Here is a 56270-nt window from a genome sequence, read left to right as displayed (position 1 = left end):
GGTCATGGAGACTCACCTTCCCTGACACCCCGATCCGCACGCCACCTGCCCGGAGGCCACCGGCATGACCACCCCGAGCGAGCCCGCCGCTCCCGCCGACACCGTCCGCGCCTTCCTCGCCGACCTCGAGCGCCTGGACGTCGACGCGGCGTGCGCGCGCCTGCACCCCGACGTCGTCTACGAGAACGTGTCGCTGCCCCCGGCGCGCGGGCGGGACGCCACCCGACGCGTGCTCGGCCTGCTCACGACGCGGGCCACCGGGTTCCGGGCGGAGAACCACCGACTCGTCGCGGACGGCCCCGTCGTGCTCACCGAGCGGACCGACACCATCGAGATCGGACGCCTGCGCACGTCGTTCTGGGTGTGCGGCACGTTCGAGGTGCACGACGGCCTCATCACCCTGTGGCGCGACTACTTCGACTGGGGCGCCGTCACCGGCGCGCTGATCGCCGGGGTGGGGCGGGCGGTGGTGTCGGTGCTGCCGGGCAGGCAGCGCTGAGGCACGCGGGGCGCAGGTGCGCCCAACCTGCGTCTTTTCGTACTAGCGTCCGCCCCTACCCAGCACGTTCAGCACCGAGCGGGGAGGAAGCCGCATGGCGGGCAAGTTCGAGGTGTACGAGGACAAGGCCGGCAAGTTCCGGTTCCGGCTGAAGGCCAGCAACGGCCAGATCGTCGCGTCCGGCGAGGCGTACGAGACCAAGGCCGCCGCGAAGAAGGGCTGCGAGTCGGTCCAGAAGGCGGCCAGTGGCGCGCCGATCGAGGAGACCGCCTGAGCGGTCTCCGAGGGGTGCAGCGGCCCCGGTCGGACGGCGCGCGATCGCCGGGCGACCGGGGCCGCCGTACGCCCGGCGGCGGTATCAAGGTCCCTCCGATCGGGCCTGGTGGTCTGGCCACGGAGCGACAGCTCTGACACGACAGCGCGGGGTACACGTTCCGGCCTGTTCCGTTCACGCCACTGGCGGGTATATCCACAGTCCTTCGTCACCCGTGTGGCCGCACCGGCGGCCCGCGGATCACGGTGGACACGCGTTGGGCGCCGTCCACACCACCGTGACGGTCCTCCGGGGGGTAGGGATGGACGGACAGGCACAACCGATGTACGGCGATTTCACCGACGGCTGCTCCGAGTACCTCGTGGTGGTCGTCGATCCGGTGGGTCGCTTCCGCGACGCCTACGGGCCCTACGCTCCCGCGGCGGCCCAGCGCGAGGCCGAGCGACACCGCCGCGCCCTGACCGAGGCCGGCGAACACACAGCCGACGTCAGGATCGCCCGGCACCACCCGGTCGCGGTCCCGCGGCCACGCAGGTCCTGAGTCACCTCTCCTTCGCGTCGCGGACGTCGTGCCCGTGCTCGGCGAACGCCTTGAAGTCCTGCATGTGCTGTCGTGACTGCCTGCGGACGGCACGGCGCATGACGTGGCCCACCAGTCGCATCGGCACGCTGCTGAACCGGTACTCGTTCTCGCTCACCCAGAGCGTCCTGTCCGGACCCGCTTCGGTCAGCCGCTCGCGCGCGGCGTTCCACATCCCCGCGGCGACGATCTCGCGCTCGAAGTGGACGACGCTGCCTCTCGGGATCCCGTGCAGGTTCGCCGGTTCCCGGCGCGTGATGGTCTCGGTGCCCTCCATCGTCTGCTGCCCCGTCCGCAGCACGACGCGCGACGTGGTGCCGACCTGTCCGTGGCCCCCGTTCAGCGGTTCGTGGAGCACCAGGCCTCGGAGCCACTTGGGCAGGTGTACGGGATCCGCGAGCAGCTGGACGACCGTCTCCCGCGGCAGGGCGATCTCGATCGCCTCGGTGTACTTCATGGCGAAGGCACGTTAGCCATCCCAACTCTATAAGTACAGGCTTATCGGACGGGTCAGGCGACGTGACGGCCTCGGCGGCCCGCCCTGGTCAGCGTGGGCGGCCAGGAGCGGCACGGCTGACACCCACGACAAGCATGATCATCACTCCGCCCGATGAGGTACAGGGGACGCGTGACACGGCAGGGACACCCCATCAGTACCGCCGAATGGTGCGCCTTGCTCGATCTGGGTACGAGCCCTTCGTGACCACTTGGCTCATCACAGGAAGCAGCGGGCACCTTGGTGAGGCCCTCGTCCGCGTCCTGCGTGACCGCGGCGACACCGTCGTGGGCGTGGACAGCAAGCCGTCACCGTGGACCGACGTCGTGTCGTCTCTGACCGATCGTGCGGCCGTCCTCGAGGCGGCGGTCGGAGTCGACCACATGCTGCACACGGCGACTCTGCACAAACCGCATGTGGGCAGCCACACGCGGGAACAGTTCGTCGACACCAATATCTCCGGCACCCTCGCCGTCCTCGACGCCGCGACGAAGACGGGAGCGCGCAGCGTCGTGTTCACCTCCAGCACGAGCGCCTTCGGGCGCGCGCTCACCCCGGAGCCCGGAGAACCTGCCGCTTGGATCACAGAGGACGTTCCCCACCGCGTCCGAAACATCTACGGTGCCACCAAGACGGCGGCCGAGGACCTCTGTGAGCTCGCTGCAGGGGACGGCCTACCCGTGGTCGTTCTTCGAGCTTCCCGCTTCTTCCCCGAGGCCGACGACCGCGACGAGGTCCGAGCCCGGTTCGACGACGCCAACCTCAAGGCGGTGGAGTTCCTCTATCGACGGGTCGACATCGAGGACGTCGTCACCGCGCACCTCCTCGCCGCTGAGCGCGCCCCGAGCCTCGGCTTCGCTCGCTACATCGTGAGTGCAACCACACCGTTCACGCCGCACGATTGCGCCCGACTGGCGGTCGACGCTCGAGAGGTCGCGATCCAGCTCTTTCCCGATATCGTGAATCGCTTCGCTGCCCGAGGCTGGTCGATCCCGCAAACCATCGATCGGGTGTACGTGAACGCGCGAGCCCGCCGAGACCTCGGCTGGAATCCTGTATGGGACTTCGGCGCTGCAGCCGAGCTGGCTTTGAGCGACGGCGACGTCCGTAGCCCTCTGGCACGACTCGTAGGGCTGAAGGGCTACCACGACCGACCCACCGGCGTTGACACCCTCTGAGAGTTGGCTGCGTCGCGCGGGTCATGCCACCAGTCGGGTCTGCCTGGGTATGACCGGAAATCGTCTTCGGTCAGGAATGGCGGCTCAGGTACGTCACCGAACCGTGCACGGCGCGCCACAACGAAGCGTCGCTCGTGTCCGTGCTGAGGCTTAGTCTGCGACCTCGTGCCCGGCGGGCCGCTCCATGACCGCACGGACCCGTTCCAGAGTGCTCGTGATGTGTGAGCGGTTGGCGGCCGGCCGCCAAGCTGCACCAGTGATGAGGGAGCCGATCGGCGCGAACCACAAGGGCGCCTTGATCCAGTTGGTCTCAGTGACCCGGCTCGTGACGGCGTCGACCTGCTCGACGTCGTAGCGCCAGTGAGAGATCGGGATGCGCGCATTCCCGACGCGGGCGTGAACGTCGTACCCGAGCCGGTCGGGCGTGCATTCGGTGACTGTGCACTCGGTCTCCCATCGTCGTCTGCCGTTGCGGTTCCGTCCCAGAAACCTGACACCGAGTGCCGGAGCGTTGGCATCGTCCAGCCAGCTGATGCTTTCGACCTCCTCACCGAGCTCAGCCATCTGGACCGGGCAGAGGACGAGCTTGCGCACCTCCTCGACGGGAGCAGTGATCAGGACCTGCTCCGAGTTCGGCTCGCGCACGGTGCGGAGCTCGTCGACGAGGGAGAGGAGCACGCCGGGACGGTAGTCCGCGCTGCGAGCCGACGGCAACGAGCGCTCACTCCACCCCGATGGCCGTCGATCACCTCGTGACGTACGGCCCTGATCATCGTCAGGGGCCTCGGCAGCTGAGCGGCCGGTCCGACCCCGGCCCGCCGGAGTGAAGACGCCGACGGCGCCGGTCACGACAACAACCCTCGTGACCAGCGCCGATGCCGTTGGGGAGCGTCAGGCGATGTGCCGGCCACTGATGGCGCGGGCGATGACGAGCTGCTGGATCTGTTCGGTGCCCTCGAAGATGTCGTAGATCTGTCGTGGGTCCTCTGCGACCTGTACCGCCCCCGGGTGGACCTGCTCCGACCTGCGCCTGAGCTGCTCAAGACTTCTCAGCGCCGCTCGGCCCTCCCCGACCTCCGACGGCCTGGCGACGGCCTGGCCGTAGCCGCCGGAGCACCTCTCGCCCGGTTCGAGGTCAGTCGTCGGCGTGTTCCGGCGAGGTGTGACTATCGCGGTGATAATATCACCGCCATGATCACGGACGAGGACCGTCGGTGGCTCACGACCTCCCTCCAACCGCTCTGCGGCCCGCTCTACCAGAGCTTCGATCGTGGCGTCGCCGTCGCCTACGGCCACTTCGAGAGGTATCCGGACTGTGACCCGGACGCACTATCGCCGGTGCGGTCCCACCTCACCCGGTTCCACACCCGCGAGGCCGTCAGAGGGTTCGAGCGCGACGGTGAGCTGGGCGCCTGGACCGTCGTGGGGGCGAGGCCAAATGCGGCCTTCTGGCTACGTCACGGGCTGCTGCGGGTCCGCGTGCTGCACGACGGCCCCGGCGGTACCGTGCCTCCGCCCGGCACGAACCACGCTCGGATCGCCTACTACCAGAACGAGCAGCTGGCCCTGTTCGGCGCGGAGGCGAGTCTCCTCCTAGCGCTCTGGCACGTAGACGTCGAGACGAAGGAGGTCTCCGTCCGCGTGGTGCGGCCGCGCGGCAAGTGGAAGCTTGGCCAACCGATCCGCGCCGACTTGGACTTCGTTCTACCTCGCGTCGACGTTGAGCTGGCCGGGATGGAGTGGTGGCCGGTCAACGAGGAGCTCGAGCTCCCGCTGGACGCCGACACCGACGAGAGCCAGGAGGACGAGGATGCAGGCGGAGACAGCGGGTGAGCGGGTCCGCGCCATCCGTCATCTGCTAGGTCTGACCCAAGGCGATCTTGCTGGCATGACCGGTCTAAGCCAGTCGATGATCTCGCAAGTCGAGAACGGGACGAAGAGCGCAACGACTGACTTCTTGCGGTCTGTCAGCCGTGGGACCTCTACGCCGTTGTCCTTCTTCTCCGTGGAGACTGTGGACATTCCTGCTGGTAGCGTGAGGCACCGGAAGCTCGCGAGTGCCACCGCGGGTGATACGAAGCGTGTCGAGACCTTGACGGTCGAGGCTTACAGAATCCTAAAGCAACTGGCGAGTCAAGCGAGACTGAAGAGTCCATCACTTTCGCTCGTGGAAGCCGACGAGCTCGATTCGAACAGCATCGACGACGTCGCAGACCGAACCCGAGCCGAGCTAATGCTCCCCGAAGATCAGCCAATTGGGAACCTTATTAGAGCCTGCGAGCGATCCGGGATCGGCGTGGTTCCATTGACATTCAACGATGGCGAAACCGGTACCATCGAGGACAGCGTCGGCCATTTCGGGAACTCCGTGTGGAGGACCGAGACGGAAGCTCCTTTGATCGGCTTCTTTACCAACGGAGCAGGCGACCGACAGCGATTTACGGTTGCTCATGAACTCGGCCACCTAGTGATGCACAGCAATCGTCGAACCATCACGGGATCACCTGCAGAGGATGAAGCGAACAGATTTGCAGGTGCGCTACTATTCCCGCGTTCGCGTGCGATCGAGGTGCTAAGCGACGACGTCACTTTGCGAAGCCTCGCCAGCCTCAAAGCCCGGTGGGGCATTAGCATTCAGGCGCTAATAATGCGCGGTTACCACCTCGGCTTGATTAGCCCCGAGCGGCGGACATCGCTCTTTAAGCAGCTATCAGCGCGTGGTTGGCGAAAAGCAGAACCGGTTACGGTTCACCACGAGGAACCTCAGCTTCTACGGAAGCTGGTCGAGAAGAACTTTGGCAGCTTTTCGGAGGTTGGTCGACTGTCTGAAGCTTTGGCTCTCGGTCCGCTTGCACTTCGCTCTCTAATCCCACCATCGTCTGACCGCGAAAATGCCTACACAGAGAACGTTCGCAAGTTCGAGCGGCGGTCCGCAAAACGGCAGCAGCCTAGTGACTCGCTACACGTAGACGAGTGTTAGGAGAATGGCTTCGTATGCCTACAGGCGTACTAGGGCGACGATGAGTAACGTAGTTCCGTATAACGTGACCACGACATGGAGCACGGTCCAAAGCTTGTTGAGTCGGATTCGGTGAAGAATCGGGAACTCCTCGCTATGAGCTTCACGACTGGCGTCAAGTCTATCTTCGCTACTAAGGCTGCCGAGCTCGCGAAGAGCCTCAGTAAGTGCGCGCGCCTGCGATAGGTGGTACGCCGAACGTTCGTAATACTTCGCGACCGACAAGCTTCCGTATACGCCCACTATGATGATAAAGGAGCTAAGCGGAATAGTCAGGCCACTGAACTTCTGTTGCACGATTAGAGCGCTTAGTGCTGCTGTGATCACGAGGAGGAAGTTCGTAAGCGTGGAGCGCTGGGTCTCCGATTGTCGAAGTTGTTCGCGCTGCTCCTTCCAGTACGCGAGCACTGCATCTTCGGAGGCCAACGGTTCCCCTCTCGTCAAGAGTTGTTCAGCTTAGCGCCAACCGATCGGACGGTACACCGTGCGCGTCTTCTTGAGTAGCGTCAGAAAAGGCCTTGAGGAAGAGCAGGACGCCCTTCCTGGAATAATCGCAGCCTTGGGTCACGAGGTCATTCGTTTCGAAGACTTTAGCGCCCAACACGTGCCGAGTCGGCAAGCGTGCTTAAGTGCCCTGGCAGACGCAGATGTGCATCCTCCTACTTGGACCTCAGTACGGCCATCGATTCCTGGACACTGGAAACTCTCCGACACATGAGGAATGGACAGCTGCAAGGGCAGCAGGGATGCCTCTAATCGTTTACCGCAAGACGGGTGTCGAGTTCGAGCCCGAGCAGCAGGCCTTGTCGCGCGAGATAGGTGACTATACCATTGGCGTGTTCCATGATTCCTTCTCTAATGCGTTGGAGCTGCTTCCTAAGGTAACCGCCAAGATCAGGGAACTCGAGTCAGCCGACCAGTCTCTCGACTTCGAGAACCTTGATGCATCGACGCAGGTTGAGTGGCGGAGCGACTTTCAACCGGAGCAGCAGGGGTTTCAGTCGACTTCGCGACCAATGCTTGAGGTCCACGCAATTCCAATTGCGTTCGGCGGGTATTCTGGAAGAGTTCCCGCGGAGATTCGTGACTCTCTGCCCAGGCGCTTACGGCAATCCGGAGTTGTCGAGGCGAGTGCAGGTCTTGAACCCTCGGGGACAGAGGTGGACGCGATCGTGCGTGTGCCGGAGCAGAGCCGCGGTTCCTGGGACTCCCCCCAGAAGGAGCAACTTAGAGGCGTCCGAGTCGGCAAGTCGGGTCAGGTCTCTGCGTGGTCTACCGTGCCCCATAACTCAATCGCCTCTGTTCTCGATCCGGTAAGGTTGCCGACGCAGATCGCCGACATGCTGCGTCTGATGGGCAACCTCAACTTGATAGAAGGCGATCGGATAGCCATCGGCGCTGGCGTCGATCCGGTATCAGTACTCACCACTGGAACGTTTGACGAGAGTCGCTCAAGCGACCGCGCCTACAACATCAAGATGACGAGCCAGCCGCTCAGACTCAAGCCAGACGAGTCGGTATCAGCCGTTGCACTGAGCACAGGGGCGGCGGAGGTGGCTTCGTATGTTGCGCGGGCGCTGATTGAACAGTTGAATCTACGACGATAACGCCGTGGCCCGATGATCTCGTGTTTCAAGTAGAGGCTTTGTCTTCACTGTCGTGGCGCCGGCTCGGCCCCGGCCCGCCGGAACGGAGTGGGAGGCCAGGGCCGGAAGGCCGTGGCCGGCGCCAACTCCTCCGGCGGCCTGAGGACGGCCTGATCATGAAGACGTCGCCGAGGACCGGACGCCGAGGCACACGCCGGGCTTGGACGCACCACGGCGCCGGTCACGACAACAACCCTCGTGACCAGCGCCGATGCCGTTGGGGAGCGTCAGGCGATGTGCCGGCCACTGATGGCGCGGGCGATGACGAGCTGCTGGATCTGTTCGGTGCCCTCGAAGATGTCGTAGATCTTCGAGTCGCGGTGCATCCGTTCGACGGGGTGCTCGCGCGAGTAGCCGGCGCCGCCGAGAATCTGGATCGCACGCTCGGTGGCCCACACCGCGACGCGGCCGGCCTTGAGCTTGGACATCGAGCCCTCGCCGGCCTCGAACGCCACGTTGTTGCGCCCCATCCACGCGGCGCGCCACACGAGCATGCGAGCCGCGTCGATCTCGGTCTTCACATCCGCGAGCGTGAACGCGATCGACTGGTTGTCGATGATCGGACGCCCGAAGGTGATGCGCTCCTTCGCGTAGTCCAGGGCGTACTCGTAGGCCGCCCGCGCGATCCCGATCGCCTGCGAGCCCACGGTCGGCCGCGACAGCTCGAAGGTCTGCATCGCCGACGAGCCCTTCGACTTCTGCCCCTCGCGGGCCCGCGCGAGGCGCTCGTCGAGCTTCTCCTTGCCGCCGAGCAGGCAGGAGCCGGGGACCGTGACGTCGTCGAGGAAGACGTCGGCGGTGTGCGACGCCCGCAGGCCCATCTTCTTGATCTTGCGGGTGGACTCGAGCCCCGGCGTGTTCGGCGGCACGACGAACGCGGCCTGGCCGCGCGAGCCCAGCGAGGAGTCGACCACCGCCTGGACGACGTGGATGTTCGCGATGCCGCCGTTGGTCGCCCACGCCTTGGCGCCGGAGAGCGTCCACTCGCCCTTCGCCTCGTCGTAGGTGGCGCGGGTGCGCATCGCCGAGACATCCGACCCCGACTCGGGCTCCGACGAGCAGAACGCCGCGACCTTCACGTCGCCGGCGTCGCCGTAGCACTGCGGAATCCACTCGACCATCTGCTCGGGCGTGCCCGAGGCGAAGATGCCGGCGACGGCGAGCGTGGTCCCGAAGATCGCCATTCCGATGCCGCCGTCACCCCAGAACAGCTCCTCGTTGACGATCGGCAGGCTCAGGCCGCTCTCGTCGCCCCAGAAGCTGGCCAGGGTCTCGAAGTTGTACAGCTCGATCTTCGCGGCCTCCTGCAGGACCGGCCACGGCGTCTCCTCGCGCTCGTCCCACTCGGCCGCGGCCGGCCGGATGACCTCGGCGGCGAACCCGTGGGCCCAGTCGCGCAGGTCGGTGTGCTCCTCGGAGAGCTCCATGGAGAAGGTCATCGCGGGGCTCCCGTCACGCCGAGGGGATGGTGAACATCTTCTGCAGGGCGGTCGCGAACCCGACGTCGCCCTGAACCTTGAGCTTGCGGGTCATGAAGAGCGTGACCGGCGAGGCGTTGTTCGTCACGATCTTGAGGAACTGCACGCCGTCCATGGTCAGCTCGGTACGCGGCTCCTCCGAGAGCGTCTCCGACACCTCGCAGGTGCCGTGCTGCATGGCCGTCTGGAAGTCGTCGCTGCCGCCGGACGACGCGCCGGTGACGTGCCAGTGCACGACCTGGCGCTTCGCACTGGAACCCTTCGAGGAGTAGAACTCCGCCATCCGCCCGAAGATGGCGTCCAGCACGGGCCGGCGGACGTCCGACGACATGACGGCCTCGAGCTGTCCCTTGCCGGTGCTCTTGACCAGTCGCGCGAACAGGGAGGGATCGATGTCCTTGCCCCCGCCCTGGGCCAGGCCGTCGCGCAGGGCGCCGACCAGCTGCTCGTCGGACAACGACTGCGGGTCGAGACTGCGACCCAGCTCGTTGACGTCGATCTTCTCGGGCACGGGTTCACTCCGTTGTTTCCGGTACTGGCGGTCCCGCCAACGGGCCGTACTTTACGCGCCGGTAGATAGGACGCAAGCGTGACCTCGGAGACGTCGCGCTCGGGGCGGCAGCGCCTGGCGCCCGAGGTCCGCCGCCGCCAGGTCCTCGACGCCGCGGTGGCGGTGTTCTCCGAGGAGGGCTTCCACGGCGCGTCGATGGACGCGGTCGCCGCGCGGGCCGGGGTCAGCAAGCCGCTGGTCTACGTGCACGGGGGCAGCAAGGACGAGCTGTTCGCCGCATGCCTGCACCGCGAGGCGGAACGGCTCCTGGACGCGGTGCAGAGCGCGGCCGGGGCGTCCGGCGAGGCCCCACTCGTGCGCCTGCGCCGAGCCCTGCGCGCCTTCTTCCACGCCCTCACCACGCAGCGGGCCGGGTGGACGGTGCTCTATCGGCAGGCGTCGACGGGGCCGTTCGCCGGCGAGGTCGACGCCCTGCGCCGGCGCATCGTCGAGGAGGCCGCGGACCTCGTGGCCGACGGGCTCGGCGTGCCCCGCGCCGTCGCGCTGCCCTACGCGCACACGCTCGTCGGCGCCGCCGAGGGGCTCGCCGACTGGTGGCTCGGCGAGCCCGACGCCGCGCGGGCCGGCGACGCCGAACCCGCCGACGTCCTGGCCGACATGCTCCTCGCCGTCGTCGGGCCGGGGATCGAGGCGCTGACGAGCGGCGCGATCGCGTCGTCTTCGGTAGTCTCGGGAGAACGCTAGACGGGCTGATACGACCCGATCCGCGTCCGCAGGCCCGTCACCCCGACCACGAGGGCCGCGACGACGAGGACCGCGATGCCGCCCTCGCCGCCGGCCACGGTTCCCTCACCGGAGATCGCCGAGGAGACGATCGAGAGACCGGGCACGAGGAGCACCGTCAGCAGGACGCCGCCGACGGCGGCCGCCGTCGTCACGCCGCGGGACCGGCCGCGGGTCAGGCGCAGGGTGAGCGACACCGACCCGACCGCGACCAGCACGAGCCCGACGAAGAACGCCGAGACGTCGATCGGACTCCCGCTCGCGCCCTGGGCGGCCATCGTCGCCCACTTGACCACCCACGCCAGCGCGCCGAGCAGCGCCGCCACCGCCGTGATCCGAATCCCCGCCTGCCGGTCCATGTCCGCCTCCGTGCTCGTCGCGCCGCCCCGTCGGCGGCGTGCTGACGACGAGCACAGCGGGCGGGCGACCGCGGCGTCAGAGCCAGCACGTCCCGACGGTGTCCCGAACGACCCGTGACGTCCCGACCGTGGCGGTGTGGGACATCGGTCGGGAAAGCTCCGTGACCATGACCCCGGAGAGCGCCGCCCGTCGGTGGCCCTGGGCCGTCGCCGGGCTCGCGGCGGCGCTCGTGCTGGTCGGCGTCCCGCCGGCCGTCGCGAACGCCGCGGAGCACGGGGTGTCGGGGGTCTACGTCGTGGATGCGGTGATCGGCGGCCTGGTGCCGTTCGCCGGCGCGCTCGTGCTCACCCGCGCCCCGCGTCACCGGGTCGGGCTCGTACTGCTGTCGACCGCCGGGCTCGCCGTGAGCTTCGTGCTCGCGGAGTGGGCGGGTCACATCGGCCCCAGCGCCCCGGCCGCCTGGGCCCGGTGGGTCAGCGAGATCACCTGGGTGCCGTTCCTCGCGATCCCGACACTGCTGCCGCTCTGGTTCCCGACCGGGCAGGTGCCCTCCCCGCGCTGGCGCCCGCTGCAGGTCGTCGTGCTGACGCTGCTCGGGGCCCTCGTCGTGGTCGGGATCCTGCAGCCGCGGCTCGAGGACGGGTCACCCTCGCCGCTGGGTCCCGACCTCCCGATCGACGGGGCCACCGGGGTGCTCACCTTCGCCACCCTCGTCGGTGCGCTCGCGTGCCTCGCGTCCGCGATCGTCCGCTACCGGGGCGCGCCGCGGACCGACCGGCGGTCACTGCGCCGCTTCGTCGTCGCCGTCGCCCTGCTCGTGCTGCTGGTGTTCCTGCCGGGTGTGCCGGTCGTGGTGGGCGACCTGCTCATGGGGCTCGGGGTGGTCGTCGTCGCGGGCACCGTCGCCGCCGCGGTCCTGGACGGGCTGCCGGGCCTCGACCTCGCCGTGGACCGGACCGTCGTGGCGGGCCTCGCCGCCGCGACCTGCTCGGTGATCTACGTCGTGGTCGTGGCGGCCGCCGGGGCGTGGGTGCCGGACGCCGCCGGGTTCCTCGGGGTGGCCGCCGTCGCCGCCGCGTTCGCCCCGCTGCGCACGCTCGCCGACCGCGGGATGCGGCGCTTCGTCCACGGCCCGGCGGCCGAGCCCCTGACCGCGCTGGCCTCGGTGACCGCCCGCCTCGACGGCCCCGACGCCCTCGCGGGGGCCGCGGACGCGGTGCGGTCGGGCGCCGGGGTCGACGGGGTCGCGGTGCTCGACCGCGACGGCGTCGAGCTCGCCCGCGCCGGCACCCCGCCCGCGCCGGGCGCAGGGACGGCGGTCCCGATGGTCGCCGCCGGCGCGACGGTCGGCACCCTGCGCGTCACGGGCGACGCGGCGGGCCCGCTGCTCGCGGCCTTCGCCCGCACGCTCGGCGCGGCGCTGCACGCGTCGTCGCTGGTCGGCGAGCTGCAGACCGCGCGGGAGGGGCTGGTGCTCGCGGCGGAGGAGGAGCGCCGGCGCCTGCACCACGACCTGCACGACGGCCTCGGCCCGGTCCTCGCCCACGCCGTGCTCGGGCTCGACGGCGCGCGGCAGGCGGCCGACCCGGCCGTCGCCGCCGAGCTCGACGCGGTGAAGGCGAACCTGCAGGCGGCGATGGCCGACCTGCGCCACCTCGTGCACGGGCTACGGCCGCCCGCCCTCGACGAGCTCGGGCTCACCGGGGCGCTCGCCGAGCACGCGCGGCGCGCGGCCGGTCCCCGGGTCGTCCTCGACCTCGAGGAGGTGCCCGCCAGCCTGCCCGCCGCGGTGGAGGTGGCGACCTACCGCATCGTCTGCGAGGCCCTCGCGAACGCCGCCCGCCACGCGGCGGCCTCGCGGTGCGACGTCCGGATCGGGGTCGAGGGCGGCGCGCTCGCCGTCGAGGTGCGCGACGACGGCGTGGGCTTCGAGGCCGACGCGAGCGAGGGCGTCGGGCTCGGGTCGATCCGCCGCCGGGCGGCCGAGCTGGGCGGCACGACCTGCCTGACGGCCGCGGAGGGCGGCGGCACGCGCGTAGCGGTCCGGGTGCCGCTGCGGGACCGCGCGCCGGAGCCGGCGCCGTGACCGACGTGCGGATCGTGCTCGTCGACGACCATCCCCTCTACCGCTCGGGTCTGCGTGCGATGACCGAGCGCACCGCCGGCCTGGCGTGCGTCGGCGAGGCAGCGTCCGGCGAGGACGCGCTCGCGCTGCTGGCCACGACGGCGTGCGACGTCGTGCTCATGGATCTGCGGATGCCGGGCATGGGCGGGGTCGAGGCGACGCGGCGGATCGCGGTCGGCCCGGCGGCGCCCGCGGTGCTGGTGCTGACCATGGTCGAGGACGACGAGGCGGTGCTCGCCGCCCTGCGCGTGGGGGCGCGCGGCTACGTGCTCAAGGGCGCGGACACCGCGGAGCTGTCGGCGGCGGTGTCGGTCGTCGCCCACGGGGGCCTGGCCGTCGGGACCGCGGCCGCCGCCGGGCTGGTCGCCCGCCTCGACGACGACCGCGTCCCCGCGGCACCGTTCCCGGACCTCACCACGCAGGAACGCCGCGTCCTCGAGCTGCTCGCCACCGGGCGTTCGACGGCGGGCATCGCCGCCGAGCTCTCGCTGAGCAGCAAGACGGTGCGGAACTACCTCTCGAGCACCTACGCGAAGCTCGCCGTGACCGACCGGTTCGAGGCCATCGCCCGCGCCCGGGAGCACGGTCTCGGGCGCTGAGCGGTCACCGCGGGGTCGCCTCCCGGTGCCCGCGGGCGAGGGCGCGCGAGACGACCGGGGAGAGCGGCCGCGTGGGGCGCCGGGTCGTATCGGGCATGGCGTCCGCCGCGTCCTCGGCCGGCTCGTCGATCTCCGCCGGGTCGGCCGGCGCCTGGATCTCGATCCATCCGGGCGCGAGGTGGGTGAACTGGACGTTCGCCACCCCGAGCGCGTTCGCCATGTGGCGCCCGGCCTCGGTGGCGTCCTCCCAGATCTGCGACCTCTCGCCGAGCCCGCCCCGGACGGCGGCGGTGCGCCAGAGGTTGCGGACCTCGTGCTCGGCGAACCGGATCTCGGCCCACTCCCGGCGACGGTCGCGCGACCAGGACCGGGGCAGGGCAGTGGCGATGATCGGCATGGTGGCCTCCTGACCGCGAGTTGTCGCTGGTCAGAAGCCTGCTCAGGGCGTGGCCACCTCACGATGGAGCGCGCCCCCGCACGACCGGGGCCGACCCCCGGAGCAGGGTGGGGCGGGCCCCCCGAGGGTTACCGCCCCAGGCGGCCCTGGAGCTCGTCACAGGTCCGCAGCGCGGCCTCGGACGCGATCCGCAGCCCCCGGGTGGAGGCCGGGTGGGCCAGGCGGACCTGCCAGAAGCGACGCTCGGCCTCGAGGGCGTCGGACAGGGCGGCCGCCTCGGCGTCGGGCGGGAGACCCAGGCGGAGGTGGGGCGTGTCGCCGTCGCCGCCCCAGAGCCGTTCGGCGCGCTCCTGGTCGGCGGGCGCCAGGCTCGGCGGCCGGGCGAGCAGCTCGACCTCGACGAGCGCGTGGTTCCCGATCCGCAGGCTCTCGAGCCGATAGCGCAACCGGTCGGTCCGCGGGTCGCGCGGGGCCGCGCGCAGGAACACGTCCAGTGCCTCGACCGCGGTCCGGGCGCGCAGGACGTCGGAGCGCGCGACCAGGCGGCGCTCGACCGCGGCCGCCGAGCGCTGCGGCGTCCCGGCCGCGACGAGGGCGTGGGGCAGCGGGGGACGGGGGCCGGGGCCGCCGACGTCGGTCAGCATCACGACGCCGTCCGGGCGGGCGTCGTCGACCACGACCGTGCCGCGGGCGAGGTGCTCGCCGAGCATCGACCGTAGCGTCGGCGCGGGTGCCGGACCGACGCTCGAGCGGACGGCCAGGCGCAGCGCGCCCTCGAGTCGGGTGCGCATCTCCGCGATCCGCGCCGCCTGCGGCCCGCCGGGCCACGCGGCCCGGGCCTCGTCGAGGAGCTCGCGCACGCGGTCGAGCAGCATCCGCCCGGCGCGCGGCGCGGCGCCCGCGACCGGCCTGGTCGGCTCCCGCGGCCCAGGGACGACGGCGAGCGGGGTGAGCGCGGTGACCGGCTCCCGGCGCGGCTCCGGAGCCACCCGCGGCACCGGGCCGGGCGCGCCGTCGACCCTGGCGTCAGGGGCGGCGTCGGTGCCCTCGGCGCGGTCCTGGCCGTTCTCGCGTCCTCGCGGGGGCTCGGGTGGCTCGGGTGGCTCGGGTGGCTCGTCGGCGTCCTCGTCGGGCTCTGACTCGGGCTCTGACTCGGGCTCTGACTCGGGCTCCGACCCGGGCTCCGGGTCGGCGGACTCGGGCTCCGACTCGGGCTCGCCGGCGGGCGCGACATCCGTGGCGTCGACGTGCGCGGGCTCGGCGGACTCAGCCCGGCCGGCGACGTCGGCCGGCGCCACGTCCTGCTCGGACGCCGCTTCGGCGGCCGCCGGGGCGTCCCCGTCGGCCGGCTCCTCGGCATCGGGTCTGCGGACGGTCGCCGTCTGCGCGTCGGCGCCGGGCGGGGTCACCGCACCCGCGACACGGACGACCTCCGTGGGTCCGGGCTCGGGCGGGGATGCCGGCGCGACCCGTGTCACCGGTGCGGTGCGTGACGGCGGCCGTTCGGTCAGCGCGGCCAGGGTGAGCGTCCGGGGGTCGAGCAGCGACGGGCCGACGTTGCTGGTGTCGGCCTCGGACAGCGGTTCCACCGGGGGCGCGGCCTCCGGTTCGTCCATCGCGGGCGCGACCGGCACGTAGCCCTCGACCGTCGTGCCCCGTCCCGGCGCCGAGTCGAGGGAGATGCCGCCGCCGGTGCGCACGATCCGCGCACTGAGGTTGCGCATCCCCTTACCGGCGGCGCCACCGAGGGACGCGGGGTCGAAGCCGGGCCCGTCGTCGCGCACCACGAACCGCAGCTGCGAGCCCGAGGGCCCCGCCGACTCGCTGAACCGCACGGTCACGGTGGCGCCGGGCGCGTGCTTGCGGGCGTTGTTCACCGCCTCGAGGCAGCAGAAGTAGACGGCCGCCTCGACGTCGCCGTCGAAGCGCCGCCCCGCGGCGAGCTCGGAGGACAGCAGGACGGGCGGGTGCACGCCGTGGAAGTCGGCGGTCAGCGCCGGGACGATGCCGCGCTCGGAGAGCACGAGGGAGGACACGCCGGTGGCGGTCTCGGCGAGCTTCGACTCGGCGGTCGCGATCCGCTCGAGCGCGTCGGCGAGCCGCTCGCGCGCCTTCTCGACGCGCCCGGCCCGCACGTGGTGCTCGACGAGGCCGAGGCCCAGGCGCAGCGACACGAGGTGGTGCTGGGCACCGTCGTGCAGGTCACGCTCGATCGTGCGGCGCTCGTGGTCCATCTCGGCGACGACCTGGCGCCGCGAGGCGGCGATGTGCTCGGCGTGGGCGCGGGCGGCGCGCAGCTGGCGCTCGAGGTCGATCCCGAGCCTGCTCGCCTCGAGCACCGGGGTGAGACTGTCGGCGATGTCGCCGAGCAACCGGCGCCGGTCGGCGTCGAGGCCCACGCCGGCGCCGCGGTCGACCGCCAGCGTGCCGATCCGCTCCTCGCCGCGGCGCACGGTCACCTCGGTGCCCTCATCCGCGTCGCTCCCGGCGGCGCCGGGAGCGACCCAACGGTAGGTGCGGTCGCGCAGCCCGGGGCGGGTGACCGTCAGGTGGCACCAGCGCGCGCCGAGCCCGACCCCCACCGCCTCGGCGATCGCGGCGATGTCGGGGCCCTCCTCCTCGCCGGGACCGCTCAGCGCCACGATCCCGGCCAACGCGCTGTAGGGGGTGGGGCGGCGTCCGTAGAGGAGCTGGTCGACCGTGCGCTCGATCCGCTCGGACAGCACGGGGTAGAGCCCGGCCCCGACCAGGACCGCGATGACGAGCGCGGCCGTGCCGCCGAGGAACCCTGCGAGGGCGGCCTCGACGATCACGACGGTGCCGCCCGCCAGGACGACGAGAAGCGCGAGCGCGAGGCCGCGCCCGAAGCGCCGTTCGGCCGACCACAGGCGCGGACGGTCGGCGGCGATGAGCACCGCCACCGGGATCGCCACCGAGGCGAGGCGGGAGGCCCAGAAGAGGGGACCGGTCGGCGCGTGCGTCCCGTGAGCGGTGGGGTCGACGAGCTCGAGACCCGGGCGTCCGAACACCAGCAGGACCACGGTCATGATCCCGAGGACCACCGTCGTCACGACGGCGGCGATGAGCACGCTGACGACGAGCCGGACCTGGGTCCGCTGCTCGGAGGTGAGGCGCCCCGACCGCTGCCGGTGGGTCAATGCGAGCAGGCCGGCCGCGGGGACGACCGCCCCGAAGAAGAGCACGCAGCTCACGGTGTGGGGCAGCAGCGCGGTACCGAACCCGACCACGAGCAGCCCGACCGACCCGGCGGCGACGACGAGGCGCCCGGTGGTGGTCCGCATGTCGACGCCGGGACGTCCGGTGGGGTGCAGGAGCAGCGCGACCACGAACGCCAGGCAGGCGACCGCGTGCAGGACGACCTGGTGCACCCCGCCGATCTCGATGCCGGCCGCGTCCCGTGCCGCGGCGGCCGCGGCGTGGGCCTGCAGGTTGAACGCCCCCGCCGAGCCGACCAGCGCGACGACCGTCCACCGCGCGACCCACCAGCGCGGGGCCCGGCGCATCAGCGCGACGGCCAACACGATCGCGGCCACGGACAGGACGTAGTCGACGAGCGCCTGGCCCGCGGGCTCGCTGCGCGCGGCGGCGTCGGTGACCGCCCGCGCCCAGGTCCCCTCCGGCGCGGCGGGGTCGGCCAGCCCGGGGACGTACGCGGTGACGGCGACGATCGCGCCGAGGCCCAGCCAGACGAACGAGAACAGCGAGGTGAGCCCGAGCAGCAGCGCCCACCCGAGCGTGGCGGGGCTGGGACCCCCGGTACGGGCGGCCGCGGTGGCCGGCTCCGCGGGCACGGCGGTGGCGGTCATCGGCGAGCCCCTGCCGGTTCCGGCCCCGACTCCACGACCGGCTCGAGCTCGTCGGGCACCGAGGCGACCATCCGCAGGCGTCCGTGGTCACGATCCACGTGGAGCCGGCCACCGAGCGCGGCGAGGCGGTCGGCGTCCTCGGAGACCGCGGCCCGCAGCGCGTCCTCGGTCTCGGTGCCGCCGGCGACGACCGCGCCCACCTGCACCGCGAGCCGCCCGCCCTCGTGGGTCAGGACCGCCTCCACCGGGCCCTCGCCCGCGCACCCGGCCAGGTGGGTCAGCGCCGCCGCGGCCACGTAGTACAGGCCGGACTCCACCTCCCACGCCAGGCGTCGGGGAAGCTTCCCGACGACCGTGGTGAGGCGGGGCAGGTCGGCGGCCATCTCCTCGAGCGCGCCGACCGGTCCCTGCGCGGTGAGCACCGTCGGGTAGACCCCGCGCACGATCACCCGGAACCGGTCGATGAGGTCCTCGAGCCCCTCGAGCGCCCGGGTCAGCGCCGGGCCGGCCGGGGCGGGGTCGTCGGACTCTAGCGCGACACCCGCCTCGTCCAGCGCCGCGCGCAGCGCCTCGAGCCGATCGGTGGTGACGTGCGCGAGCTCGGTGACCAGCCGGCGCCGCTCGGCGTCACGCGCGCGAGTCAGGCGTCGCCGGGACTCGGTGAGCTCGCGGCCCAGGTCGTCGGCCCGCCGCACCCGCGCCGACAGCCGGGCGTTGAGACGGGCACCGCGCACGAGCAGGCCCGCTCCGGCGGCGACGTCGCGCACGAGGCGGCGGTCGGCGGGCGTCACGGCCTGCCCGGGCTTCTCGAGCACCAGCACCGCCCGCAGGTCGTCCCCGGTGCGCACCGGCACGGCGTGGTCGACCTCGGGGCGCGCGAGCAGCGCCGCGAGGTCGGGCACGAGCACCTCGGGGCGGTCGGGGTCCGCCTCGGCCGGCACGAGCCCGTGGTCCAGCGCGAGCCAGATCGACGCCCGCCGCGCCCGGGTGCCGTCGGCGAGCACCTGCGCGAGCCCGGCGAGGGCCGCCTCGAGCGACTCGGCCCCGGTGCGGGCGCCCGCCGCTGCGAGCGCCGTGTACGGCGACGTCGGGCGGGGGTCCAGGCGGGTCGCGACGCGCTCGAGCGCGGGGCCGGCGACGCGCAGGACGACGACCGCCAGCGCCGCGCCGAGGAACGGCGCCCAGACCCCGGCTGTGTCGGGCAGGGTGAGCACCGACGACACGGCCAGGACCAGCCCGAGCACGACAACCACCACGCCCGCGGTGATCAGCGGGCGGACGAGGTGGGCGCGCCGGGGCGCCGCACCCACCGTCGTGGTCGCCGCCGTGCTCTCCGTGGTCACCGTTCCGGCCTCCCTCGGGCGCGAGGCTAGGGCGCCGGGGGTCTGCAAACCAGGCTCGTGTCAGCCGTCCTCGCGCTGGGAGCGCAGGTAGGTCAGGACCGCCAGGACCCGCCGGTGGTGCGCGGCGGTGTCGGCCTGGAGCCCGAGCTTGTCGAAGATGTTCGCGATGTGCTTCTCGACCGCTTTCGGGGTCACGAACAGCTGGGCGGCGATGCCGTTGTTCGACCGGCCCTCCGCCATCAGCCGCAGCACGTCGATCTCGCGCTCGGACAGCGCGGAGATCAGGCCCAACTTGCCGCCCTGCGGCTTCTCCACCAGCCGCTTCGCGAGCACGGGCTCGATGACGATCTCGCCGTCGTCGATGCGCTCGAGGGTGTCGGAGAGGACGTCGACGCTGCCGACCTTCTCCTTGAGCCGGTAGCCGACCCGCTCGGTACCGATCCCGAGGATCCGCATGAGGTAGTGCGACTCGGCGTAGTGCGACAGGAAGAGCAGCCCCATGTCGGGGTGAAGCGCGCGGAGGCGCTCGGCGGCGGTGAGGCCGCCGTCGGGCTCGGGGGGCATCCGGATGTCCAGGATGGCCACGTCCACCGGCTCGGTGGCGAGCAGCCGGACGATCGCGTCGCCGTCGGCCACCGAGCCGACGATGTCGTGACCGGCGGCCTCGAGCAGCATCTGCAGGCCCTCGCGGAAGAGGGCGCCGTCCTCGGCCAGCGCTACGCGCACGGAATCCTCGCTGTCACCACGGACCCGGACGGTCCCACGTCGGTGCGCCCGCCGAGCGAGCGCGCGGTCTCCTGCAGGCGCCCCGTGGCGCCCGCTTCCAGCCCCGTGACGGCGAGGACCAGCTCGTCGCCCTCGCGGCTGATGGCCACCTCGACCGCGGGCGCGCCGACCGGCAGCGCCGCCAGGCACTCGGCGACCGCGAAGTACGTCGCGCCCTCGAGCGCGGTGCCGAAGCGCTCGGAGCTGTCGACGATCGCGACCGGGGCGTCGGCGTGCTCGGCGACCTGGCGCAGAGCGGGCCCGAGACCCGCCTCGTCCAGGAGCGGTGGGTAGAGCTTGCCGGCGAGGTTGCGCAGTTCCTCCAGGACGGCGTGCAATTCGTCCTGGACACCGTGGAGGCCCTCGGCGAGGGCGGGGTCCTGACAGCGGTGGCTCAGCAGGCCCAGGCGCAGGGCGAGCGCGGAGAGCCGCAGCGCCGGCCCGTCGTGCAGCTCGCGTTCCAGCCGCATGCGCTGGTGCCAGGAGTCGTCGGCGCCACCGGGGAGGACCGCGGGGAGCGAGTCCGGTGCCATGGCGTCATCGTGGGGCGGCGGCCCGGCGACCGGGAAGGGTGCCCACCCGACACAGAGGTGGGGTTTACCCCCCTTGCACAACGGCGACGACGACAGTCCGCGACCATGTCGTCCGCCGTGTCGTTCGATCAGTGCGACCACTCGGCTTTCACCGCCTCTCCGGTTACGATCAGTAGCAATATCGGGGAGGGGACCTGATGTACAGCCTCGGTGTCGATATCGGGACGACGTTCGTCGCCGCCGCGATCGCTCGGGACGACCAGGTCGAGATGGTCAGCCTCGGGGACCGGTCGGTGGCCACGCCCTCCGTCGTCTACCTGCGGGAGGACGGGTCGCTCCTCACGGGCGACGCCGCGGCCCGCCGCGCGGTCAGCCACCCCGACCGCCTGGGCCGCGAGTTCAAGCGCCGCCTCGGCGACCCCACGCCGATCTTGCTCGGCGGCACCTCGCAGCCGGTCACCGCGCTGCTCGCCGCATTGCTGCGTGACGTGCTGACGAGTGTCAGCGACACCGAGGGCGGCAAGCCGGAGCGGGTCGTGCTGACCCACCCCGCGAACTGGGGGCCGTTCCGCCGCGGCCTGTTCGAGGAGGTGCCGACTCTCGCGGGGCTCGACAACCCGCCGACGGTCACCGAGCCCGTCGCCGCCGCCGCGCACTACGCCTCCTCCCACGAGCTGCGTGACGGCGAGGTCATCGCCGTCTACGACCTCGGCGGCGGCACCTTCGACGCCACCGTGCTGCGCGCCCGGGACGGCGGTGTGGAGATCCTCGGGTCGCCCGAGGGGATCGAGCGCCTCGGGGGTGTCGACTTCGACGAGGCCGTCCTCTCGCATGTCAACCACGCCTCCGGCGGCGTCCTCGACGACCTCGACCTCCGCGACCCGCAGACCACCGTGGCGCTCGCGCGCCTGCGGCAGGACTGCGTGCTCGCCAAGGAGGCGCTGTCGGTCGACACCGAGACCGTGGTCCCGGTCTTCCTGCCCGGGCGGCACTTCGACGTCACGATCACCCGCGGCGAGCTCGAGAACATGGTCCGGGCGCCGCTCGAGACCACGGTGACCGCGCTGTCGCGCACCCTGCGCTCCGCCCAGGTCGATCCGTCCGAGCTCAGCGCCGTCCTGCTCGTGGGCGGCTCCTCGCGGATCCCCCTCGTCGCCGAGATGGTGGCCGCGGAGATCGGGCGCCCGACCCTCGTCGACACCCACCCCAAGTACGCCGTCGCGCTCGGCGCCGCGATCCTCTCGTCCGCCCTGCCCGACCCCACGGGGCGTCGGAACGCGGCTCCCGCAGCTCCGGCAGTACCGGCAGCCACCACCCCGCCGACCCGGCCGTCGCCGCCCTCCGGGCCGATGCCGGTCGTCGGACCGCCCTCGGGCGGCTTCCCCGGGGCGCCGCCGCCCGGTCAGCAGCGCCCGGGACCGCAGCCGGTCGGGCAGCAGGCGGCCACCCCGGCCGCACCACCCCGCCCGGCCGCACAGCCCCCGCAGCAGGCACCCCGGCAGCAGGCACCCCCGCCGACGCCGGCGTCGTCCGACCGCGCGACGACCACGACGATGTCGCCGGGGGAGCAGTCCTCCGGCGACACGACCACGAACATCGGTACGCGGCGCGGTGACACCGGGCGCGGTGGCGGCCGCCCGGCCGGGCCCGCGGGCCCCGGTCGGGGTGGCCCCCCGCGGGGCGGATCCCGGGACGACCGGGACGACGACGCTCCGACCGGCCCGGTGCCGCTGGGGCCCTCGACCGGCTCGTTCGGCGCGGGGAGCCCGCCGCCGTCGCTGTCCCTCCCGGCCCCGGCGACCTCCCGACGCCGCCGCCTCCTGGCGGTCGTCGCCGGGGTCCTCGTCCTGGCCCTCCTCGCCGTGGTCGGCGTCCTCGGCTTCCGGTTGCTGGGCGTGAGCACCCCGCAGGAGGAGGCGGCCGACGCGCCACCGCCGACCGAGGTCGCCGCGAGCGTCCCGATCCCCACGCTCGGCACGTCGATCCCGGTGGGCCAGACCCCCGGGTACGCGCAGGTCTCCCCGAACGGCCGGCTGGTCTACGTCGCCAACCGCACCGCGGGCGTGGTCACGGTCGTCGACACGTCGGTCAACGCGGTGACCGCGACGATCCCGGTCACGTCCGGCCCGCCGCAGTACGTGACGTTCGCCCCGGACGGGAAGCGGGTCTACGTCAGCGTCTTCGACGACGCCCGCACGATCGCCGCGGTCTCGGTGCTCGACACCACGACCAACCAGGTCGTCGCGACCATCCCGGTGCAGACGCGGCCCTTCGCCGCGGCGGTGTCCCCGGACGGCTCCCGCCTGTGGGTGCCGAACCACGACTCGGGCTCGATCTCGGTCATCGACACCGCGTCGAACACGATCGTCCGCGACGTGGAGGTGGCTCCGAACCCGCACTGGGTCGAGTTCTCCCGTGACGGCACCCGGGCCTACACGCCCAACCACGAGTCGAACCTGATCACCGTGCTCGACACGGCGACCTTCGGGGTGGTCGCGGAGGTCCCGGTGGGCACCAGCCCGCACAGCGTGGCGGTGAACCCCGCCCGCCCGATGGTCGCCAACGTCAACTACGACAGCGACGACGTGACGGTGATCGACACGGACACCGACGCGCTGGTCGCGACGATCCCGGTCGGGGACAACCCGCAGGAGATCACCTGGGCGCCCGACGGGCGGTTCGCTTATGTCGCGAACAACTCGAGCAACTCGGTCTCGGTGATCGACGCGCAGACCCTGGCGGTCACGGCCACGCTGCCGACCCCGCCGGGTCCGAGCAGCGTGGCCGTCACCCCGGACGGCCGCACCGGCTACGTCACGACCATCCAGGGCGGCGTGCTGGCGGTGCTCAACCTGTCCTGAGGCTCGTCACGCGGCGGCCAGCAGCGCGCGGGCGGCCGGGGTGAGCTCGGGGGCACCGGTCGGCGCCACCCGGATCAGGCCGGCGGTGCGCAGGCGCGCCCCGGCGAACTGGTCGGCGCAGCAGCAGCCGTCCACCACCAGCGCGAAGCCGGTGCCCGGCGCGACGGCCACCCGGCCGGCGGCGATCGCGGCGAGGATCGCGCGGTCGCGACCGGTGACGGCGGCCTTCATCGACACGGTCGTGGCGGTGGGACGCTCGAGGGTCGCGGTGCTGGTCATCGTGGGCTCCGGTGGGTGCGGTCCTGCTGGTGGTGTGGCTGGTGGTGTGGCTGGTGGTGTAGCTGGTGGTGTGTGGTCCTGCTGACACCTCGAAGCCTGCTCCGTGGCGGGCCTCGCCAGGAGGACGTGCGCCCTACGACCGCCGGGGCCGACCCACCTCCCGGAGTGGGGTTGTCCCTACCGACGCGACAGGGCACCACCGCTCGCGGCGGTCGTGCCCTGTGCGTCGTGCTCGGTCGACTACGCCGCGGCCGGCACCTCCGGGCCCAGCGCGCCGCGGACCGCGTCGACGAGGATCGTGCAGGCGATGTCGACCTGCTCGGCGGTCACGTTGAGCGGCGGGAGCATCCGCACCACGCAGTCGTCACGGCCGCCCAGCTCGACGATGAGACCGGCGCGCAGGGCGCGGGCCTGGACGTCCTGGGCCAGCGCGGTCACCGAGCGGCCGTCGGCGGGCGCGGCGAGCTCGACACCGAGCATGAGCCCGAGTCCCCGGACCTCGACGACGCCCGGGTCCTGCTCGAGCTCGGCCAGGTGCGCGAACACCTGCGCGCTGCGCTCGCGGACGTTGGCGAGGATGTCGTCGCGCTCGACGATCCGCAGCGTCTCGACGCCGGCGGCGAAGGCGAGCTGGTTGCCCCGGAACGTGCCGCTGTGGGCACCGGGCGCCCAGACGTCGAGGGACTCGTCGTACATGATGATCGCGACGGGCTGCCCCATGCCGGAGAGCGCCTTGGAAGCGACCACGACGTCGGGCTCGATGCCGTACTGCTCGAACGCCCACCAGGTGCCGGTGCGGCCGCACCCGGTCTGCACCTCGTCGACGATCAGCGGGACGCCGAGCTCGCGGGTCAGCGCGCGGACGCGCTGCACGAACTCCTTGCGGGCCGGGATGACCCCGCCCTCACCCTGCACCAGCTCCATGATCACCGCAGCTGGCAGCGCGACTCCGCCGTTGGCGTCGTGGAGCGCCCGCTCGAGGAGGGCGACGCAGTTGGTCTGGCAGCTCTCGGGCTTCAGCGCCAGCGGGCAGCGGCTGCACGAGGAGTAGGGGAAGAACTGGACGCCGGGCATGCCGTTCCGGATCGGGCGCTTCTGCGCGACCAGGCCGGTCATCGCCATGGCGGCGTGCGTGCTGCCGTGGAAGCCGCCCTGGAAGGACACGATGTCCCCGCGACCGGTGGCGGTCTTGACGAGCTTGATCGCGGCGTCGACGGCGTTGGCGCCGGTCGGCCCGCAGAACTGGATGCGCATCCGGTCGCGCATGCCCTCGGGCAGCATCGCGAGCTGGGCCTCGGTGAAGGCGTCCTTGGCCGGGGTGGCCATGTCGAGACCGTGGGTGAAGGTGCCCATCTGCAGGGCGGCCGCCGCGACGACCTCGGGGTGGTTGTGGCCGAGCGAGAGGACGCCCGCGCCGCTGAGGAAGTCGAGGAAGACGTTGCCGTCGACGTCACGGACCCAGCTGCCGGCGCCCTCGGCGATCGCGAAGGGGAAGTGGCGCGGGTAGGCCCGCGCGTTGGACTCCCGCTGGCGTTGCCGGGCGAGCAGCTCCTCGGAGCGGGGTCCGGGCAACGGGCCCGCGACCCCCGGCGCGGCGGTGTCGCGCAGCGCGGGGGTGATCGGGGTGACGGTGGCGATCGGGCTGGCGTTCATCTCGGCTCCTGGCTGCTTCGCGCGTGGCGGCGGTGTCGAGGGAGAGCCTGCTGCGCGGCGGGGTCGCCGACCATCGCGTCGACCCCCGGTCGCCCGGGGCGGTCCCGCCTCCGCCGGGTGGGGTCTGCCCCACCGCAGGCTGCGAGTGGCACGTCCCGCAGGTCACTCGATCATGCGGGGGCCGGCCGTGGGAGATCAGCCGCGGCGGGAGCCCGGCAGTGGGGTCCACCGCGGGACGTCGTCGTCGGCCGCGGCGGCGGGGCGCACTGCGGGTCGCGGGGCCGCGCTCCGGGACCGGCCGGTACGGACGCCGGGCAGCGGCGTGACGACCGGGAGCGACCGGGCCGGGCCACCGAGCAGGTTGACCGTGGCCGGCGCCTCGGTCGCGGCCGAGGCCTGTGCCTCCGGGGCCGCCGGGCGGGCCGGGTACGGACCGGCCGGGCGAGCGGGCGGGACCGGGCGAGGCGCCGGACGGGCCGGAGCCGGGTGCGGGCCGACGACCGGACGCGCCGGGGGTGCGGGACGCGCCGGGGGTGCGGGACGCGCCGGGGGTGCCGGGCGAACCGGTGTCGCAGCGGCCGGACGGGCGGGGCGAGCCTGAACCGGAGCCGCCGGGCGGGCCGGCGGGACCGGACGGACCGGACCGGACGGCAGGCCCTGCGGGCGACGCGGGGCGCCGGCCGGGCGGGGGCCGACGGGGACGCGCGCCGGAGCCGTCGGCCGCACCGGCGCGGGGCGCCGGACCTGGGCGGCGAGCAGCGCGAAAGTCGGGGCGTCGAGGTTGACCGCGACCGTCGCGGCGTCGAGACCGGTGCCCACCGGAGCCTGGACCCGCACCTCGGAGGCGGGGTTGCCCTGCCAGCGGGCGAACGCGGCCACCTCCTCGCCCTTCATGAGGAAGGAGTCGGCGGCGAGCGACGAACCGTCGCCCATGACCACGCCGTAGTGCACGAACGTCGCGACGCCCAGCACCACGCCGTCGCCGAGGGTCGTGTGGTCGGACTTGAAGGTGCCGTCCTCGAGGGAGTGGCACTGGATGACCGAGCCGGCGTTGAGGACGGCGTCGTCACCGATCGCGACCAGGGTCTTCTCCGGCATCGAGACGCCGTCGTCGAAGACGCGCCTGCCCATCCGCACGCCCAGTCCGCGCCACAGCAGCGTCCGGAACGGGGTGCCGGCCAGGGCCGGGGTGGCGAGCAGCTTCCAGAGACGCTCCTGGCGCCAGAACACCGGGTCGTAGATCGAGCAGAACTGCGGGCTCAGGCGGCCGAAGCCGAGGGCGGCGCGCTCGACGAGCACCGGGATAATCATGAGGAGGACCGGAGTCACGGCGGACACGACGACGAGGGCGAGGACGCCGAACGCGGCCCAGAGGTCCAGGGCGCCGCCCGCGAGCAGCAGGGCGACGAAGCCCTGGAGGGCGCGGGCGGCGAGGAACAGGACCATGCTCGTCGCGTTGTGCCGGTTCTTGGCGGCGAGGCGGCGCAGGCGCTCGTCCTCGGGCAGCGCGAACTCGGAGTCCCGGGCCACCGAACGCGGGATCTCGAAGGCCGGCGAGCCGAGCAGGCCGACGTCGTGGCGGACCGGCCCGTCGACGGGGACGGCGACCTTCGTCGCCAGCAGGACGTTGTCGCCGATGCGGGCCTCGGCGGGCATGGCGACCGCGTTGCCGAGGAAGTTCCGCTCGCCGAGGGCGATCGGCATGACCCGGAACGAGCTCACCGAGTGCTGCACGTTCTGCATCGACAGGCCGTCGGAGACCATCGTCCCGGAGCCGACGGTGCACAGCGTCGGGGCGTCCTGGCGCAGCTCGGTGCCGAAGTTCGAGCCGGTCTGCTGCAGGCCGGGCATGCGGTAGCCCAGGGCCCGCAGGTAGGTGGTGACGATCGAGCCGTCACCGAAGAGCGTCATGAAGAACTCGGAGTTGCCGACGCCGGTGACGACGTCCTGGACGACGCGGTGGAACCCGTGCAGCGGGTAGACGACGCCGGGGCGGACCAGCGGCTGCAGGAGCCGCGGCACCAGCACGTGCACGGCGAGGCCGGCGGTGACCGCGAGGACGAACAGGCCGAGCGCGACGCCGGCGACCAGCGCGTGGAAGGCGGGGTCGGAGAGGTGCGCCCGCTGCGGGTCGAGCAGGCTGCCGAGGGCGGGGACCGCGCGGAAGACGAGCACGCCGGCGCCGAGCCCCAGCGAGGCCGAGACCAGGGCGGCGAGCACCTGTAGCACGGCGAACACCGTCGGCCGCACGCGGCTCGGCGGGGTGGGGGGCAGCGCGCGGAAGTCGGTGCCGGTCGGCTGGGCCGGCGCGCCGTGCCAGCGGGCACCGTCGGGGACGATCTGGCCCTGCGCCAGCGACGAGGCGTGGCCGAGCTGGGCGCCGCGGCCGACGACCGTGCCGATGTCGAGGACGGCCTTCTCGGAGACGAACGCGTGGTCGCCGATGGTGACCGGGCCGAACTCGAGGTGACCGGCGACCGCGCGGTAGCCGGTCCAGGAGACGTCGCGCTCGACGAGGGCGTCGCGGCCGATGCTCACGAGGTCGGTGGCGACGGGGACGTTGGCGGAGAGGATCACGGCACCGCGGCCGACGCGGGCGCCGAGCAGGCGCAGGTGCAGGTTCATCAGCGGTGAGCCGGGGCGGGCCAGCGGGCTGACCCGCGCGAGCGTCTTGACCAGCCAGACCCGGAAGTGCCCGGCGCTCCAGATCCGGACGCGGCCCGGGCGCCACCGGCCCATGAGCAGCCACTTCGCCGCGACCGGCACCACGCACGCCGCGAGCAGCGTCCCCGTGCCGAACAGCGTCGAGCGGGTGAGGACCTCGGTGGCGTCCACGCCGCCCGCGACCCACACGACACCGCGCTCGAGGACGACGGAGCCGACGACCAGCGAGATCAGCGCGACGACGAGCTGGGCGACGCCGGTGAGCACGTGACCGACCGTGCTGCCGCGGACCACGGTGCCGGTGCGGGCAGGCGGGACCGGCCGCCGTGCGGGCGTGGCAGCAGCACCGCCGGTATCACCCGTGTCGCCCGTGTCGCCCGTGTCGCCCAGGAAGCGCGCGAGCTCGCGGACGCTCGGGTTCGCGTAGACGTCCCTGGTGGCGACGACGCTGCCGATCTCGCGGACCCGGGCGGTGTACTTCGCCAGCACCAGGGAGTTCGCGCCGAGCTCGTCGAAGAAGTGAGCGGTGGCGGAGACCGTCGCGACCCCGAGCAGGCCGGCGAGCAGGCCGGCGAGCGTGCGCTCGAGCTCGGTGCCGGCCTCGACGTGCGGGGCGTCGGCGGCGGCCGCCGCGGCCCGGGCACGCGGGACGGGCAGGGCCTTGCGGTCGGCCTTGTCCGAGGTGGTCATCGGGATCGCGTCGAGCTGCTCGAGGAAGGCCGGAACCATGTACGTCGGCAGGCGCTCCGCGAGCGCCGCGCGCAGGGCCGCCTCGTCGATCGCCGGCGTGTCGGCGCGCAGGCTGTAGTAGCCGACGAGCTCGACCTGTCCCGGGACCGGCTCCCAGGTGTCCACCACGGCCGCGGCGACGCCTGGGAACTGCAGCAGCACCGACTCGATCTCGGTGAGCTCGATGCGGTATCCACGGATCTTGACCTGGAGGTCGATGCGGCCGCTGTACTCGATCTCCCCGTCGGCGTTGACGCGGCCGAGGTCACCGGTGCGGTAGATGCGCCCCGACGGGTTGTTCGCGATGCCGAGGAAGTCCGGGATGAAGGCCTTCTCCGTCTTCTCCGGGTTGTTGAGGTAGCCGCGCGCCAGCCCGATCCCGGCGATGCCGATCTCGCCGACCTCTCCGTGCGGCAGGGCACGCGTCGGGTTCTCCGGATCGAGGACGACCGTCGCGTACGTCGGCAGCGGGATGCCGATCGTGACGGCCTTCTGCGGGTGCAGCTCGGTCCAGGTGGCGGTGACGGTGGCCTCGGTGGGGCCGTAGACGTTGAGGAAGCGCCGGCCGGGGGCCCACCAGCGCGCGATGAGGTCCTGGGGGCACGCCTCGCCGGAGACCAGCAGGAAGCGCAGTCGCGGTAGCTCGTCCTCGATGGTCGCGAGCAGGGTCGGCACGCACGCCATGGCCGTGACGCCGCGGCGGGTCAGGAACTCGTGCAGGTCGTGCCCGAGCAGGCTCGCGCCGCGGGGCTTGGGGACCAGCGTCGCACCCGCCACCCACGACACCCAGATCTCCTCGATCGAGAAGTCGAAGGCGATCGTCAGGCCCTGGTACATGCGGTCGCTCGAGCGCAGGCCGTAGACCTCGCCGGCGACACGGACGAAGTTGCCGATGCTCGGGTGGTCGACGGCCACGCCCTTCGGGCGGCCGGTGGAGCCCGAGGTGTAGATGATGTAGGCGAGCTCGTCGGTGGGGGTGCCGCGTTCGTCGTCGGTGAGGCGGTGCCCGGGCAGGCGGTCGATCCGCGCGGCGTCGGCGTCGGCGAAGACCAGGTCGGCCTCGAGGCCGTCGACCTCGGGCAGCCGCTCGCGCACGGTGGTGAGCGTGAGGACGGTGCGGGCCTCGGCGTCGGCGAGGATGTACGCGATCCGGTCGGCGGGGAAGCCGGCGTCGAGCGGCACGTACGCGGCGTGGATCTTCAGCACGGCGAGCATGCCGATGTAGGCCCACACCGGCTGGTCGAGCAGCAGCGCGATGCGGTCGCCGGGGCGGCTGCCGCGGGCGAGCAGGTGGCGCGCGAGCTGGTTGGCGCGGACGTCGAGCTCGTCGAAGGTGAGCGTCACGTCCTCGTCGTCGACGGCGAGGTGGCCGGCGCGGCCGTAGGCGCGCATCCAGTCGCAGCGCTCCTCGAAGACCTGGTCGAGACGCTCGCCGCGGCGCGTGCGCAACCCCTGGGGACGCTCGCGGTCGATGAGGACCAGGTCCTCCCGGGTGGTCGTCGGTGTCCTCACGGCTGCCTCCTCGATCCGTCGTCGCTCACCGAGAACACTGGCCGTGCCAGGCCGCGTCGGGGATGGAGCGCGCACCCGCTCCGGTGCGGATCGCCCCCGTCCCGGGGTGGGGTTCTCCCCCCCGGCACGCCGTCGCACCCCCCTCGCCGGCGGCGACGGGGGTGCGACGGGGGTGTGACGGTGCGGGTCGGTCAGGCGACCACCCGCAGGTCCGGCCGGGGACCGCCCTCGAGCGACGGGCGATCCGCCGGCACCGCCGGGGTGCCCGCGGCGTCGGTCACCAGGGCGGCGTGCAGGACGCGCAGGGCGTCGTCGACGTCCTGCGCGGCGACGTGGACGGTGATCCGCGCGGGGCTGGTGGTGACGATCCGGGGCTCGATGCCCGCGGCGGCCAGCACGTCGAGCGCGGAGGCGGCGACCTCGGGGCGCCGGGTGAGCCCGGAGCACACGACACCGACCGTCCCGAGCTCCTCGTGCACGGCGACGCCGATCCCGGCGGCCTCCAGCGCCGCGGAGACCGCCGACGGCGCGGCGTCCTGCACGGTGAACCGCACCTCGGAAAACTCGATCAGCGACGCGCCGAGGGCGAGGCCCCGGCGCGCGAGCGCGGCCGCCACCGCGCCGGGCGTCGCTCCGGGCGCGGCGTAGAGCGGCTCGACCCGGCGGTGGCCGACGCCGGCGACCGCGACGCCCTCCAGCTCGGCGCACGGGTCGGGGCGGGAGCCGACGACGGTGCCGTTCCCGGAGTCGAAGCTCGACCGCAGGTGGATCTCCACCCCGTGGACGGCGGCGAGCTCCACCGCGCGCGGCTGCAGCACGCCGGCGCCCGCCTCCGCCATCTCGAGCATCTCGTCGGTGCGCACCGAGGCGAGCGGCCGGGCGTCGGGCACGACCCGGGGGTCGGCGGTGAAGACGGCGGGCACGTCGGTGAAGATGTCGCAGCGCGACGTGCCGAGCGCCGCGGCCAGCGCCACCGCGGAGGCGTCGGAGCCGCCGCGGCCCAGGGTGGACACATCGCCGGACGCCGTGACGCCCTGGAAGCCGGTGACGAGCACGATCGCTCCGCGGTCGAGCTCGGCGTGGATGCGGCGGGGGTCGATGTCGGCGAGGCGGGCGTGCCCGTGCCCGTCGTCGGTGGTCACGCCCGCCTGGGCCCCGTCGAGGGAGATGGCCGGGACGCCGAGCTCGGCGATCGCCATCGCGGTGAGGGCGCAGGAGATGCGCTCGCCGACCGCGAGCAGGGCGTCCGTCTCCCGGGGGTCCGGGGACGGGTTCAGCTCATGGGCCTGGGCGAGGAGCTGGTCGGTCGTCTTGCCCATCGCCGAGAGCACCGCGACGACACGGTGGCCGGCCTGGTGGGCCGCGACCATGCGCCGGGCGACGGCGCGGATGCGGTCGTGGTCGCCGACGGACGTGCCGCCGAACTTCCACACGAGCGGCGGGGTGGGCTGCTGGGCGGTCATGACATGCCTCCTCGTCGTCGAGGCCGCCACTTGGCGCGTGCCCCGGTGCTTTCCTGGTGATGAGCCTGTCCGGTGCGCGGCGCCGGCAGCAGCGTGCCGACCCCCGGACCGGCGGAGCCGCCCCCCGCGCCGCGGGGGGACACCCCCACCGCTCGGACGCACGGCGGCTCCACCCCTCGCGGGAGGGACGGAGCCGAGGAGCGAGGGACGCCCTGACTGCGTGGCGGGCAGCGAGGGCGCCCCTCGCCCTTCCGGGGCCGGGGGCCGCCGGGTCAGCGACGCCGCTGCGGCGGGGGCACGACCGTGGCCGGCGGGCCGGGCCGGTGGCCCGGGGCGGGCCGGGCGGGTGGGGCCCGCCGGACGCGGGCCACGGGGCGCGCGGGGCATCCCGTTCATGATCGGCGTGGCGCTACGGACACTGAGTGTCTGCGACGCCACGCCGCTGACACGACCCGCACGCGCGCCGCCGGGGGTCATCGGGCGGGGCGATCCAGCCGAGCGCGACGACACCGACGAGGCCGATGACGCCCGCGCGGACCAGCAGCGTCGCGACGGCGGCCCGCCCGGTCGGTCCGGGTACGACCCGGCACCGGTCGGTCGTGAACGCGAACGCGAGGCCGGCCAGCACCGCGAACAGGGCGGCGGAGCGTCCGCCGGCGACGAGCTGGGTGGTCGACGGGTCGCCGGCCGGGGTGGTCTCGGAGAACGAGTGGACGGCCGTCATCCCGAGCAGGGCCACGCCGCGGGCGGCGTCGACGCCGAGCAGGCGCGGCGTCGCGGCCGCGGCGGTGGGCGGTCGGGGGACGCGCGCAGGACGGGGTCCGGAGTCATGCCTTCTTGGTAGGCACCCGGACGGTCCCGTCTCATCGTGTCCGCCCCCGTCGCGGGGGAGCTGTCCCTACCGCGACACGCCGATCGCGGATTCTCGGGAGATATCGGGCGAGCGCTAGAGAGGCCCATACGCTCCGATCGGCAGTGGCGACCGTTGGGCCGACCCGTGGAGGGCAGCCATGGACCCCGTGCGGAACCCGTACGCCCCCGGCGCGGGCCAGCGCCCGCCGGAGCTGGCCGGTCGTGACCGCGAGGTCGACGCGTTCGACGTCGTCCTCGAGCGCGTCGCGCGCGGTCGCCCGGAGCGCAGCCTCGTCCTCACCGGGCTGCGCGGGGTGGGCAAGACGGTGCTGCTCGGCGAGCTGCGCTCGATGGCCGTGCGGGTCGGTTGGGGCGCGGGCAAGCTCGAGGCCCGCCCGGACGCCGATCTGCGCCGGCCGCTGTCCGCGGCGCTACACCGGGCGATCCGCGACCTGGCGGTCCACCACCGCGCGCCCGACCGCGTCGAGGAGACGCTCGGGGTGCTCAAGGCGTTCGCGCTCAAGGCGACGCCGTCCGACGCGAAGATCAAGGATCGCTGGCAGCCGGGCATCGACGTCCCGGTACGCAACGGCCGGGCGGACTCGGGCGACATCGAGATCGACCTCGTCGAGCTGTTCGGGGTGTGCGCCGAGCTCGCGGCCGACGTCGGCGTGGGCATCGCGCTGCTCATCGACGAGATGCAGGACCTGCGCGAGGACGACGTCTCCGCCCTGTGTGCCGCCTGCCACGAGCTCTCGCAGTCCGGGGCCCCACTGGTGGTGGTCGGCGCCGGCCTCCCGCATCTGCCCGCGGTGCTCAGCGCCTCGAAGTCCTACTCCGAGCGGCTCTTCCGCTACGTGATGATCGGCCAGCTCGACCGTGCGGACGCCGACCTCGCCCTGACCGTCCCCGCCAAGCGCGAGGACGCCGAGCTCACCGAGGCCGCCCTCGAAGCGCTCTACGAGGTCTCCGGCGGCTACCCGTACTTCGTCCAGGCCTACGGCAAGGCGGCCTGGGACGCGGCGGTGCGCAACCCGATCGACGCCGACGACGTGCGCATGGCCGCCCCGGAGGCGAGTGCCGAGCTGGCGGTCGGGTTCTTCGGCTCCCGCTACGAGCGCGCGACCCCCGCCGAGCGGGAGTACCTGCAGGGCATGGCCGAGATCGCCGAGGGCCGCGACGAACCCGTGCCGACCTCCCAGCTGGCCGCGCACCTCGGCCGCAAGCCCTCCTCGCTCTCGCCGGCGCGCGACAGCCTGCTGCGCAAGGGCCTCGTCTTCTCCGCCGAGCGCGGCTGGATCGCGTTCACCGTCCCGCACTTCGGGCGCTTCCTCCTCGGCCGCGACGAGGTGTCGTGACGACCTCTAGTCCGAACGAGTGAATCACCACGACGCTGATAACACGCACCGGTCCGGGGCCGAACTACCCGACGAGCCCCGTGGCGCTGCCGGACCCCCGACCTGGCAGGGCCACGGGGCGTTCCACGTTCCGGACCCTTCTCGGCCCGCTCCGTGGGCATTCCGGACACATCAGCGGCACCCGGCCCTGCGCTCTGGGCCAATCCGGGCGCCCCGTACGATCCCGGCGTGTCGGATCCCAGGCTGGAGATCCAGATGCTCCACGACCGTGTGATGGTCGCCCCCGTCCAGGGCGAGGGTGAGCGCCGCAGCAGTGGAGGCATCGTGATCCCCGCGACCGCCCAGCCCGCCAAGCGGTTGGTGTGGGGCGAGGTCTACGGCACGGGACAGCACGTCCGCAGCGTGGCGGTCGGGGACCGCGTGCTCTACGGCCTGGACGACCACTTCGAGGTCGACGTCTCCGGGCGCAGCTTCGTGGTCCTCCGCGAGCGCGATCTGCACGCGGTCGCGAGCGAGACCAGCGAGTCGACGAGAAGTTCGAGCGGGACGGGGTTGTACCTGTGACGTCACCAGGGGGACGGACGCCCGAGGACACGACCGTCGACGCGACCGTGGACACGGACGCGCCGTCGGACGCCCTCGACGAGCCGACCCGGGCCCTGTCCGGCGACACCGTCGGGACGCCGGGCAGCACGGTCGTCGGGTCGCTGCTGGAGACGGACCACACCGGCCACACCGACCACACCGACCACACCGACCACACCGAGCACACCGGCCACACCGGCCACACCGGGCCGGGCCCCGTCGAGGCGACCGATCCCGACCGCACCGCGTGGATCCCCACGGTCCCCGGCGACACACCCCCGCCCGGCGGCAGAGCCCACGAGGCCCCGTCCGGCGGCGGACGCCGGCGCCCGCTGCTGATCGGGGCGGCCGTCGTCGGGCTCCTCGCGGTCCTCTACGTCGGCGACCTGCTGCTGTCCTCCACCGATGTGCCCCGCGGCGTCGCCGTCGCCGGTGTCGAGATCGGCGGCATGAGCAAACCCGAGGCCGAGCAGGCGCTGACCTCACAGCTCTCCGGCCGCACCACGGAGCCGGTGGACCTGCAGGCCGGCACGGCGGCGGCCACCGTCGATCCGCGGGCCGCGGGCCTCGAGCTCGACGTCGAGGGCACCATCGCCCGCGCCGGCGAGCAGCCCTTCAACCCGTGGACGCGGCTCACCTCACTGTTCGGCACCCGCGACGTCGCCCCGGTCACGCGGGTCAACCCGTTCGCGCTCGGTCAGGCGCTCGACGGCGTCCGCCCGCAGCTCGACCGTCCCGTCACCGAGGGCACCGTCCGCTACGAGGGCACCGAGCCGGTCGCCGTCCCGTCGGTGCCGGGTTCGGTCGTCGACGGGACCACCGCCGGTCAGGCCGTCGTCGACCACTGGCTCGACCCCGTCCCCGTCGCGCTGCCGGTCACCGAGACCCCGGTGACGGTGACCCCCGAGGGCATCCAGCGCGCCATCGACGGCTTCGCCCGCTCGGCCGTGGCCGGCCCGCTGACCGTCGTCGGCGACGCGAAGAACGCCACGGTCACCACGTCGGCGATCACCTCGTTCGTCCGGTTCACCCCCGACGGCAACGGCGGTCTCACCCCCGGCATCGACGAGCCCGCCGCGATCGCGGCGATCGAGCCGCAGCTGCGGACCACCGTGACCGAGCCGCGCGACGCCACCCTCGCGTTCAACGACGCCGCGGCGACCGTCGTGCCGGCCGTGGTCGGCCGCGAGATCGACTGGCCGCGAACGATCTCGGGGATCGTCGAGGCCCTCGAGCGCCCCGACGGCGAGGCCCCGCCGGTGTTCACCCCGCCGCCGACGGCCCCGGGCGCCGAGCCGGCGGCTCCGCCGCCCGCCACCGGCCGCGCGATCAACGCCGTCTACACCACCACGCAGCCGCGCGTGACCACCGAGTCGCTCGAGGCCCTCGGCCCGGCCGAGCTGATCGGCGAGTTCACCACCCGGGGCTTCAAGCCCGACTCGGGGCAGAACATCCGGCGCGTCGCCGAGATCGTGAACGGCCAGGTCATCGCCCCGAACTCGGTGTTCAGCCTCAACGAGGCGTCCAGCCCCCGCAACGAGGCCAACGGCTTCGTCCCCGCCGGGATCATCGACGACGGCGCCCCGGGCCGCGGCGTCGGTGGCGGCGTCTCGCAGTTCGCCACGACGCTCTACAACGCCGGCTACTTCGGCGGGCTCCGCAACGTGGAGCACAAGGAGCACAGCTACTACATCAGCCGCTACCCGGCGGGGCGCGAGGCGACGGTCTTCGAGGGATCGATCGACCTGCGCCTCGGCAACGACGGCCCCACCCCGATCTACATCCGGACCCAGTGGACCCCGTCGTCGATCACGGTGCAGCTCTACGGGATCAAGCGCTACGAGGTCACTTCGGAGCCGGGGCCACGCACCAACCAGACCCCGCCCGGCGTGCGTGACCTCAGCGCCAACCCGGAGTGCAACGCCTCCCAGGGCTCCGAGGGCTTCACGATCACCGACACCCGCGTGCTGCGGAACCTGCAGACCGGCGAGGTCCGCCGTGAGCCGCGGACCGTCCGCTACGAGCCGCAGCCGACGGTCACCTGCAACGGTCGGTGAGCTCCTCGGCGGAGGCTTCGTCGAACGACTCGTTCTCGCGCATCCAGCTCGCCGGTCGACCGCAGCGCTCGCGCAGGCCCATCGCGTCGAACGGCGCGTGCACCTTGATGTCGTTGTCGAAGTAGACGACGACGTCGCGGCCGTCCGGTGCCGCGGGCGGCGGGTCGTCGGGGACGACGGTGTCCGGCGAGGCGGGCGCGTCACCGGCCGACCAGGCTCGGACCCGCTGCGCCCAGCGGTCGAGGGAGGCGGCGGTGTAGCCGCTGGCGTAGAGCTCGGTGTCGCCGTGCAGGCGCACGTAGACGAGGTCGGCGGTGACGTCGTCGAGGCGCGGGAACGTGCCGGCGGTGTCGGAGACGACCAGCGCCACACCGTGGCGCCGGAGCTGGGCGACGAACCCGGGGTCGCGGAAGGTCGCGTGCCGGACCTCCATGGCGTGGCGCAACGGGCGGTCGTCGTCGGTCCCGGTCCAGGGCTCGGGCACCTTGTCGGTGTGCCCGCCGGCCATCGCGGCGGCCTCGCCGGTGGTGCGGGGCAGCAGGGCCAGGAAGTCCTCGATGCGCTCGGCGTCGTAGCCGAGGTTCGGCGGCAGCTGCCAGAGGACCGGCCCGAGCTTCGGTCCGAGCGCGAGGGGGCCGGAGGCGAAGAAGTTCGCCAGCCCCTCCTCGACGCCCCGCAGCTTCTTCATGTGCGTGACGAAGCGCCCGCCCTTGACCGCGAACACGAAGTCGTCGGGCGTGCGCTCCGCCCACGTCCGGTAGCTCGAGGCGCGCTGCAGCGAGTAGAAGGAGCCGTTGATCTCGACGGTGTCGAGACGCTCGGCGAGGTAGGTCAGCTCACGACGCTGGACCAGACCCTCCGGGTAGAACACCCGCCGCCACGGCGGGTAGATCCACCCGGAGGTCCCGATGCGGATGCCCATGTGAGCAGGGTTCCCGGCTGTCGCCGGGAAGGCCACTCACCTACGGGTCAGAACGATGCGACGTCCATCTCCATGATCGAGTTCTCGGCACCCTCGATGATCGCGCGACGGGACGAGAGCTCCGGGAGCACGTTGCGGGCGAAGAAGCGCCCGACGGCGATCTTGCCCTCGTAGAACGCCTGGTCGCGGCCGGCACCACCGGCGTCGAGCACCTGGCCGGCGACCTCGGCCTGACGCAGCAGCAGCCAACCGATGAGCATGTCACCGACGCTCAGGAGGAAGCGGACCGCGTGCTGGCCGACCTTGTAGAGGTTGGTGACCTCCTCCTGCGACGAGGTCAGGAAGCCGACCATCGCCCCGAGCGACGCCTGCACGTCGCCCAGTGCGGTGGCGAGCAGTGCGCGCTCCTCCTTGAGACGCCCGTTCCCGCTCTCGGCGTCGAGGAACGCCTGGACCTGGCCGGCGACGTGCATGAGCGCCTGGCCGTTGTCCCGGACGATCTTGCGGAAGAAGAAGTCCTGCGCCTGGATCGCCGTGGTGCCCTCGTACAGCGAATCGATCTTGGCGTCGCGGATGTACTGCTCGATCGGATAGTCCTGCAGGTACCCCGAGCCGCCGAGGGTTTGCAGCGCCTGGATCAGCTGCTCGGACGCCCGCTCCGACCCGACGCCCTTGACGATCGGGAGCAGCAGGTCGTTGACCTTCTCCGCGAGCGCGATCTCCTCGGCGGAGACGGCGCCCCCGCCCGGATCTCCTTCTCGGCCGGCCTCGGGCGCCTCGCCGAAGCGCACGACGTCCTGGTAGGTCGCGGTGAACGCGTACACCGCGCGCAGCCCCTCCGCGTACGCCTTCTGGGTCATGAGGCTGCGGCGCACGTCGGGGTGGTTGGTGATCGGGACGCGCGGAGCGGTCTTGTCGGTCTGCTTGGTGAGGTCGGCGCCCTGGATGCGCTCCTTGGCGTACTCGAGCGCCCGCAGGTATCCGGTCGACAGGGTGCCGATGGCCTTGGTGCCGACCATCATCCGCGCGTACTCGATGACCTGGAACATCTGCGCGATGCCGTCGTGCACCTCGCCGAGCAGCCAGCCGATCGCGGGCGTGCCGGTCGCGCCGAAGGTCAGCTCGCAGGTGGCCGAGGCGTTGAGCCCCATCTTGTGCTCGACGTTGGTGACGTAGACGCCGTTGCGCTCGCCCGGCTCGCCGGTGGTGTGGTCGAAGTGGAACTTCGGCACGAGGAACAGGGACAGGCCCTTGGTGCCCGGCTTCGCGCCCTCGGGGCGGGCCAGCACCAGGTGCATGATGTTCTCGTGGAGGTCGCCGGAGTCGCCTGACGTGATGAAGCGCTTGACGCCCTCGATCGACCAGGTGCCGTCGCCGTTGTCGCGGGCCTTCGTGCGCCCGGCGCCCACGTCGGAGCCCGCGTCGGGCTCGGTGAGGACCATCGTGGCGCCCCAACCACGGTCGACCATGAGCTGGGCCCACCGCTTCTGCTGCTCGGTGCCGTTGCGGTAGACCACCGAGGCGAAGTTCGGGCCCGCCATGTACATGAACACCGGGGCGTTGGCGCCGAGGATCATCTCGCCGGCCGACCACTGGACCGAGGGCGGCACCCCCATGCCGCCGATGGCGTTGTCGGCCGACAGCCGCCACCACTCGCCGTCCCACAGCGCCCGGTAGGACTTCTTGATGCCCTCGTCGAGGTGGGCGGTGTTGGTCGCCGGGTCGAAGCGCACGGGGTTGCGGTCGCCCGACTCGTAGGAGTCGGCCAGCGGTCCCTCGGCGATCGACGCGACCTCGCCCAACAAAGCGCGCGCGGTCTCCTCGTCGGCGTCCGCGAACGGGCCCGAACCGAAGCGGTCCTGGACGCGGAAGACCTCGAAGAGGTTGAACTCGATGTCGCGGACGTTCGCGCGGTAATGGCCCATCCCGCCTCGCTCCTGTTCACCGGGTGGTGTCGGTCGACGTCTTCTACCGACCGGTAACCCAAGACTATTACTCACAGGTAACCCTGTCGAGGTCGGGCTGGGCGCCGTCCCCCCGTGCGAGACTCCGCGGGCCACGGAGCGCAGCGAGGGAGGGGCGGGTGAGGGGGCGGCGATCGGGCGGGTCCCTCGACCTCCGGACATGGCTCGCCGGCGTCGACCCGGGCCTGACGCGCCTGCGCCTCGCGTCGATCGCGATCGCGGCGATGATCCTCGCGGTCGGGGCGGTCGCGCTGGGCCGGGCGCTGCTGGCACCCTCCGAGCCGGTCACCGTCCTGCTGTTCGCGGGCGTGCTCGCGATGGTCTCCAACCTCGCCGTCAACGAGCCCGACCTGCCGCGACGGCGCGTGACCACCGCTCTGATGCTCCTGCCCGCGGCCGCGAGCACGGTCGCCGGGGCGTTCATCGCGCCCTACCGGATCCCCGCGGCCGCGGCGTTCGTCGCGGTCATGGTGATCGCGGTCTGGGTCCGCCGGTACGGCCCGCGCGGGTTCGCGCTCGGCTTGGCGGCCTTCATGCCGTTCTTCTTCACCCAGTTCCTCCAGGTCGCGCCGGCGCAGGTGCCGTGGCTTCTCGTGGCCGTGGTCGCCGGGATCTCCTCGACCCTGCTGCTGCGCGGGGTCGTCTTCGCCGAGCGCCCGGCCCGCACGCTGCGGCGGATGGTCGCCGCGTTCCGCGCCCGGGCCCACGCGCTGGTCGGAGCCACCGACACCGTGCTCGCCGCCATCGGTGCGGGCGGGCCGGACGAGGGTGACCTCGAGGCGCTGCGGCGTTCCCGCGCCCGCCTGCAGGAGGTCTCGCTGCTCGTCGAGGACGCCCTCGAGCAGACCACCGCCGGCCGCGTCTGGCCCGGCCTCGAGGACGCCACGCTGGCTCTGCGGGTCGCCGACGCGGAGCTCGCGCTCGAGCGCCTCTCCGTCGTCACGCGACGCCTGGCCCTGCCGCAGCGGAACGACCCGGAGGAGCCGATCGACGCCCCCGTCGTCGCCGCGCTGCGCACCGGGCTGCGGCACCTGCAGACGGCGCTGACCTCCGGACAGCGGCACCAGGCGATCCTCGAGGCGGCCAACGACGCCCGCGCGGCCGTCGCCGGGCTCGTCGCGGACACGCGCCCCGGCCACGAGCGCGTCCAGCGCACGGCCTTCGCCGTGCGCCGCGTCGCCGACGCGATCCACCACGCCCAGGTCGACGCGCCCGCCCGGCGTCCCCAGGGCGGCGCGCCGGGCGCGGGTCCGCGGCGGCCACCGCCCCCGCCGGCCGGCGGCGGCCCCGCCCCGGACACGCTGGACGAACGTCCCCCGCCCGACGGTCGGCCGGGCCCGGCATCCGAGCGTCCCGAGGACGACGACGTGCGGCGGGAGACGGAGCAGTCGGACGAGCACGCCGACAGGGGAGCTCGACCCGTGGACCCGGAGACGGAGCCCGCGTCGGGGACCGGCGGCATCGCGCTGTCCACCCGCCAGGCCGTGCAGGTCGGGGTGGCGGCGACGCTGGCGATCGTCGCCGGCGAACTGATCGCGCCGTCGCGCTGGTACTGGGCCGTGATCACCGCGTTCGTCGTCTTCGCGGGCACCAACAGCCGCGGTGACCTGCTCTCCCGCGGCTGGGGACGGGTGCTCGGCACGGTCGGCGGCGTCGTCGCCGGGATGGGACTCGCGGCGCTCGTCGGCGGCAACACCGTGGCCTCGTTGCTGCTGCTGTTCGTCTGCGTCTTCCTCGCGCTCTACCTGGTGCGGGTGTCGCCGTCGATGCTCGCCTTCTGGATCACCGCGGTGCTCGCACTCGTCTACGGCCTGATCGGCCAGTTCAGCGTCCAGACGCTCGTGCTGCGGATCGAGGAGACCGCGATCGGCGCGGCGGCGGCCGTGGTGGCCGCGTTCCTCGTCCTCCCGCGCGGCACCCGGACGGCGTTCGGCGAGGCCGTGAACGAGGTCGTGGACACCATGGACCGCGTCCTCGCGGAGGCGATCGACCGGCTCGTGGGCCGGCGGCCGACGGCGACGCCCCGGGAGAGCGTGCGGGCCATGGACGACGCCCTGGCCACCCTGCGCCTGCGCGCCCAGACCCTCGCCGCGCCCTTCGCCCGCCGCCGGGCGCGGTCGAGCTACCAGCGCGGGCTGCGCGTGCTCGTCGTGTGCGACGTCTACGCGCGCTCGTTGGCCCGCACCGCCGACCACGTCGCCGACCCCTCCTGGGCCGCGACGCTGGACCCGGCGGCGGCGCGGGTGCGCGCCAACCTCGACGGGCTGCGCGACGTCCTGGTGCGCGGCCGGCGGGCCTCCGACGGCGGGCGGGTCCGCGCCCGCTCCGCCGAGCAGCTCGTCGACGCCGCCGAGGAGCACGCCGCGCGGACCGGGGACCCGCACCGCCGCGCGATGATGCTCACCGCGGCCCGGCTGCTGCGTCGCGTCGACCAGGCCGTGGTCGCGCTCGCGATCGACCTGGGGGCCGCGGAGGACCTCGAGGAGGACGGTCAGTCGCCGAGCACCGCATCCAGCGCGGGCGTGGAGAACACCCGGTCCGGGTCGTAGTCGTCGCGGACCCGGCGGAAGTCGGGCAGTCGCGGGTAGGCCGCAGCGGTGTCCTCGACGGTCCAGTCGGAGCGCGACGCCCAATGCGGGCGGCCGCCGTGGTCGCGCAGGACGCGCCACGCGCGCTCGAGGACCGGGGCGTGGTCGGTGCCACGCGGGACGCGGACGGCCACCCAACCCGTGGCGCGGTCGTGGGCGGGGTGCAGCCAGCCGGTCTCGGGCGGCCCGACCCGCAGGCGCACGGGCAGCCCCACCTCGAGTCCGTCGTCGGCGAGGGCGGCGAGCAGCCGGCGGGTCCCGGCGGCCATCGCGCTGCGGGGCAGCGCCCACTCGGTCTGCTCGAAGCGCACCGCGGGTGGGCTCGAGAGCACCCGGTGCATCGGTCCCGTCGCGGTGACGGTGCGCGCGAGCCGGGACACCGCGCGGTTGAAGCGCGGGACGAGGCGGGGCAGCGCCCGCTCCACGAGCACCGCGCCACCGAGGGCGTTGCGCCCGGTGGCCCCGGCCACCGTGACGCCGACGGTGCGCTCGGGGGCGTCCTCCTCGTCGTCCGCGTCGTCGATGTCGGCGTGCTCGGGGCGCGGTTCGACCCAGCGGGTCAGCGCCGTGCTCGCCGAGGGGAAGACCGCGGCCTCGACCACCGGGTGGGCGGTCCAGAAGTCCTCCGAGAGGACCTCCTCGACGGGCCTCGGGGCGCGCGTGACCCGGACGCGGCCGGCCGGCACCACCGCGAGCTCCGCCTCGAGCACGACGCCGAGGGCGCCGAGCGAGGTCCGGGCGGCGTCGAGGTCGGCGACGGAGACGTCGCGCAGGCGCCCGCGCCCGTCGACCAGGCGCAGGCCCACGACGGCGGAGGACAGCGACCCGACCGCGGATCCGCTGCCGTGCATCCCGACGGCCAGCGCGCCGCCGACCGTGGGGGCGGCGAGCTCGAGGGGCGCCTCGAGCGCGAGCCCCCGCTCGGCGAGCTCGTCATGGAGCCGGGCGAGCGTGGTTCCGGCCCGCACGCGCACCGTGGGTCCGTCGGCGCGGACGCCGACGCCGGTGACCCCGCTGAAGGCGGAGAGGTCGACGTGCACGCCGTCGGTGACGGCGATCGCGCTGAAGGAGTGCCCGGACCCCACCGGCCGGACGGCCTGTCCGCGGTCGGCGGCTCGGCGCACCACGGCGGAGACGCCGCTGTCGTCGAGCGGGCGCACCGTCGCCGTCGGCCGGCACTCCTGGCCGCCCGACCAGTTCGTCCACACGGCCGCCACCCTAGGTGCTGGCGAGACGAACCGGGCCGGTGCCGGGGCCGCCACCGTCGGCAGCGGCCCCGGGCTGGATCACGACGCGAGCGAGCCGATCGCGACGTCGACACCGTCCACGACGTTCTTCCGGACCTTGTCGCCGGCCTCGCGGAGCTTGTCGCCCGCGTCGTCGGAGTGCCCGGTGAGCTCGTCGGCCCGCTTCGCCAGCTTGCGGGCCGCGCGGCGGCCGCGCCAGCCCAGCGACGGCTTCCCGCCCGTGTCCACCGCGGCCAGGATCAGCCCACCGAGGATGCTGACGTTCTTGAGGAACTGCTGCTGGTCGGCCTGCTTCTCCGCCGGGTCCGACTTCTCCCAGAACGGGTGTCCCGCCACCGTGGTCGGCACCAGGGTCGCGGCCAGCGCCAGCGACGCCACCCGCGGGAACCTGTTGATCGCCAGCAGCGACCCCGCGGCGATCTTCACCCCGGCATCGATGCGGACGAGCTGGTGGGGCTCGGACGGGACCTGCTCGGGCAGGCTGGGCGCCGCCTTCTCCAGCAGCGGCGTGGCCTTCTGGATGCGCGGCTCGGGATTGAGCAGGGTGTCGACCCCGCCCTTGATGAAGATGGCGGCCAGCATGGGCCGGGCGAGACGACGGACGATCACGGGAGCGACCTCCACGGGCGCGACGAACAGCTCGAGTGCGGCGCCGGGACGGGCTCGCCTGAGGCCGACGGGGCGGCCCGGGGCCGACAGCGGCCGCAGCATAGCCCCGCACCGGAGCCTCTCCCGGAGCGCCGGGCCGCCCCGGGCGGGGCGACCCGTGGGGTCGTTACCCGCCGAGGGCGTCAGCGACGCAGGGCGTGCCGCCCGCCCCGGATCTCCTCGCGCCACGCGTGCCGGCCGGTCTCGCTCGGCGTCTCCTCGGCCCGCGGGCGGCGACGACGCTCGGCGCGGCGGCGAAGCTCGTCCTCGGGGGACTCCTCGAGGCCGGCGGAGCTCGACCCGTCGAGAGCAGGCGGCGGCACCGTGGGGACCTCCGAGAGGCCGCCGCGACGGCGCCCCGACCCGTCCTGGATCGGCAGCGGACCGGACCCGGGGTGCGGCTCCGGCACCGCGAGCGCGTCGCGGTCGCGGTAGGCCCGCCGCGGCCGCGTCCGGTCCTCGGTCAGCTCGTGGAAGATCGGCGTCGGCTCGGAGCCGGTGTGCCCGAGCGTCGCCAGGGCCCGATCACCGCCCACCCGTGCCGACGGCGTCGCCGGGTCCGGACGCCGCAGCGCCCCGATACCGGCGCCGGGCCGCTCCAGCGGCGAGGGCTCGTCCCACACCCACGTGCCGTAGGCGTCCAGCCGCCACCCGCCGGCCCCGGAACGCGCGTCCCCGGTCCCCATGTCGTCCCGCCACACCCACACGATCTCTCGACCTCCCCGACTGCTGATCGTTCAGCTCGCCACCGCTGCACCGCCGAACGGCGCAACGGCATCGAGCGTCCGGTCCCATCAACGGCAGCCGCGTGGCGAGACTTGGGGGGCGAATCGGGACCGATTCGCGGCGACACGGCCTTTCGCCCGCGACACGCCGACGGATCCCCCGGGCGTGTGTCACCCCGATAGCGGCATCGAGGGTTCTCGCACGCGGTCGGGACAGGCTCGGTCCGGTCGACGCTGCGGGCCGGCGCGCCAGGCACGACGATCACCCCGTGCGATGCGTGGTCACCGGAGCGACCGGTTACATCGGCGGGCGGCTGGCCCCGCGACTGGCGGCGGAGGGCCACGACGTGCGGTGCGTCGTGCGCAACCCCGACAAGATGCGCGACGTTCCCTGGGCCGAGCAGGTCGAGATCGTGCGTGGCGACGTGCTCGACGAGGAGTCGATGCGGCGGGCCTGCCAGGGCGCCGACGTCCTCTACTACCTCGTGCACTCGCTGTCCGAGAAGGGCTTCGCGGCCGTCGACCGCCGGGCCGCCATGATCAGCGCGCAGGCGGCCCGCGAGGCCGGGGTGTCGCGGATCGTCTACCTCGGCGGCATGCACCCCCACGGCGTCGAGCTCTCCGAGCACCTCGCGTCGCGCGCCGAGGTCGGCGAGATCTTCCTGCGTTCCGGCGTCCCCACGGTCGTCCTGCAGGCCGCGGTGATCCTGGGATCGGGGTCGGCGAGCTTCGAGATGCTGCGCTACCTCACCGAGCGGCTCCCGGTGATGCTCACACCGTCCTGGGTGCACCACCGCGTCCAGCCCATCGCGATCCGCGACGTCCTGCACTACCTGGTCCGGGTCGTGACCCTGCCGCGCGAGGTCAACCGCACGTTCGACATCGGCGGGCCGGACGTCCTGACCTACCTGCAGATGATGGAGGGCTTCGCCGAGGTCGCCGACCTGCCGAAGCGCGCCATGCTGCCCGTCCCGGTGCTGACGCCGCGGCTGTCCTCGCACTGGGTCAACCTGGTCACCCCGGTGCCGCGCTCCACCGCCGTGCCGCTCATCGACTCCCTGGTGCACGAGGTCGTCGCGATCGAGAACGACATCGAGGAGTTCGTCCCGGCGCCGGAGGGCGGGCTGACGGGCTTCCGGCGCGCGGTCTCACTCGCGCTGTCGCGGATCGGCTCCGGGCAGGTCGAGACGCGCTGGTCGGGAGCGAACGCGACCTACGCGCCGTCGGACCCGCTGCCCTCGGACCCGGAGTGGGCGGGCGGCACGGTCTACACCGACGTCCGCGAGCGCCCGTCCACCGCGTCGGTGGAGAACGTCTGGCACATCGTCACCGGGATCGGCGGCGAGCGCGGCTGGTACTCGTTCCCGCTGGGCTGGTGGGCGCGCGGGGTGCTGGACCGCCTGTTCGGCGGGGTCGGCCTGCGCCGCGGCCGCCGCGACGCCGACACGTTGAAGGTCGGCGACGCCCTGGACTGGTGGCGGGTCGAGGAGTGCCTCGACGAGACCCACGGGCCGCGCGAGGACGGCCCCGAGCTGCGGCCCGGCGAGCGGCTGCTGCGGCTGCGCGCCGAGATGAAGGCGCCCGGGTTGGCGTGGCTCGAGCTGCGCGTCGCGCCGACCGAGCAGGGCTCGCTCTACCGGCAGCGGGCGATCTTCTTCCCGCACGGGCTCGCGGGCCACGCCTACTGGCGCGTCATCGCCCCGTTCCATGTGCTGGTCTTCGGTGGCATGGAACGGCGGATCGTGGCGGCCGCCGAACGCGCCGAGCGGGGCGAGGACCCGGACCCGCCGACCGGGATCGTCGCCCGGCTCAAGGACCGCCGGGCCCGGCGTGACGCCGAGCGCGCCCGGCCCGCGAGGTGCGCTGCGCGCGTGTGAGCGGAAAGCACCTGGCTCGTCGAGCCAGACCACCTCGAGCACCGTCACCGGGGGTGAGAGACCGGCCTTCGCGCGGGTCCCCGACAGCGGCTCGTCCTCCGGGCTCGGCCGTCCGATGTTGGCTTCGGCGGCGCGGCGAGCGACCCGTTGGAAGCGCTCCGGGCCGCTCTGGAGGATCGCGATCCGACGCCACTGGTCGAGCATCCGAAACAGGCCACTGAGGTCCCGCGAGTCCTTGACGTCGTCCAGCGCAGATCCGGGACCTCTCCGAACCCGAGCAGTGGTCGTAGGCGATCAGTGAGCGGGTCAGGGGCCGGCCGGTGGCGCGGTGGTGCCAGATCGCGGCTAGGCCGCGGCGTCGAGCGTGGCGACGGTCCGGCGGTCGAGCTCCAGGGACGCGGCGCCGCAGTTCTCCTCGAGGTGCTCGAGCGAGCTGGTGCCCGGGATCGGGAGCATCACCGAGCTGCGCTGCAGCAGCCAGGCCAGGGCGACCTGGGCCGGCGTCGCGCCGAACCTCTCCGCGGCCTGCTCGGCGGCGTTGCCCGGCTCGGCGAGCTTGCCCGCGTCGGCGGGCGCCCACGGGATGAACCCGATGCCGTGCTCGGTGCAGTGGCGCAGCACGTCGTCGGACGCACGGTCCACGAGGTTGTAGCGATTCTGCACCGAGGCGACGTCGACGATCCGGCCGGCGGCCTCGATGTCGGCCACCGACACCTGGCTCAGCCCGACCTCGCGCACCTTGCCCTCGCGCTGCAGGTCGGCGAGCAGGCCGAACTGCTCGTCGGCGGCGACGTGCGGGTCGATGCGGTGGAGCTGGAAGAGGTCAAGCGTCTCCACGCCGAGGCGGCGCAGGCTCATCTCGGCCTCCTGGCGCAGGTAGTCCGGGCGCCCGCAGGGGATCCACTTGTTCGGCCCGGTGCGCAGCAGCCCGGCCTTCGTCGCGACCGTCACCCCGCGGTAGGGGTGGAGCGCCTCGCGGACGAGCTCCTCGCTGACGTACGGGCCGTAGGAGTCGGCCGTGTCGATGAAGTCCACGCCGAGGTCGACCGCGCGGCGCAGCACGGCGAGGGCGTTGTCCGGGTCCTTCGGCGGACCCCAGATCCCCTCGCCCGTCAGGCGCATCGCGCCGTATCCCAGGCGTCGGACCGTCAGGTCCGTGCCCAGCGTGAACTGTCCTGAGGCGGCCACGACGCCGGCCCCGACCTCGTTGTCGTCGGTCATCTGCTCACTCTCTCCCGGCCGGGTCAGGTTCAGCCGTGGGATCCAGACTGGCATCCACGACCCACCGGCGACGGCGGGCGTGTCCGATGTCCCACCGGACCCTTCCCTACACCCCCGAAGGACTGACGTCCGGGCCTCGTTCTCAGGACATCCACCGGGCGGTGATCGCCAGCCCCTCGGCGATCCCGCGCGGCGCGGCGCGGAGGGCCCGGGCGCCGTCGTCGCGGACCCGGTAGCCCCCGAGATGGCCGTACACGACCGACCGGTCGGCGAACGGCGGGGCGTCCGCGGGGAGGTCGCTGCCCTGCGGGAGTGCGCGGGCCCGGTGGGGGCTGCCGGCGAGCTCGCAGTAGGTGTCGAGCACCTCGGGGAAGGACGCGATCTCGCCGCACAGCACGTACCGGCGCCCCGCCTCGCCGTGGCCGAACGCCAGGAGCTGGCCCGCCGCCACGTCCTCGGCGAGCGTCCAGCCGACGCGGGTGTCGACGATGCCCGCGACCTCGCCGCGGGCGGCCGCCGCGAACAGCTGGTTGTAGCTCAGCGGCCCGCGGGGCGAGGGTCCGTAGACGTTGACGACGGTCGCGACGACGGCGTCGAGCCCGTCCGCGGCGACGGCGTCGAGCACGACCGCCTCGGCCTCGGCCTTCGTCACCGAGTAGGGGTCGGTGAGGGCGGTGCCCCCCGGCGCGTCCTCGGCGACGACGCAGCCGGGCCCGTCCGGGTCGGGGACGCAGATCGCCGCGCTGGTCGAGGTGTGGACGAGCCGGCGGACCCCGGCGCGGCGGACGGCCTCGACGACCCGGCGGGTGCCGCCGACGTTGAGCTCACGCGCCTCCGGCCCCGGCATCCCCACCGCGGCCGCGAGGTGGAAGACGCCTTCGCAGCCATCCATCGCCCGGGCCAGGGAGTCGGCGTCCGCGAGGTCGGCGGCCACCCGCTCGATCCCGGCGGGCAGGACCGCGGCGCGGGTCGGGTCCCGGACCACCGCGCGGACCGCGTGCCCCTGCTCGTGCAGGAACGCGGCGACCGCCGACCCGACGAACCCCGTGGCGCCCGTGACGAGGAGCATCGGCGCATCGTGGCACGACCGCCATCACGGGGAGGCCCCATGTCCGCCGAGGCGACCGCGCGCGTCGTCCTGACCACCACCGACTCCGCCGACGACGCCGAGCGCCTCGCCCGCCTGCTCGTCGACGCGCACCTCGCGGCGTGCGTGCAGATCGCCGGGCCGGTGCGCAGCGTGTTCCGTTGGGAGGGTGCGGTGTCGGTCGAGCCGGAGTGGCAGCTCTGGCTCAAGACCGATGCCGCCCGCGTCGAGGACCTGACTGCCCGCCTCGTGGCCGAGCACACCTACGACGTGCCCGAGGTGCTGGTGCTGCCGGTGGTCGGTGGGCACGGGCCGTACTTGGCGTGGGTGAGTCGGGAGACGGCCGACAGTTAGCCTCGGCAACGATGTCGATGTCGGTGGTGTCCGCGGAGCCGGCGGCCCTGCGCCGCGGGCAGCCGGGCTTCCGTCCCGTCGCCGTCGGCCTGTTCTTCGCGGGCTTCACGACGTTCGCGCTGCTCTACGCCACGCAGCCGCTCCTGCCCGCGCTCGTCGACGCGTACGACATCACCCCGGGCACCGCGTCGCTGTCGATCTCGGTGACCACCGCCGCGATCGCCCTCGGCGTCATCCCCGCCAGCGCCCTGTCGGAGCGCTGGGGACGCCGGCCGGTCATGATCGGCTCGCTGGCCGCCGCGGTGGTGCTCGGTCTCGCCGCCGCCGTCGCACCCGGGTTCGGGATGCTGCTGGTGCTCCGCGGTCTCGAGGGCCTCGCGCTCGCCGGCCTCCCCGCGGTGGGCATGGCGTACCTCGCCGACGAGATCCACGGCGAACACCTCGGCGGCGCCATGGGTCTCTACGTCGCCGGCAACTCGGTGGGCGGGTTCGGCGGCCGGATCGTCGTGAGCGCACTCGCCGACCTGACCGGCTCGTGGCGCTGGGCGCTCGGTGGGATCGCGCTGCTCTCGGGCGCCTGCCTCGTCGTGTTCGCGCTCGTCCTCCCCGCGTCCCGCCGTTTCCGCCCGCAGCCGGTCGGGGTGGGCGAGCTGCTGCGCACCGCCCGCGCGCACCTCGCCGACCCGATCATGCGGCGCCTCTACGCCGTAGGCCTCCTCGTCATGGGCGTGTTCGTCTGCGCCTATAACTACGTGACGTTCCTGCTGCTCGGCCCGCCGTTCCGGCTACCCGCGCTCCTGGTCGGCTTCGTGTTCGCGCTCTACGCGGTCGGCACGGCCACCTCGACCCGCGCGGGCCGCCTCGCCGACCGCCTGGGCGCCCGGCCCGTGCTCCTCGGCGCCGCCGGGCTCGGTGTGCTCGGCGCCGTGGCGATGCTCGCGCCGTGGGCGGGCGTCGTCGTCGCCGGCCTGGCGCTCGTCACCATCGGCTTCTTCGCCGCCCACACCGTCGCGAGCGCCTGGGTGGGGCAGCGCGCCGAGCACGGCCGCGCGGTCGCGTCCGGGCTCTACCTCGGCGCGTACTACGTCGGCTCGTCGGTGGGCGGGACGCTCGGCGGCGTCGCCTACGGCATCGCGGGCTGGCCCGCGACCGTCGGGGTCATGGTGGTGCTGTTCGCCCTCGCCGCCCTGGTGGCGCGCCCGCTGCGCTCGGCCTGACGCAGCGTCGCCGCAGGACCACTCGGGCGAACCACGGCGGCCACCCGGACGGCTCCTGTGCGCTCCGTCGGGACCAGCCAGGGTGTGGGTGATCGTCACGAGGGGGCGCCATGGGCGACGACGCCATCCGGGTGCGCAGCATCTCCGAGCACCTCTTCCTGCGCGACGTGCGCGGTCGCACGCCCCGGGGGAACGACCTGGTGGCCAGGAGGCAGTGGGCCGACCTGGCCGACCTGTGGGCCGACCTGTGGGCCGACCTCGAGGGTCGGGCGATGTTCGACGTCGGGTACGCGACCTGGGCCGAGGACGCCCGCGCGCGGCGCATCGTCCTGACCGGCCAGCTGCAGCTGCTGGTCGCGCGCCTGCGGCTCGCGGCGTCGGGCCACCGACACCACCTCGGCCCCGCCGTCGACCTCCTCGCCGCGGTGACGCGGCACGGGGCCTTCGCGCCGGCCGAGTTCGGCGACCCGCGCGTCGCCGAGGTCTCCAACGCGACCTTCCTCACCGTCCTGCGCGCCGCCCGCCGGTGGGTCGAGGTGGAGTGGGGGCCGTCGCGCCTGGCCGCCCTCGGCGGACGTGATGACGCCGCCGTGGCCGCCGCGCTGGGCGCCACACGACGCCGGGTGCGTGAGCTCGAGCAGCGCCGCGCGGCCTGAGCCCGCTCAGCCCCGGGCGATGTCGCTGAACCGGCTGTAGTGCAGCTGGTGGGCCACCGTGATGGTCGCGGTGGGGCCGTTGCGGTGCTTGGCCAGAATGAGGTCGGCCTCGCCGGCGCGGGGGTCGTCGCGCTCGAACGCGTCGGGGCGGCTGATGAGCATGACCATGTCGGCGTCCTGCTCCAGCGACCCGGACTCACGGAGGTCGGAGAGCATCGGCTTCTTGTCGGTGCGCTGCTCGGGACCACGGTTGAGCTGGCTGATCGCGACCAGCGGGACCTCGAGCTCCTTGGCCAGCAGCTTGAGCTGACGGGAGAACTCCGAGACCTCCTGCTGGCGGGATTCGACCTTCTTGCCCGAGGTCATCAGCTGCATGTAGTCGAGGATGATCAGCTTGAGGTCGTGGCGCTGCTTGAGCCGCCGCGCCTTCGCCCGGATCTCCATGATCGTCATGTTGGGCGAGTCGTCGATGAACAGCGGCGCCTCGCTGATCTCGCTCATCCGCCGCGCGAGCCGCGTCCAGTCGTCGTCGGTCATCGTGCCGGCGCGCATGTCGGCCAGACGGATCTTCGCCTCGGCCGAGAGCAGGCGCATGACGATCTCGGTGCGGCTCATCTCCAGCGAGAAGAACGCCGAGGTCAGGCCGTGTTTCACACTGGCCGACCGCGCGAAGTCCATGCCGAGGGTCGAGTTGTGCGTCGGCACCATCGACGAGCCGGCGAGGTAGAGGTGCTCGGGGTTGTCGACCTCGATGCACCGCACCGGCACCGAGGGCACCGACCGGACGTCGACGACGTAGCGCAGCCCGGTGCGGGTGGTGTCGGTCGCCCGTTGCCGTTCCTTGTGGGCCAGGCGCTTGCGCTCGAGCCGGAACACCGTCTCGGTGGTCGAGAACGTCACGAGGTACGCGGTGCTCGACTGCTCCGTCCGGCCCGGCAGCTTCTTGGTGACCGTCGAGCAACGGAGACCGAGGCCGGCGACGAGCTCGGCGACGTCGGCCGCCAGGCGGGCGCTCGTGACCGCGACCTGGAGGACACCCGTGGGCAGGACAGTGCCGTCGGTGTCGAGCAGGCCCGCCAGCAGGGCTCGGCGCTGCTCCTCGGATGCGCGCAGGTACTGCTCGGGGATGTGCTTGTCACCGAGGACACCGAGCGTCCGCAGACGGCCCTGGACCGTCCCGTGGTGGTCGCGGCACGACGGGCACCGCGCCGGGCCGCAGGAGGGACCACCGCCGTCGGGGCACGTCGGCGACGGCACGGGCGCGGACAGGACTTCGGCCCGTCGGCCGCAGAACCGACCACACGTGCGGGCCTGAACGGTTGCGGGGAGGAAGCTCGCTCCGCAGACCACACAGGCCCGCTCCACCGGCTGCGGTCCTGCCGGCAGACGCAGGCCGTAGCGCAGCGGCCTGATGAGCGGCGACTCGAGGCCCTCGGCCTCGACGTGCGTGGCGATCTCCGGGTCGGCGCTCGTGAACGACGCCGAGGCGGCCGACCCGTCGCCCAGCCAGACCCCGAGGGCGTAGGGCGGGACGAGAAGGTCGCGTTCGGGAAGCTGCAGCGGCTCGGCGACGCGAACCGAGTGGTTGACGCCCCCGGCCGGATTCGTCGTGGAGGCGGTCTCACAGCGCAGCGTCGCCGCGATCTCGCCCGTGGTGCGGACCCGAGCGGCCACACGATCCGACCGGCGGGACGCCCTCGTGTCGGTGAGCCACTGGTGCGACTCGTCGGCGACGATCACCGTTCCGTCGGAGAACTCGACCTCGTAGCAGGGACGACCGGCCAGGACCTCGGTGGCGGCGACCACCCGCGTCGGCCGGCCGGCGGCGTCGAGGAGCGCATCGCCGACCCCGACCTCGCCCATCGTCGTCCAGCCGTCGGGCGTGGCGAGCGGGGTGTCGAGCGCCAGCGCCTTGCCGATTCCCGGCCTCGCGGCCACGATGATCATCTGGCCGGCGTGGAGGCCGTTGGTGACGTCATCGAGGTCGGTGAACCCGGTGGGCACGCCGAAGGACACGCCGCCGCGCGAGGCGATGGCGTCGATCTCGTCCATCGTCGGCTGCAGGACGTCCTCGAGAGCGACGTAGTCCTCGGTGACGCGGCGGTCGGTGACCTCGTAGACCGCCGCCTGGGCACGGTCGACGATGTCGTCGGTGTCCGAGCCCTCGGCCCCGTGGTAGCCGAGCTGGACGATGCGGGTGCCCGCCTCGACCAGGCGACGCAGGATCGCGCGGTCGGCCACGATCTCGGCGTAGTAGCCGGCGTTCGCGGCCGTCGGCACCGTCGCGATGAGCGTGTGCAGGTACGGCGCGCCGCCGACGCGCAGGAGCTCGCCGCGCTTCTCGAGCTCGGCCGAGACCGTCACCGGGTCGGCGGGTTCGCCGCGCCCGTAGAGGTCGAGCACGCACTCGTAGACCGTCTGGTGCGCCGGGCGGTAGAAGTCGTCGGGCTTGAGCATCTCGACGACATCGGCGATCGCGTCCTTGGACAACAGGATCGCCCCGAGCACCGACTGCTCGGCGGGGAGATCCTGGGGCGGCTGCCGGTCGAACTCCGGCGGCGCGGCACCCGGCCGCTCCGGCCCTCGCCCGGACGTCCCCCGATCGTCCAGCACCGCCACGACGGTCACTCCCTCCGCTCGCCAGGACGCGCGCACGGAGACCCGTGCCGGTCGAACACCTGTTCTAGCAACGCCCACCGACAGCCCGGCGGGACCGGTGCACCCGATGCGCCACGGGAGTCCCGACGGGCAGCCATCGCGACCGCGTCGACGGCACGTTAGGTCCCCGACGACCGTCGTTCCAGCGGCCCCTGGGGATGGGCTGGGGACAGGACCGGGATCGGTCCACCGAGCACACCTCCACCGTGGGCACACACCTGGGGACAACCTGTTGGCAACCACTCCTGTGGGTGTGTCGGTGCAGGTCAACGGCCTCTGAGTCCTGTGGACAACAAGTGGATGAAAGCGGCTCGGCGCGTCGCGCGACGGCGTGTCGCCGGCGTGTTCGCGCGCTCCCGGCGCGTGTCGAGCCGAACGGGGCCCGGGGCTCGCCGGACGGCCCGTGAATGATCGACGACATCGCGTGGTCACCTCGTCGTCGCCGGTCGTTGATCGGGGAACCGGGCCCGGACACACGTCGGGCCCGGACCGCGCGGCGGTCCGGGCCCGAGGTGGGGACGCTCCTGCGAGGTCAGACGCCCTGGACGTCCAGGGGCAGCGCGACCGCGACGTCCGGGTGCAGCCGCACGGTGACCTCGTGGTCACCCGTGGACTTGATGTGCCCGGCGATGTCGATGAACCGCTTGTCGAGGTTCGGGCCGCCCTGCGAGCGGACCGCGGACACGACGTCGGCCGGCGTGACCGAGCCGAACAGGCGCCCGCCCTGGCCGGCCTTGCCGGTGACCGTGACGGTGCCGAGGCCCTGGATCTGCCCGGCGACCTCCTTGGCGTGGTCGAGGTCGCGGATCCGCTTGCCCTCCTGGGTGCGGCGGATGGTCTCGACCTGCTTCTGCGCGCCGCGCGTGGCGACGATGGCCAGCCCGCGGGGCAGCAGGAAGTTGCGGCCGTAGCCGTCCTTGACCTCGACGGTGTCGCCGGGGCCGCCCAGGTTCGGGACGTCGGCGGTGAGGATGAGCTTCATGTCGGCCTCCCTCAGCGCGCGGTCGAGGTGTAGGGCAGAAGGGCCATCTCCCGGGAGTTCTTCACCGCGGTGGCCACGTCGCGCTGGTGCTGGCTGCAGTTGCCCGACACCCGACGCGCGCGGATCTTCCCCCGGTCGGAGATGTACTTCCGCAGGAGGTTGGTGTCCTTGTAGTCGATCAGCTGGTTCTTGTCCTTGCAGAAGGTGCAGACCTTCTTCTTGGGCTTGCGCACCGGCGGCTTCGCCATGGTGTTTCTTCTCCTGAGCAGAACTGGGATGTGTGAGATCTAGAAGGGGGGCTCGTCGTCGTAACCGCCGCCGCCCCCGCCCGAGGAACCCGCGGCCGGGGCCGAGGCCCAGGGGTCGTCCGACCCTCCGGACCAGCCACCGCCGCCGGACCCCCCGGAGCCGCCGGAGCCGCCGGAGCCGCCGGAGCCGCCGCCGTAACCGCCGCCCCCGTTGCCGCCACCGCCGTAGCCACCGCCGTAGCCACCGCCACCGCCGCCCCGGGAGGCCTTCGTGACCGACGCGGTGGCGTAGCGCAGCGAAGGGCCGATCTCGTCGACCTCGAGCTCGATGACGGTGCGCTTCTCGCCCTCACGGGTCTCGAACGAGCGCTGCTTGAGGCGGCCCTGCACGATCACGCGCGCACCGCGGGTGAGCGTCTCGGCGACGTTCTCCGCGGCCTGACGCCAGATGTTGCAGCGGAGGAACAGCGCCTCGCCGTCCTTCCACTCGCCGCTCTGGCGGTCGAAGGTGCGCGGCGTCGACGCGACCGTGAAGTTGGCGACGGCGGCACCGGACGGCGTGAACCGCAGCTCCGGGTCGGCGGTGAGGTTGCCGACCACGGTGATGACCGTGTCGCCGGCCATCAGTTCGCCTTGCCCCGGCGCCCGGCGAAGGCGGGATCGCGACGCATGACCTTGGTGCGGAGCACCGACTCGTTCAGCGCGAGCTGACGGTCCATCTCCTTGACGGTCGCGGGCTCACAGTTGATGTCGAGGACGGCATAGATGCCCTCGGCGTGCTTCTCGATCTCGTAGGCCAGACGGCGACGGCCCCAGACCTCGACGTTCTCGACCGTGCCGCCGTCGTTGCGGACGACGTTGAGGAACGTCTCGAGGGACGGGGCGACGGTGCGCTCGTCGAGGCTCGGCTCGAGGATCACGACCAGTTCGTAGTGGCGCACGAGAACCACCACCTCCTCTGGGCTGCGCGGCCACGGGCGTTCCGTGGCAGGAGGGTCTCGTATGTCCAGGCTAGCAATCGGCGATCGCCGTCCCGCCGAGGCCCTACCAGGTCCGACGCAGCCGCCCGCCCCCTGGTTCCGCCCGATTTCTCAGGCGGGATTTCTCGGGCGGGGTTTCTCAGGCGGGATTTCTCAGGCGGGGACCGGAGCCCGAGGGGCCGCCGTGGTGGCGGCCTCCTCCTCGGCCTCCTCGCCGACGGGCGTGTCCTCGAGCTCTTCCGGGGCCTCGTCCGGGGCCTCGTCCGGGGCCGGCGCGTCGTTCTCGGCAGGCGCAGGCTGCGCCGCCGCCGGCGCGGCCTTGCCGAGCACGATCCGCCGCACCGTGAACGCCGCGACGCCGGAGAGCGCGAGGACCGCGATGAGCGCGGGCACGCCCACGCCCCCGTCGGTCAGGCCGTCCACCGGCAGGGCCTGGACCTGGCTCGCGGTGGTGACGGCGCTCGCGGCGT

At 73.2% G+C, this 56270-nt stretch carries 49 protein-coding genes and 1 pseudogene (2 of these 50 running past the window's edge); 20 read left to right on the top strand and 30 right to left on the bottom strand.

Going from position 1 to position 56270, the window contains the following annotated elements; genetic code table 11:
* Window positions 1–6, bottom strand: the 5' end (the start) of a protein-coding gene (locus AC2A1K_RS11680; RefSeq protein WP_483896460.1) for an acyl-CoA dehydrogenase family protein. The gene continues 1203 nt to the left of window position 1, outside the view; 6 of the gene's 1209 nt are visible here — the first part of the coding sequence; the start codon lies at window positions 4–6; the stop codon falls past the left edge of the window.
* 58 nt (window positions 7–64) lie between these two features.
* On the opposite strand from AC2A1K_RS11680, the gene AC2A1K_RS11675 reads away from it, so the two are divergent.
* The 3 genes from AC2A1K_RS11675 to AC2A1K_RS11665 all read left to right on the top strand — a co-directional run bounded on the left by AC2A1K_RS11675 (window position 65) and on the right by AC2A1K_RS11665 (window position 1314).
* On the top strand, window positions 65–499 hold the full coding sequence (locus tag AC2A1K_RS11675) for a limonene-1,2-epoxide hydrolase family protein (protein WP_483896459.1): 435 nt from the start codon (window positions 65–67) through the stop codon (window positions 497–499).
* A gap of 94 nt (window positions 500–593) precedes the next feature.
* Window positions 594–773: a YegP family protein gene (locus tag AC2A1K_RS11670; protein WP_483896458.1), complete on the top strand. Its 180-nt coding sequence runs from the start codon at window positions 594–596 to the stop codon at window positions 771–773.
* A gap of 301 nt (window positions 774–1074) precedes the next feature.
* Window positions 1075–1314, top strand: a complete 240-nt coding sequence (locus AC2A1K_RS11665) for a hypothetical protein (protein WP_483896457.1) — start codon at window positions 1075–1077, stop codon at window positions 1312–1314.
* A 1-nt stretch (window position 1315) separates the two neighbouring features.
* Here the strand turns inward: AC2A1K_RS11665 and AC2A1K_RS11660 are convergent, their stop codons facing one another.
* Entirely contained in the window at window positions 1316–1810 is a 495-nt protein-coding gene (locus AC2A1K_RS11660) for an SRPBCC family protein (protein WP_483896456.1), read from the bottom strand.
* A 206-nt stretch (window positions 1811–2016) separates the two neighbouring features.
* Here AC2A1K_RS11660 and AC2A1K_RS11655 point away from each other — a divergent pair, with 206 nt between their 5' ends.
* Window positions 2017–3027, top strand: coding sequence for an NAD-dependent epimerase/dehydratase family protein (locus tag AC2A1K_RS11655; protein ID WP_483896548.1), 1011 nt, complete (start codon window positions 2017–2019; stop codon window positions 3025–3027).
* A gap of 150 nt (window positions 3028–3177) precedes the next feature.
* Here the strand turns inward: AC2A1K_RS11655 and AC2A1K_RS11650 are convergent, their stop codons facing one another.
* Window positions 3178–3705, bottom strand: a complete 528-nt coding sequence (locus tag AC2A1K_RS11650) for an SRPBCC family protein (protein WP_483896455.1) — start codon at window positions 3703–3705, stop codon at window positions 3178–3180.
* A gap of 513 nt (window positions 3706–4218) precedes the next feature.
* Here AC2A1K_RS11650 and AC2A1K_RS11645 point away from each other — a divergent pair.
* The 4 genes from AC2A1K_RS11645 to AC2A1K_RS11630 all read left to right on the top strand — a co-directional run bounded on the left by AC2A1K_RS11645 (window position 4219) and on the right by AC2A1K_RS11630 (window position 7653).
* Complete coding sequence (locus AC2A1K_RS11645; RefSeq protein WP_483896454.1) at window positions 4219–4860, top strand: hypothetical protein; 642 nt, start codon at window positions 4219–4221, stop codon at window positions 4858–4860.
* Complete coding sequence (locus tag AC2A1K_RS11640) at window positions 4838–6007, top strand: helix-turn-helix domain-containing protein (RefSeq protein ID WP_483896453.1); 1170 nt, start codon at window positions 4838–4840, stop codon at window positions 6005–6007. The genes AC2A1K_RS11645 and AC2A1K_RS11640 overlap by 23 nt, the downstream gene beginning before the upstream one ends.
* 523 nt (window positions 6008–6530) lie before the next feature.
* Complete coding sequence (locus AC2A1K_RS11635) at window positions 6531–6764, top strand: DUF4062 domain-containing protein (protein ID WP_483896452.1); 234 nt, start codon at window positions 6531–6533, stop codon at window positions 6762–6764.
* A complete protein-coding gene (locus AC2A1K_RS11630; protein ID WP_483896552.1) occupies window positions 6676–7653 on the top strand; it encodes a hypothetical protein in 978 nt (325 codons plus the stop codon). Before AC2A1K_RS11635 ends, AC2A1K_RS11630 begins: the two co-directional genes overlap by 89 nt.
* A gap of 266 nt (window positions 7654–7919) precedes the next feature.
* Here AC2A1K_RS11630 and AC2A1K_RS11625 read toward each other — a convergent pair whose 3' ends face one another.
* Window positions 7920–9131: an acyl-CoA dehydrogenase family protein gene (locus AC2A1K_RS11625; protein WP_483896451.1), complete on the bottom strand. Its 1212-nt coding sequence runs from the start codon at window positions 9129–9131 to the stop codon at window positions 7920–7922.
* Between the two features lie 13 nt (window positions 9132–9144).
* Window positions 9145–9681, bottom strand: coding sequence for an SCP2 sterol-binding domain-containing protein (locus AC2A1K_RS11620; RefSeq protein ID WP_483896450.1), 537 nt, complete (start codon window positions 9679–9681; stop codon window positions 9145–9147).
* Between the two features lie 78 nt (window positions 9682–9759).
* Here AC2A1K_RS11620 and AC2A1K_RS11615 point away from each other — a divergent pair, with 78 nt between their 5' ends.
* On the top strand, window positions 9760–10425 hold the full coding sequence (locus AC2A1K_RS11615; RefSeq protein WP_483896449.1) for a TetR/AcrR family transcriptional regulator: 666 nt from the start codon (window positions 9760–9762) through the stop codon (window positions 10423–10425).
* On the opposite strand, the gene AC2A1K_RS11610 is transcribed toward AC2A1K_RS11615, so the two are convergent.
* Window positions 10422–10823 carry a hypothetical protein gene (locus AC2A1K_RS11610; RefSeq protein WP_483896448.1) on the bottom strand — a complete coding sequence of 134 codons (402 nt, stop codon included), beginning with the start codon at window positions 10821–10823 and terminating at the stop codon, window positions 10422–10424. The genes AC2A1K_RS11615 and AC2A1K_RS11610 overlap by 4 nt on opposite strands.
* A gap of 167 nt (window positions 10824–10990) precedes the next feature.
* On the opposite strand from AC2A1K_RS11610, the gene AC2A1K_RS11605 reads away from it, so the two are divergent.
* Window positions 10991–12910, top strand: a complete 1920-nt coding sequence (locus AC2A1K_RS11605) for a histidine kinase (RefSeq protein WP_483896547.1) — start codon at window positions 10991–10993, stop codon at window positions 12908–12910.
* The gene (locus AC2A1K_RS11600) at window positions 12907–13548 is read left to right on the top strand and encodes a response regulator transcription factor (RefSeq protein WP_483896447.1); all 642 of its coding nucleotides are present in this window, start codon (window positions 12907–12909) and stop codon (window positions 13546–13548) included. The genes AC2A1K_RS11605 and AC2A1K_RS11600 overlap by 4 nt, the downstream gene beginning before the upstream one ends.
* Before the next feature lie 4 nt (window positions 13549–13552).
* On the opposite strand, the gene AC2A1K_RS11595 is transcribed toward AC2A1K_RS11600, so the two are convergent.
* From AC2A1K_RS11595 to AC2A1K_RS11575, 5 genes are all read right to left on the bottom strand, one after another.
* A complete protein-coding gene (locus tag AC2A1K_RS11595; protein WP_483896446.1) occupies window positions 13553–13945 on the bottom strand; it encodes a hypothetical protein in 393 nt (130 codons plus the stop codon).
* A 128-nt stretch (window positions 13946–14073) separates the two neighbouring features.
* Window positions 14074–17772 carry an ATP-binding protein gene (locus tag AC2A1K_RS11590; RefSeq protein WP_483896445.1) on the bottom strand — a complete coding sequence of 1233 codons (3699 nt, stop codon included), beginning with the start codon at window positions 17770–17772 and terminating at the stop codon, window positions 14074–14076.
* On the bottom strand, window positions 17769–19115 hold the full coding sequence (locus AC2A1K_RS11585) for a sensor histidine kinase (protein WP_483896444.1): 1347 nt from the start codon (window positions 19113–19115) through the stop codon (window positions 17769–17771). The genes AC2A1K_RS11590 and AC2A1K_RS11585 overlap by 4 nt, the downstream gene beginning before the upstream one ends.
* A 60-nt stretch (window positions 19116–19175) precedes the next feature.
* Complete coding sequence (locus AC2A1K_RS11580; RefSeq protein ID WP_483896443.1) at window positions 19176–19841, bottom strand: response regulator transcription factor; 666 nt, start codon at window positions 19839–19841, stop codon at window positions 19176–19178.
* Window positions 19832–20413 (bottom strand): histidine kinase, encoded by a 582-nt coding sequence (locus AC2A1K_RS11575; protein ID WP_483896442.1) that lies wholly within the window; start codon window positions 20411–20413, stop codon window positions 19832–19834. The genes AC2A1K_RS11580 and AC2A1K_RS11575 overlap by 10 nt, the downstream gene beginning before the upstream one ends.
* Before the next feature lie 197 nt (window positions 20414–20610).
* Here AC2A1K_RS11575 and AC2A1K_RS11570 point away from each other — a divergent pair, with 197 nt between their 5' ends.
* A complete protein-coding gene (locus AC2A1K_RS11570; protein ID WP_483896441.1) occupies window positions 20611–23274 on the top strand; it encodes an Hsp70 family protein in 2664 nt (887 codons plus the stop codon).
* A gap of 6 nt (window positions 23275–23280) precedes the next feature.
* Here AC2A1K_RS11570 and AC2A1K_RS11565 read toward each other — a convergent pair whose 3' ends face one another.
* The 5 genes from AC2A1K_RS11565 to AC2A1K_RS11545 all read right to left on the bottom strand — a co-directional run bounded on the left by AC2A1K_RS11565 (window position 23281) and on the right by AC2A1K_RS11545 (window position 32298).
* Complete coding sequence (locus AC2A1K_RS11565; protein WP_483896440.1) at window positions 23281–23553, bottom strand: hypothetical protein; 273 nt, start codon at window positions 23551–23553, stop codon at window positions 23281–23283.
* 240 nt (window positions 23554–23793) lie between these two features.
* Window positions 23794–25206: an aspartate aminotransferase family protein gene (locus tag AC2A1K_RS11560; RefSeq protein WP_483896439.1), complete on the bottom strand. Its 1413-nt coding sequence runs from the start codon at window positions 25204–25206 to the stop codon at window positions 23794–23796.
* 195 nt (window positions 25207–25401) lie between these two features.
* Complete coding sequence (locus tag AC2A1K_RS11555) at window positions 25402–30111, bottom strand: Pls/PosA family non-ribosomal peptide synthetase (protein WP_483896438.1); 4710 nt, start codon at window positions 30109–30111, stop codon at window positions 25402–25404.
* Between the two features lie 191 nt (window positions 30112–30302).
* On the bottom strand, window positions 30303–31574 hold the full coding sequence (locus tag AC2A1K_RS11550) for an aspartate kinase (RefSeq protein WP_483896437.1): 1272 nt from the start codon (window positions 31572–31574) through the stop codon (window positions 30303–30305).
* Window positions 31575–31983: 409 nt separating this feature from the next.
* Window positions 31984–32298: a hypothetical protein gene (locus tag AC2A1K_RS11545; RefSeq protein WP_483896436.1), complete on the bottom strand. Its 315-nt coding sequence runs from the start codon at window positions 32296–32298 to the stop codon at window positions 31984–31986.
* 286 nt (window positions 32299–32584) lie between these two features.
* Here AC2A1K_RS11545 and AC2A1K_RS11540 point away from each other — a divergent pair, with 286 nt between their 5' ends.
* The 3 genes from AC2A1K_RS11540 (at window position 32585) to AC2A1K_RS11530 (ending at window position 36426) form a co-directional block, all read left to right on the top strand.
* On the top strand, window positions 32585–33784 hold the full coding sequence (locus AC2A1K_RS11540; RefSeq protein ID WP_483896435.1) for an AAA family ATPase: 1200 nt from the start codon (window positions 32585–32587) through the stop codon (window positions 33782–33784).
* A 228-nt stretch (window positions 33785–34012) separates the two neighbouring features.
* Complete coding sequence (locus AC2A1K_RS11535; protein WP_337705901.1) at window positions 34013–34348, top strand: GroES family chaperonin; 336 nt, start codon at window positions 34013–34015, stop codon at window positions 34346–34348.
* Window positions 34349–34395: 47 nt separating this feature from the next.
* A complete protein-coding gene (locus AC2A1K_RS11530; protein WP_483896434.1) occupies window positions 34396–36426 on the top strand; it encodes a VanW family protein in 2031 nt (676 codons plus the stop codon).
* Here AC2A1K_RS11530 and AC2A1K_RS11525 read toward each other — a convergent pair.
* A complete protein-coding gene (locus AC2A1K_RS11525; RefSeq protein ID WP_483896433.1) occupies window positions 36407–37348 on the bottom strand; it encodes a DUF72 domain-containing protein in 942 nt (313 codons plus the stop codon). The two genes, AC2A1K_RS11530 and AC2A1K_RS11525, sit on opposite strands and share 20 nt — an antisense overlap.
* Before the next feature lie 47 nt (window positions 37349–37395).
* Window positions 37396–39273 (bottom strand): acyl-CoA dehydrogenase, encoded by a 1878-nt coding sequence (locus AC2A1K_RS11520; protein ID WP_483896432.1) that lies wholly within the window; start codon window positions 39271–39273, stop codon window positions 37396–37398.
* 158 nt (window positions 39274–39431) lie between these two features.
* Here AC2A1K_RS11520 and AC2A1K_RS11515 point away from each other — a divergent pair, with 158 nt between their 5' ends.
* Window positions 39432–41861, top strand: coding sequence for an FUSC family protein (locus AC2A1K_RS11515; protein WP_483896431.1), 2430 nt, complete (start codon window positions 39432–39434; stop codon window positions 41859–41861).
* On the opposite strand, the gene AC2A1K_RS11510 is transcribed toward AC2A1K_RS11515, so the two are convergent.
* From AC2A1K_RS11510 to AC2A1K_RS11500, 3 genes are all read right to left on the bottom strand, one after another.
* The gene (locus tag AC2A1K_RS11510; RefSeq protein ID WP_483896430.1) at window positions 41804–43108 is read right to left on the bottom strand and encodes a D-arabinono-1,4-lactone oxidase; all 1305 of its coding nucleotides are present in this window, start codon (window positions 43106–43108) and stop codon (window positions 41804–41806) included. The genes AC2A1K_RS11515 and AC2A1K_RS11510 overlap by 58 nt on opposite strands.
* Window positions 43109–43186: 78 nt before the next feature.
* Window positions 43187–43756, bottom strand: a complete 570-nt coding sequence (locus AC2A1K_RS11505) for a DoxX family protein (RefSeq protein ID WP_483896429.1) — start codon at window positions 43754–43756, stop codon at window positions 43187–43189.
* A 182-nt stretch (window positions 43757–43938) separates the two neighbouring features.
* Complete coding sequence (locus AC2A1K_RS11500; protein WP_483896428.1) at window positions 43939–44481, bottom strand: hypothetical protein; 543 nt, start codon at window positions 44479–44481, stop codon at window positions 43939–43941.
* Between the two features lie 308 nt (window positions 44482–44789).
* On the opposite strand from AC2A1K_RS11500, the gene AC2A1K_RS11495 reads away from it, so the two are divergent.
* The gene (locus AC2A1K_RS11495; protein ID WP_483896427.1) at window positions 44790–46397 is read left to right on the top strand and encodes an SDR family oxidoreductase; all 1608 of its coding nucleotides are present in this window, start codon (window positions 44790–44792) and stop codon (window positions 46395–46397) included.
* A gap of 81 nt (window positions 46398–46478) precedes the next feature.
* On the opposite strand, the pseudogene AC2A1K_RS11490 reads toward AC2A1K_RS11495, so the two are convergent.
* From AC2A1K_RS11490 to AC2A1K_RS11480, 3 genes and pseudogenes are all read right to left on the bottom strand, one after another.
* Window positions 46479–46646: pseudogene (locus tag AC2A1K_RS11490) on the bottom strand (DUF6247 family protein); the annotation flags it as partial.
* A 96-nt stretch (window positions 46647–46742) separates the two neighbouring features.
* Window positions 46743–47618, bottom strand: coding sequence for an aldo/keto reductase (locus AC2A1K_RS11485; RefSeq protein WP_483896426.1), 876 nt, complete (start codon window positions 47616–47618; stop codon window positions 46743–46745).
* Between the two features lie 142 nt (window positions 47619–47760).
* Window positions 47761–48687, bottom strand: coding sequence for an NAD-dependent epimerase/dehydratase family protein (locus AC2A1K_RS11480; RefSeq protein WP_483896425.1), 927 nt, complete (start codon window positions 48685–48687; stop codon window positions 47761–47763).
* Between the two features lie 39 nt (window positions 48688–48726).
* Between AC2A1K_RS11480 and cutA the strand changes: the two genes are divergently transcribed.
* The 3 genes from cutA (at window position 48727) to AC2A1K_RS11465 (ending at window position 50932) form a co-directional block, all read left to right on the top strand.
* Entirely contained in the window at window positions 48727–49059 is a 333-nt protein-coding gene (gene cutA, locus AC2A1K_RS11475) for a divalent-cation tolerance protein CutA (protein WP_483896424.1), read from the top strand.
* 11 nt (window positions 49060–49070) lie between these two features.
* Window positions 49071–50276, top strand: a complete 1206-nt coding sequence (locus AC2A1K_RS11470) for an MFS transporter (RefSeq protein ID WP_483896423.1) — start codon at window positions 49071–49073, stop codon at window positions 50274–50276.
* Between the two features lie 110 nt (window positions 50277–50386).
* On the top strand, window positions 50387–50932 hold the full coding sequence (locus AC2A1K_RS11465) for a hypothetical protein (RefSeq protein ID WP_483896422.1): 546 nt from the start codon (window positions 50387–50389) through the stop codon (window positions 50930–50932).
* Window positions 50933–50938: 6 nt separating this feature from the next.
* Here AC2A1K_RS11465 and dnaB read toward each other — a convergent pair whose 3' ends face one another.
* The 6 genes from dnaB to AC2A1K_RS11435 form a co-directional block, all read right to left on the bottom strand.
* Window positions 50939–53551: a replicative DNA helicase gene (gene dnaB, locus AC2A1K_RS11460; RefSeq protein ID WP_483896421.1), complete on the bottom strand. Its 2613-nt coding sequence runs from the start codon at window positions 53549–53551 to the stop codon at window positions 50939–50941.
* Between the two features lie 571 nt (window positions 53552–54122).
* On the bottom strand, window positions 54123–54572 hold the full coding sequence (gene rplI / locus AC2A1K_RS11455) for a 50S ribosomal protein L9 (RefSeq protein WP_483896420.1): 450 nt from the start codon (window positions 54570–54572) through the stop codon (window positions 54123–54125).
* Between the two features lie 11 nt (window positions 54573–54583).
* Entirely contained in the window at window positions 54584–54820 is a 237-nt protein-coding gene (gene rpsR, locus AC2A1K_RS11450) for a 30S ribosomal protein S18 (protein WP_116707953.1), read from the bottom strand.
* Window positions 54821–54859: 39 nt separating this feature from the next.
* Window positions 54860–55444 (bottom strand): single-stranded DNA-binding protein, encoded by a 585-nt coding sequence (locus AC2A1K_RS11445; protein ID WP_483896419.1) that lies wholly within the window; start codon window positions 55442–55444, stop codon window positions 54860–54862.
* Entirely contained in the window at window positions 55444–55770 is a 327-nt protein-coding gene (rpsF, locus tag AC2A1K_RS11440; RefSeq protein ID WP_444876327.1) for a 30S ribosomal protein S6, read from the bottom strand. Before rpsF ends, AC2A1K_RS11445 begins: the two co-directional genes overlap by 1 nt.
* A 183-nt stretch (window positions 55771–55953) precedes the next feature.
* On the bottom strand, window positions 55954–56270 hold the final stretch of the coding sequence (locus tag AC2A1K_RS11435) for a hypothetical protein (RefSeq protein WP_483896418.1). The gene runs 637 nt beyond the window's last position; the window shows 317 of its 954 coding nt (coding positions 638–954); the start codon falls outside the window, past its right edge; the stop codon is at window positions 55954–55956.

Source organism: Actinomycetospora sp. 2LY8.5, from assembly GCF_057180585.1.
Note: the sequence above shows the minus strand (reverse complement) of the source record. Positions and strands in the feature narration are given on the sequence as shown.

What these genes read in the sequence shown, in the direction of transcription:
- AC2A1K_RS11660 (WP_483896456.1), bottom strand. Translation starts at nt 1,810, where the DNA reads ATGAAGTACACCGAGGCGATCGAGATCGCCCTGCCGCGGGAGACGGTC.
- AC2A1K_RS11545 (WP_483896436.1), bottom strand. Translation starts at nt 32,298, where the DNA reads ATGACGGCCGTCCACTCGTTCTCCGAGACCACCCCGGCCGGCGACCCG.
- AC2A1K_RS11590 (WP_483896445.1), bottom strand. Translation starts at nt 17,772, where the DNA reads ATGACCGCCACCGCCGTGCCCGCGGAGCCGGCCACCGCGGCCGCCCGT.
- rplI (WP_483896420.1), bottom strand. Translation starts at nt 54,572, where the DNA reads ATGAAGCTCATCCTCACCGCCGACGTCCCGAACCTGGGCGGCCCCGGC.
- AC2A1K_RS11525 (WP_483896433.1), bottom strand. Translation starts at nt 37,348, where the DNA reads ATGGGCATCCGCATCGGGACCTCCGGGTGGATCTACCCGCCGTGGCGG.
- AC2A1K_RS11485 (WP_483896426.1), bottom strand. Translation starts at nt 47,618, where the DNA reads ATGACCGACGACAACGAGGTCGGGGCCGGCGTCGTGGCCGCCTCAGGA.
- AC2A1K_RS11625 (WP_483896451.1), bottom strand. Translation starts at nt 9,131, where the DNA reads ATGACCTTCTCCATGGAGCTCTCCGAGGAGCACACCGACCTGCGCGAC.
- AC2A1K_RS11500 (WP_483896428.1), bottom strand. Translation starts at nt 44,481, where the DNA reads ATGGGGACCGGGGACGCGCGTTCCGGGGCCGGCGGGTGGCGGCTGGAC.
- AC2A1K_RS11560 (WP_483896439.1), bottom strand. Translation starts at nt 25,206, where the DNA reads ATGAACGCCAGCCCGATCGCCACCGTCACCCCGATCACCCCCGCGCTG.
- AC2A1K_RS11480 (WP_483896425.1), bottom strand. Translation starts at nt 48,687, where the DNA reads ATGCTCCTCGTCACGGGCGCCACGGGGTTCGTCGGGTCGGCGGTCGCC.
- AC2A1K_RS11645 (WP_483896454.1), top strand. Translation starts at nt 4,219, where the DNA reads ATGATCACGGACGAGGACCGTCGGTGGCTCACGACCTCCCTCCAACCG.
- AC2A1K_RS11540 (WP_483896435.1), top strand. Translation starts at nt 32,585, where the DNA reads ATGGACCCCGTGCGGAACCCGTACGCCCCCGGCGCGGGCCAGCGCCCG.
- AC2A1K_RS11675 (WP_483896459.1), top strand. Translation starts at nt 65, where the DNA reads ATGACCACCCCGAGCGAGCCCGCCGCTCCCGCCGACACCGTCCGCGCC.
- rpsR (WP_116707953.1), bottom strand. Translation starts at nt 54,820, where the DNA reads ATGGCGAAGCCGCCGGTGCGCAAGCCCAAGAAGAAGGTCTGCACCTTC.
- AC2A1K_RS11670 (WP_483896458.1), top strand. Translation starts at nt 594, where the DNA reads ATGGCGGGCAAGTTCGAGGTGTACGAGGACAAGGCCGGCAAGTTCCGG.
- AC2A1K_RS11605 (WP_483896547.1), top strand. Translation starts at nt 10,991, where the DNA reads ATGACCCCGGAGAGCGCCGCCCGTCGGTGGCCCTGGGCCGTCGCCGGG.
- AC2A1K_RS11595 (WP_483896446.1), bottom strand. Translation starts at nt 13,945, where the DNA reads ATGCCGATCATCGCCACTGCCCTGCCCCGGTCCTGGTCGCGCGACCGT.
- AC2A1K_RS11665 (WP_483896457.1), top strand. Translation starts at nt 1,075, where the DNA reads ATGGACGGACAGGCACAACCGATGTACGGCGATTTCACCGACGGCTGC.
- AC2A1K_RS11575 (WP_483896442.1), bottom strand. Translation starts at nt 20,413, where the DNA reads ATGGCACCGGACTCGCTCCCCGCGGTCCTCCCCGGTGGCGCCGACGAC.
- AC2A1K_RS11550 (WP_483896437.1), bottom strand. Translation starts at nt 31,574, where the DNA reads ATGACCGCCCAGCAGCCCACCCCGCCGCTCGTGTGGAAGTTCGGCGGC.
- AC2A1K_RS11520 (WP_483896432.1), bottom strand. Translation starts at nt 39,273, where the DNA reads ATGGGCCATTACCGCGCGAACGTCCGCGACATCGAGTTCAACCTCTTC.
- AC2A1K_RS11445 (WP_483896419.1), bottom strand. Translation starts at nt 55,444, where the DNA reads ATGGCCGGCGACACGGTCATCACCGTGGTCGGCAACCTCACCGCCGAC.
- AC2A1K_RS11655 (WP_483896548.1), top strand. Translation starts at nt 2,017, where the DNA reads ATGGTGCGCCTTGCTCGATCTGGGTACGAGCCCTTCGTGACCACTTGG.
- AC2A1K_RS11610 (WP_483896448.1), bottom strand. Translation starts at nt 10,823, where the DNA reads ATGGACCGGCAGGCGGGGATTCGGATCACGGCGGTGGCGGCGCTGCTC.
- AC2A1K_RS11470 (WP_483896423.1), top strand. Translation starts at nt 49,071, where the DNA reads ATGTCGATGTCGGTGGTGTCCGCGGAGCCGGCGGCCCTGCGCCGCGGG.
- AC2A1K_RS11570 (WP_483896441.1), top strand. Translation starts at nt 20,611, where the DNA reads ATGTACAGCCTCGGTGTCGATATCGGGACGACGTTCGTCGCCGCCGCG.
- AC2A1K_RS11565 (WP_483896440.1), bottom strand. Translation starts at nt 23,553, where the DNA reads ATGACCAGCACCGCGACCCTCGAGCGTCCCACCGCCACGACCGTGTCG.
- AC2A1K_RS11640 (WP_483896453.1), top strand. Translation starts at nt 4,838, where the DNA reads ATGCAGGCGGAGACAGCGGGTGAGCGGGTCCGCGCCATCCGTCATCTG.
- AC2A1K_RS11465 (WP_483896422.1), top strand. Translation starts at nt 50,387, where the DNA reads ATGGGCGACGACGCCATCCGGGTGCGCAGCATCTCCGAGCACCTCTTC.
- cutA (WP_483896424.1), top strand. Translation starts at nt 48,727, where the DNA reads ATGTCCGCCGAGGCGACCGCGCGCGTCGTCCTGACCACCACCGACTCC.